Consider the following 55426-nt stretch of genomic DNA (forward strand, 5'->3'; position numbering starts at 1 on the left):
CGGGCGGCGGGTCGTCCCGGCCACGGCGACCACGAGTGTCGGGCCGTGCTCGCCGCGGTCGGAGCCGAGCGGGCCGTGGCCGCCGGTGTACGTGATCCGCAGCCGGCCGAGCGGCATGGGGTTGGCCTCCAGGACGGCCGTACAGGCGCGGCGCACCTGGTCGTGGTCCGGACCGGGCAGGCCGAGGGCGTGGGCCGAGCGGGTCAGGCGGTCGAGGTGCCGGGTGAGGGCGAACGGCTCGCCGTCGACCGCCTTCACGGTTTCGAAGACGCCGTCGCCGACGGTCAGCCCGTGGTCGAACACGGAGATCCGGGCGGAGTCCGGGTCCCGCAGTCCGTCGTCCAGCCAGATCCTCATAGCAGCGCCCCTTCGGTTTCCTCGTACGCTCCCGACGCTACCGCGAGCAGCCGGGAAGCCTTCAGCTCGGTCTCCCGCCACTCCCCCTCGGGGTCGGAGCCCCAGGTGATGCCGGCCCCGGTGCCGAAGCGCAGCAGGCCCTCGGCCCGGTCGATCCAGAAGGTGCGGATGCCCACGGCGAGCTCGGCGGTGCCCCGGTCGGCGTCCACCCAGCCGACGCCGCCGCAGTACGGGCCGCGGGGCGCCGTCTCCAGCGCCTCGATGATCCGCAGGGCGCTCGACTTGGGTGCGCCGGTGACCGAGCCGGGCGGGAAGGCCGCGGCCAGCAGCTCCGGCCAGCCGGCGTCCTCGCGCAGCTCGCCGCGGACGGTGGAGACGAGGTGGACGAGGCCGGGGTGCTTCTCCACGGCGCACAGGTCGGGGACGGTCACGCTGCCGGTCGCGCAGACCCGCCCGATGTCGTTGCGGACCAGGTCCACGATCATCACGTTCTCGGCGTAGTCCTTGTCCAGGAGGTCCGCCTCGGTGCGCCCGGTGCCCTTGATGGGGCCCGACTCGACGGTACGGCCGCTGCGGCGCAGGAACAGCTCGGGGGAGGCGGTGGCGATCTCCAGGCCGTGCTCCGGCAGGCGGATCGTCCCCGCGTACGGCGCCGGGTTGCCGCGGGCCAGCAGGGCGGTCAGGGCGTCCACGTCGGCGTCGGGCGCGACGGGCGCGCCGAGCACCCGGCAGAGATTGGCCTGGTAGACCTCGCCGGCGGCTATGTGCGCGCGGATCCGGCCGACGGCCGCGGTGTACGCGGCGCGGTCCAGGGAGGAGGTCCAGTCCCCCGGCCGCGGGCCCCGCCAGCGGCCGGGCACCGGCGCGGGCACCGGGTCGTGCCGTACGTCCGCGAAGCGGGCGCAGGTCAGCCGGCCCTCGAAGTCCGCGCAGACGGCCCAGAAGCCGGTGGAGTCCAGGGCGGCCGGATCGCTCGTGACGTCGAGGAGGCCGGTGGCGACGCGGTCGCCGAAACGGGCGAGAGGAGGGTGGTGGAGCACGTGGTCGAGTCTAGGTCGGGTGTCCGTCAGGCGGCCCGGGGATGTCCCGCAGGGGCCCCTGACCACCGGGCCCGCCGGGTGCACCGCAGCACGCTGCGCAAACGCGTTTTTGTACTGGCCGGGGAATCCGCTAGAGTTCAACACGTCGCCGGGACGCGGAAGCGGACCGGAAACGACAAGCGGACGTAGCTCAGTTGGTAGAGCGCAACCTTGCCAAGGTTGAGGTCGCGAGTTCGAGCCTCGTCGTCCGCTCGAAGGAAGAAGGGGTCATCCCGATCCCCTACACTCCTGGTGGAGTGGCCGAGAGGCGAGGCAACGGCCTGCAAAGCCGTCTACACGGGTTCAAATCCCGTCTCCACCTCCAAGGACGATTAGCTCAGCGGGAGAGCGCTTCCCTGACACGGAAGAGGTCACTGGTTCAATCCCAGTATCGTCCACTGGATCTTCGGATCCCGGGTCTTCTCGAAGATCCCCACCCGCGCGATTAGCTCAGCGGGAGAGCGCTTCCCTGACACGGAAGAGGTCACTGGTTCAATCCCAGTATCGCGCACTGTCTGTGACCCGTGGGTCACAGCCCGCGGACGATTAGCTCAGCGGGAGAGCGCTTCCCTGACACGGAAGAGGTCACTGGTTCAATCCCAGTATCGTCCACACACCGGAAAGCCCCCGGCCGTCTCGTACGGCCGGGGGCTTTCGCGTGTCCTCAGCTGGAGAAGAGCATGTGTCCGAAGCTCTTGTGGCGGTGGTGGCCGTAGTGACCGTGACCGCCCTGCGGGGCGCCCCAGGCGGGCGCGGCCGGGGCCGCCGGGTAGGCCTGCGGGGCGGGCGGGGGCGGCGGGGCCGGCTGGGACCACTGGGCCTCCAGGCGGGTCAGCGCCTCCAGCTCGCCGTAGTCGAGGAAGATGCCGCGGCAGCCGCTGCACTGCTCGATCTGGACGCCGTTGCGGTTGTAGGTGTGCATCGGCGCATGGCACTTCGGACACTGCATGGTCGGCTCAACTCCTCGCCGGTCGGTACTGCTTCGTGTTTCCCCAGGACAGACTCCGTTCGGCCCCGGGCGGTTGCAGCCTAGTGCGGGGAGCCGGGCGCGGAACCGGGGGGCGGTGACGGCATGCGCGCGCAGGCGTCGACGAGGGCCTGCTCCACCTCGTCCAGCGGGCGGTCCGCGGCGAGCGCCTTGGTGATCGCCAGGGCGGCGGTCTGCACGGTCAGCGCGCGGGCCGGGACGTCGAGGGCGGGCCAGGGGTCGCCGGTCACGGGCACGGCCGGGCCGCGGGCCTGCCGGTACGCCGTCAGGAAGCGGGTCCACTCGTCGGGCGGGAGGAGACCGCAGGCGTACCAGGCGGCGGGACGGGCGAGGTCCCAGGCCGGGACGCCGGCTCCGAGGTCGTCGACGTCGATGAGCTTCCACGGTCCGTCCGGTGCCGGGTGCCGGACGAGCTGGCCGAGGTGGAGATCGCCGTGACAGAGGGCCGCCGGGCCGGGCATCGGGGCCGCGGCCCCGGCCCAGTCCGGCAGCGCGGCCCAGGCGGCCAGGACGGGGCGGGCGGCGGGACGGGCGGCTGCGGCGTGCGGGGCGGTACGGAGCGCCGCGCGGAGCCGGCCGACCGCCCGGGCGGCCTTGGCGGGGCCGCGCATCGGGGGCAGACCGGTGGGGACCGGGGTGCGGTGCAGCCCGGCCAGGAGGGCGGCGGCGGCCTCCCAGGGTGCCGCGTCCGGGTCGTCCGGGTCGACGGGGGCGCCGTACGGCCAGCACGTCACGAGACGGCCGTGCAGGGGGGCCGGGGCGGGGGTGAGTGGCGGCAGGAGCAGCTCGGGGAGGCGGGCTGCCACGGCGACGCGCAGGGCCAGCGCGCTGCGGTCGGTCTCCGGCGCGTGCGCTTTGGCGACGGTGCCGGCGTGCCGGACGACCGTGGCGTCGGGGCGGGTGGCGAGGGCGGTGCTGCCGCAGGAGCAGGGCGCGGTGGGGGTGCCGGGGTGGGCGGCGGCCCTGGCCTTCGCGGCCAGCACGGGGACGAGGGCGCGCGGGTCCGCGCCGGCGCCGGGGTGTGCGGGCGCGGCCGGGCCGGGGTCCGGGGCGGGGGCTGCGTGTGCGGCCGGGGCTGCGTCCACGGCCGGGGCTGCGTCTACGGCGGCTGCGGCCGGGTGTGCGTGTGCGGCAGGGGCTGCGTCCACGGCCGGGGCTGCGTCTACGGCGGCTGCGGCCGGAAGTGCGTGTGCGGCCGGGGCTGCGTCCACGGCCGGGGCTGCGTCTACGGCGGCTGCGGCCGGGTGTGCGTGTGCGGCCGGGGCCGGGGGCATGTCTGCGGCCGGGTGCCCGTCTGCGCTCGGGGCCGGGTCTGCGGCCGGGTTCCGGGCGGTGGCCTGGCGCGGGTATGGGGCGGTGGCCGGGTGCGTGGCTGCGGCCGGGTGCGTTTCTGCGGTCAAGGCTGCCTCGGGCGGGGTGGGCTGTTCGGCCGAGCGTACCGGGGGCACCGGGGGGCCTCCGTCTGCCTGCGCCGTGCGGAGTGCACCGGGCTGCCGCCGGGCGGGGGCCTCGCCGGGCCTCTCGGCGCGGCGCGCCGTGCCGCTGCCGGGCCGGAGTGGGAGGGGGACGCCGGGAGGGGCTGCAACGGCTAATGCCGGCGCAGCTCCCCAGCTGCGCCGGCATCTGTGCCGTCCGCCGCACCCCCGTCCCCACGGGGTTTCATGGATGGATGTCCCCGCCCGGACCGCTCTTCCGGGCCTGGGGTCGCCGCTCAGCGCCCCAGCATCGCACCCACGGACGACGCCTGTGTGGCCACCGTCTCCCAGCCGTCGAAGACGAGCAGGAGCAGGGCCGCCAGGGGAAGGGCCATGAGCGTCGCCACCAGGGGGTGGCGGCGGCCCGTGCGGCGGGGGGCGAACGTCGTGCGTCGCGGAGCCGTGTGGGCCATGGTCCCTCTCCTGACCGTTTCGGTTGTCATCGGCAAGCGGCGGGTGTCCGACCTCGGGGGACGAGTGCTTGCACCCGCCGCTTGACCTCAAATCTAGGCGCGCGGCAGCCGGCGGGCGTCATGCCTTCGTACCGAATAGCGGGCCTCCGCAAGGATGAGCCCCGGCCTGTGGAGTACTCCCCTGGGTGGAGGCGGGGTCCTAGGTCTCGGGGTCTTCCCCGAAGGGTCGCCCGCTGTGTCCGGTCTTTTCCGAAGCGTCCTTGAGGGTGGACCGGGAGTGACTTCGATCACTGGGGGCGGGACCGCCGGGGGCGCCGGACACGGCTCTCGATCCGGGGCGCGGCCGGGCGCGCGTGCCGGCCGCGCCCGTGGGCCGACGGGCGGGCGGAGCCGGGCACGGCGCCGTCCCGGGGTCCCAACCTCCGCCCGGCACCGGGCGGTTGGGACCGCGGACCGTCTGAAGTCGCCGTTGCGCCGGGCTTCCTGACCGCGTTTCACCTCCCCCGAACGGCCCGCACAATCCGTCCGGCCGAGAGGGCGCGGCCTCTGCGCGCAGGCGGCCGTGGAAACGTAAGCTGTGCCTCGTCACAGGGACCGGGCAGCGGGGATGAACATGGCGATGATGCGCCTGAGGCGCGAGGACCCGCGCGTCGTCGGCTCGTTCAGGCTTCACCGACGGCTCGGCGCGGGCGGGATGGGCGTGGTCTATCTCGGCTCCGACAAGAAGGGGCAGCGGGTCGCGCTCAAGGTGATCCGGCCCGACCTGGCGGAGGACCAGGAGTTCCGGTCGCGGTTCGCGCGTGAGGTCTCGGCGGCCCGGCGCATCCGCGGCGGCTGCACGGCGCGGCTGGTCGCGGCCGACCTGGAGGCCGAGCGGCCCTGGTTCGCCACCCAGTACGTGCCCGGCCCCTCCCTGCACGACAAGGTCGCCGACGAGGGCCCGCTCGGCGCGGCGGACACCGCGGCGGTCGGCGCGGCCCTGTCCGAGGGGCTGGTCGCGGTGCACGAGGCCGGTGTCGTCCACCGGGACCTGAAGCCTTCCAACATCCTGCTGTCCCCCAAGGGGCCGCGGATCATCGACTTCGGCATCGCCTGGGCCACCGGCGCCTCCACGCTCACCCACGTGGGCACCGCCGTCGGCTCCCCCGGCTTCCTCGCCCCCGAGCAGGTGCGCGGCGCGGCGGTCACACCGGCCACCGACGTGTTCTCCCTGGGGGCGACCCTGGCCTACGCCTCCACCGGTGACTCGCCCTTCGGACACGGCAGTTCCGAGGTGATGCTGTACCGGGTGGTGCACGAGGAGCCGCAGCTGTACGGCGTGCCGGACGCGCTCGCCCCGCTGATCCGGGCCTGCCTGGCGAAGGATCCCGAGGAGCGGCCGAGCACCCTCCAGCTGTCGCTGCGGCTCAAGGAGATCGCCGCGCGGGAGGCGCAGGGCCTGTCCGACGTACGACCGCCCGCGCCGCGTTCCGCCGAGGCGGACCGGCCCACCGGGCGGCTCGCCGACACCTATCCCGACCAGCAGCGCGTCCAGCGGCGTACCTCCCCGGGTACGCCGCTGCCGCGCGGGGGCACCCCGTCCCGGGGCGTTCCCTCGCGCGGCGGGCCGGCCTCGCGGGGCGACCTCCCCTCGCGCGGCGGACCGGCCTCGCGCGGCGACGTCCCCTCCCGTGGTGGCGTGGCCTCGCGGGGCGACGGCGGTGGGCGCGGTGGCGGCGCCTCCTCGTCCCGGCCGGGTACGCCGCGTCCCACCCCGGCGCCGCGCGGCGGCGGCCCGCGTTCCAGCGGCGGCCGGCCCGCTCCGCGCAGCGGCCAGGGGCGGCCGGGGCGGCGGCCGACGGGCACCGGGCGGCGGCCGGCCAATCCACGGCTGCTGCGGCAGCGGCTGTTCGTGTTCGTGGTGGTGACGTTGCTGGTGGCACTCGGCATCGCGGTGGCCCAGGGCTGCCAGGGCCCGGCGCGCGGGCTCGGCGACGACGGCGTACAGCGGCAGCGGCAGGCCCAGCCGAGTTACGTGCCGTCCGGTGACGGCAAGGCCGGGCCGGACCCGTACACGTCCACGGTGAGCCGCGACGCCGGGAACTGAGGGCACCGGACGGCGGACGGCCGGGGCGGACGACGCCGCTCCGGCCGTGTCAGGGCACCGCCCCGGTCAGGACTGCGGCCGGCCCGTCGCCACCGCGTAGAACGCCACCGCGGCCGCCGCGCCCACGTTCAGGGAGTCGACGCCGTGGGACATCGGGATGCGGACCCACTCGTCGGCGGCGACCAGCGCCCGGGTGGAGAGTCCGTCGCCCTCGGCACCGAGCATCAGCGCCACCCTGTCCATCCGGTGCGGGGCGGCCTCGTCCAGGATGCGGGCCTTCTCGTCCGGGGTGAGCGCGAGCAGGGTGAAGCCGGCCTCGCGGACCGAGTCCAGGTCCTTCGGCCAGCTCTCCAGACGGGCGTACGGCACCGAGAACACCGCGCCCATCGAGACCTTGACGCTCCGCCGGTACAGCGGGTCGGCGCAGTCGGGCGACAGCAGGACCGCGTCCATGCCGAGGGCCGCCGCCGAGCGGAAGATCGCGCCGATGTTGGTGTGGTCGTTGACCGACTCCATGACCACCACCCGGCGGGCGGAACGGAGCAGTTCGCCGGCCGTCGGCAGCGGCTCGCGCTGCATGGAGGCGAGGGCGCCGCGGTGCACGTGGTAGCCGGTGACGCGTTCGGCGAGTTCCGGGCTGACGGCGTACACCGGGGCCGGGGATTCGTCGATGACGTCGCGCATGACGTCGATCCACTTGGCCGAGAGCAGCATCGACCGCATCGCGTAGCCGGCCTCCTTGGCCCTGCGGATGACCTTCTCGCCCTCGGCGATGAACAGGCCCTCGGCGGGCTCGCGCCTGCGGCGCAGCTCCACGTCGGTCAGGCCTGTGTAGTCGGTGAGGCGCGGGTCGTCGGGGTCCTCGATGGTGATGAGTTCGGCCACGGGGGTGATACTGCCTTGTCCTGGGTGTGGTGCCAACGGCTGGGCGGGGGCGGGTTACCCCGGGTTACGCGTGATCAAGCCAGGGTCGTGGACCGTCACGCCGGGGTTTCGGGGCCGACCCGGACGACCTCGCCGACGACGATGACCGCCGGGGGCCTCACGTCCTCGGCGCGGACCGTGTCGGCGACGGTGGCCAGAGTGGCGTCCACGCGCCGCTGCGCGGCGGTCGTCCCCTCCTGGACCAGGGCGACCGGGGTCTCGGGGGACCTGCCGTGCGCGACGAGCGTCTCGGCGATCTTCCCGATCTTGTCGACGCCCATGAGGATCACGAGCGTACCGGTCAGCTTGGCCAGCGACGGCCAGTCGACCAAGGAACGCTCGTCGTCGGGCGCCACGTGGCCGCTGACCACGGTGAACTCGTGGGCCACCCCCCGGTGCGTGACCGGGATGCCGGCCGCGCCCGGCACCGAGATGGAGCTGGAGATGCCCGGCACCACCGTGCACGGGATGCCGGCCTCGGCGAGCGCGTGCACCTCCTCCATCCCCCGGCCGAAGACGAACGGGTCACCGCCCTTGAGCCGGACCACCGCCTTGCCCTGCTTGGCGTGCTCGACCAGCGCGTTGTTGATGGCCTCCTGGGCCATGTACCGCCCGTAGGGGATCTTCGCCGCGTCGATCACCTCGACGTGCGACGGGAGCTCGGCGAGCAGGTCGCGCGGGCCGAGCCGGTCGGCGATGACGACGTCCGCCTCGGCGAGGAGGCGCCGGCCGCGGACCGTGATCAGGTCGGGGTCGCCGGGGCCGCCGCCGACCAGGGCCACGCCGGGGGTGCGGGTGCGGTGGTGCGGGGCGACGAGCGTGCCGTCGCGCAGGCCCTCGACGACCGCGTCCCGGATGGCGGCGGTGTGCCGGGGGTCACGGCCACGCGCGTGCGTGGTCAGTACGGCCACCGTGACGCCCTCGCTGTGGCCGGTCGCCGGGGTCCACGCCGTCGCCTGGTCGGCGTCGTCGGACCGGACGCACCAGACGCGGTGCCGCTCCGCCTCGGCGGAGGCCCGCGTGTTGGCCTCGGCGTCGCTGGTGGCGATGAGGGCGTACCAGGCCTCGGCGAGGTCGCCGTCCTCGTAGCCGCGCCTCAGCCAGGTGATCTCGCCCGCGTCCGCCATCGCCTCCACCGAGGGCGTCGCCGAGGGGGAGACGAGGACGACGTCCGCGCCTGCCGCGATGAGCGCCGGGAGGCGGCGCTGGGCGACCTGACCGCCGCCGAGGACGACCACGCGGCGGCCGGAGAGGCGGAGACCTACGGGGTAGGCGGGGTGTTCGGCCATGAGGGGCGACTCCTCGTGCAGCTGTGCGATGGGCGCGCTGCACCTTCGGAGCGGCCCTGACGTGCAGATTTTAGGGTGTGGGCCGGCCACAGGACACGGGTGGTCCGACTGCTGAACACCGAACCACCCGTCTTACGGGACCTACTTCTCCGTGACGCCCGCCGAATCGAAGGTGGCCACCTCGTGCATCGCCCGCGCCGTGCTCTGCACCAGCGGCAGCGCGAGCAGGGCGCCCGTGCCCTCGCCGAGGCGGAGGTCGAGGTCGACCAGCGGCCTGAGGCCGAGCTTGTTGAGGGCGGCGACGTGGCCGGGTTCGGCGCTGCGGTGGCCGGCGATGCAGGCCGCGAGGACCTCGGGGGCGATCGCGCGGGCGACGAGGGCCGCCGCGCCGGCGCTGACGCCGTCCAGGATCACCGGCGTCCGCAGCGAGGCGCCGCCGAGCAGCAGGCCGACCATGGCCGCGTGCTCGAAGCCGCCGAGCGCCGCCAGGACGCCGATCGGGTCGGCCGGATCCGGCTGGTGCAGCTCCAGGGCGCGGCGGACGACGTCGGTCTTGCGGGCGAGCGTCTCGTCGTTGATGCCCGTGCCGCGGCCGGTGACCTCGGCCGGATCGGCACCGGTGAAGACGGAGATCAGCGCGGCCGACGCGGTGGTGTTGGCGATGCCCATCTCACCGGTCAGGAGCGCCTTGTTGCCGGCCGCCACCAGGTCGCGGGCGGTCTCGATGCCCACCTCGATGGCCGCCTTGGCCTCCTCGCGGGTCATCGCGGGGCCGGTGGTCATGTCGGAGGTGCCGCCGCGGATCTTGCGCGGCAGCAGGCCCGGGGTGGCGGGCAGGTCGGCGGCGACGCCGACGTCCACGACGCACACCTCGGCACCGACCTGGCTCGCGAAGGCGTTGCAGACGGCTCCCCCGCCGAGGAAGTTGGCCACCATCTGGGCGGTGACCTCCTGCGGCCACGGGGTGACGCCCTGGGCGTGCACGCCGTGGTCGCCGGCGAAGATGGCGACGGCGGCGGGCTCCGGGATCGGCGGCGGGCACTGCCGGGACAGCCCGGACAGCTGAGCGGAGATGATCTCCAGCATGCCCAGCGCGCCGGCCGGCTTGGTCATGCGCTTCTGGCGCTCCCACGCCTCGCCGAGCGCCTTGGCGTCCAGCGGGCGGATCTGTGCGACGGTCTCGGCGAGCAGGTCGTGGGGTTCCTCTCCGGGCAGGGCGCGGCGGCCGTACGTCTCCTCGTGCACCACCCAGGACAGGGGGCGCCGCTTGGACCAGCCGGCCTGCATCAGCTCCGGCTCGTCCGGGAACTCGTCGACGTACCCGACACACAGGTAGGCGACGACCTCCAGGTGCTCGGGCAGGCCGAGCGCGCGGACCATCTCCCGCTCGTCGAAGAAGCTGACCCAGCCGACGCCGAGGCCTTCGGCGCGGGCGGCGAGCCAGAGGTTCTCCACCGCGAGCGCCGAGGAGTAGGGCGCCATCTGCGGCTGGGTGTGGCGGCCGAGGGTGTGCCGGCCGCCGCGGGTGGGGTCGGCGGTGACGACGATGTTGACCGGGGTGTCGAGGATGGCCTCGATCTTCAGTTCCTTGAACTGCTTGGCCCGGCCCTTGGGCAGCGACTTGGCGTAGGCCTCGCGCTGGCGCATCGCCAGTTCGTGCATGGTCCGCCGGGTCTCGGCGGACCGGATCACGACGAAGTCCCAGGGCTGCGAGTGGCCGACGGAGGGCGCGGTGTGCGCGGCCTCCAGCACTCTCAGCAGGACTTCGTGCGGGATGGGGTCGCTGCGGAAGCCGTTGCGGATGTCGCGGCGCTCGCGCATCACCTTCAGGACGGCCTCGCGCTCGGCGTCGGCGTATCCGGGCGCCGCCGGACCGGTGGACTCTCGTGCTTCCGCCACTTCGGCCGTGCTCTCTTCCTGGTCGGCGGCCCTGGTCTCCAGGTCCTCCGCGTGCTGTACGACATCGGGTGCGGGCTCCGCGTCCGGCGCGGCCCCCGGCTCGCCCTCCCGGGGCGCGGGCACCATCGCCACCGGCTCCGGCTGCCCCTGCGGACCCTGCAGCTCCTGCGGACCCTGCAGGTCCTGCGCCCCCTGGGGCTCCTGCGGCTCGCCGGCCACCAGGGCCTCCGCGGGTACGACGAGCGGCTGCGGCGGGGTGGGCGCCAGGTGCGGCGTGGTGGGCACCTGGCCCTCCACCGGCACGAACTGCCCGAGCGGCTGCTCGGGGTACTGCGGCTGCGGGGCCGCCGCCGGATCCGCTACGCCGGTGACCTGCGCCTGCGACGGGAGCTGCGGGCCGGCGGCCGGAACGGGGGTGCCGGTCCCGGCGGCCGCGTCCTGCCCGGCGACGTCCGTGGCCTGCGCCTGCTGGGGCACGGCGGCCACGGCCGGGGCGTCCGTCGCGGCCGGGGCGTCAGTCGCGGCCAGGGCGTCAGTCGCGGCCAGGGCGTCAGTCGCGGCCAGGGCGTCAGTCGCGGCCAGGGCGTCAGTCGCGGCCAGGGCGTCAGTCGCGGCCGGGGGGGCGGCGTCCTGCGGCATGCTCCCGGCGAGCTGCGGGCCCTGCGCCTGGAGCACGGCCGGCTCGGCCACCACCTCGGCGGCCTCGGGCGCTCCGGCACCGGCGGGCCGGGCGGGCCCGTCGGCCTGCGGCGCTTCCCCGGCCGGTGCGTCGGCCTGCGGCGCCTGGGCGTCGGGGGCCTGCGCGACGGGCACGGTGGGCTCCTGGAGGGCGGCGGCCTCCGCCACGACGGGTACGGCGTCGGTGGCACCGGGAGCGTCCGGGGCCGGCTGCACCGGGGCGGCGGGGTCGGTGACGGCCGGCGCGTCCTGCGGGGCGACGGGCTCGGCGGCGGGGGCGGTCACCGGGACGGTCGCCTCGACGGCAGGCAGGCCGGCGGGCTGGGCGGGGTCCGGGGCGGGCACGGCGCCGGCGGGGTCGGTGACGGCCACGGCGGCGACCGCACCGGCGGGGTCGGTGACGTCCGGAGCGACGGTGTCGGTGACGTCCGGGGCGGCGGCCGCGCCGACAGGCGCGCCGGCCTCCGGAGCGACGGCCGCGCCGGCGGAATCGCCGGCCTCCGGGGCGGTGGGCACGCCGGTGGGGTCTGTGCCCTCCTGCGGGGCCACTCCCTGAGCGGCGATCACCTCATGCGGTGCAGCGGCTTCCTGAGCAGCGGTCACATCCGATGCTGCCGCGTCCTGAGCAGCGGTCGCGTCCGCGGAAGGGGTCGCGTCCGGCACGGCCATGGGCTGCGGGGCCACCTGGACGGAGTCGGCGGGCTGCGGGGCGTCGGCGACCTGGGTGGCGTCGGCGGGCTGGGCGGCCGCAGCGGGCTGCACGCCCTCGGTGGACGGCGCGGCGGCCGCGGCCTGCTGAGCGGGCCCGGCGGGCGGCACGGCCTGCACCGGCTCTGCGGCTGCGGCGACCGGCTGAGCCGTCTCTGCCACCGCCGTACCGATCACCGCCGTACCGTCGGCCGCCGTACCGCTCGCCGCCGTCTCGGGCGTCGCAGGTGCGGCCACGGCAGCGGGAGCCTCGGCGGACTGAGCGGGGATGGTGGCCTCGGCGGACTGAGCGGGGTCGATGACCTCGGCGGACTGAGCGAGGGCGGTGGCCTCGGCGGCCGGAGCGGTCTGGGGGGCCTCGGCGGCCGGTGCGGCCTGGGGGACCTCGGCGGCCGGAGCGGTCTGGGGGGCCTCGGCGGCCGGAGCGGTCTGGGGGGCCTCGGCGGCCGGAGCGGTCTGGGGGGCCTCGGCGGCCGGTGCGGCCTGGGGGGCCTCGGCGCCCTCCGACGCCGGAACGGCCTGTTCCTGAGGCTCCGCCACGTCCTGGTCGGCGACGGCGGCGGATCTCTCAGCCGGCTCCGGGCCCTGGGCACCGCCCGGCACCCCGGTGGTCTGCCCCTCCCCTACGGGCACCTGCCCGAGCGCCTCCCCGGGCGCGGGCACGGCGCCCTCGGCGGCAGGCACCGCCTGCTCCGTCGGCACCGTCTGCTCAGCCGGGGTCACCTCGGCCACGAGTCCGCCGTCGGCACCCTGCGCCACCGGCACGGGAACGCCCTCGGCGGCCGGCTCCCCGGGGGCCGCAACGCCCTCGGCACCCTGCGCCGGCGATGCCGGAGCGCCCTCGGCGCCCTGCTCCCCCGGGACCGGAACGCCCTGCGCGCCCTGTTCCGCCGGAAGCGGCTCGGGGGCGGCCCCGGCGTCCGGGGCGGGCTGTTCGGCCGCGGCCGGCGGGTTCTCGGCCGGCGGAACGGCCGGCGCGCTGTACACCCCGTCGTGACCGTGCACCGGCTGCACCCCGTCGTGGGCGTGCACGACCGCCGGGCCCGGCGCGTGGGCGGCGTCGCCGGGGTGTACCCGGGCCGCGGCCTGGTGGGCGAGGCGGGCCACCGCGGCCTGGGCGGCGTCGGCCGGCTCGGCGGGCGCGGGCGCGGGCGGACTAACCGTTTCCGCAGCCGGGGCCCGGGTGTCGACCTGGGCCGGGGCGGCCGGGGCCGCGCCCCAGGGGGCCGCGCTCTGCGGGGCCATGTCACCCAGGGGCTGCGCGTCGAGGTACTCGGGGCCGGCGGCCGGCGGACCGGGCTGGCGTACCGGCGCGCCCGCGGGGCCTCGGTCGGCGAGGGAGCGGACCGGGCTGGCGGAGGCGTCGGGGATCGGCGGGCCGAGGTGCAGCGGGCGGCGCTGCGGCTGCGGCGCGGCCGCCGGGTCGTGCGGCGTCGAGAGGATGGGCGACGGCGGCACGGAGGCCGGGCCCGCATGCGGCAGCCGGACGCCGCTGAGGTCGACGGAGCCGCTGTCCCGGCCGCTCATCTCGTGGGGGCCCGGCTCGTGGACGGCCTCGACGACCGGTTCCGGGGCGGGGGGCGGCAGCTCGTTGCCCCACGCGCCCTGGGCACCCGGCAGCAGCAGGTCTTCGTCCTCGGCGGGTGCTTCGGAGAGGTAGGTGTACGCGCCGTGCGCGTGGACGCCCGGCTGCTCCACCATGCCTGCGCTCTCCGGCTGCCCCTCGCCCGGGACCTGGCCGGTGTCGGTCATGCGTACCCCTCGCCCATCGGTTAGTGCTCCTACGACCAGCTCACCCGGAACGGCGCACCGACCGCCCCGCAGTGAAGAACGAGCGTCCGTGCCCAGCGGCACGAACGACCCGCCGGAAAAGGCGACAAAGCCATTCAGTGGCATTGTCCCGGCCGTGCCGCCGTAGCGACAGCATGATCCGCGACAGCTCGCTGTGGACTGCGCCACGTTGCGCGTCCTCCGGTTCCGCCGTACCACACCCACCCCAAAACGGGTGTGCGTTCCGGACATTGGCGCACGAAGTTCGGGCCACCGGTGCGGTACAACGATCGGCCAGCCTACCGCGCCGGTACGACAACAGGATCACGGGGCGCGGTCCGGCAGCACCCCGCTGAGCAGGAACGCGACACTCCGCTCGGTCTCCGTCCAGGCACGTGTGTCGAGTTCGACGGACTGGAGCAGGGCGCACTCGACCAGGTACCCGTGCTCGGTCAGGTCGCGGCCGACGCGTTCGGCCGCGTCGCGGGTGGCGGCGTGCGTGACGATGCGCTGCGGGCGCCGGTCGGCGACCGCGGAGACGACCGCCGGTCCCCCGCCGCCGACCCGTACGACGTCCGGCTCGGGCAGGTTCTCCAGGACGTGCGGGGCGGTGCCGCAGACCACCTGGAGCTGGACGCCGAACCGGCGCGCGGCCCCCTCGGCGCGGGCGCAGGCGGCCGGGTCGCGGTCGACGGCGATCACGGCGGCGCCGGCCCGCGCGGCCTCGGCGGCGAATGCGCCGGAGCCGGAGCCGATGTCCCACACCAGGTCGCCGACGCGGGGCCCGAGGCGGGCGAGTTGGGCGGCGCGGAGCAGTTCGCGCTCGCCCTCGCCGAGCCCTCCGCCCGGTCCGGCGCCGTAGGTCTCGTCGGGCTGCACCCAGCCGCGCGGGCCGGCGCCCGGTTCGCGTCCGGCGATCCAGCCGCCGCCCTCCCCCGCGCCGGCCGGTCCGCCGATGACGATCACGACGTTGGGGTCGCGCCAGGTGTGGTCGGCGGCCTTGTCGGAGGTGACGACGGTGACCTGTTCGCGGTCGGTGCCGAGTTCCTCGCAGATGACGAAGGTGCGGTGGACGCCCTCCAGCAGCAGGCCGAGTTCGGCGGGGCCGGCGCCGGGCGCGGTGAGGACGGCGACCTTCGGGTGGGCGCGGCAGACGTTGACGGCCCGGCGCAGGGTGCGCGGGTGGGCGACGACGACCTGGGCGTCGTCCCAGGGCATGCCGGCGCGGGCGAAGGCGGTGGCCACCGAGGAGACGGCGGGGACGACCTCCACCTCCAGGCCGAACTCGGGTGCGCGCAGCGTCCGTACGACACCGAAGAAGCCGGGGTCGCCGTCGGCGAGCACGACCGCGGTGCCGCGGTGGGCGGCGATGCGGCGGGCGGCCAGGGCGAGGCTGCCCAGGCGGATCCGCTCGGCGGTGGGCGGCACCTCGGGCAGCGCCAGGTGGTGGGCGGCACCGGCCACGAGGGTGGCGGCGCCGAGGGCGGCCCGTGCCGCATCGGTCAGCGGCGAGCCGTCCCAGCCGATCACCGTGACCCGGTCGGCCATCGTCGTCAGTCTCCAGGGGTTTTGCGCGGGTCTTGCGGGAAAGAGCCCGGGGCGGGCTCCGTGAGGGTATCGGGTGCGGTGCGGGGGCCGGTCGCCCGCGGGCTCAGTTCCAGTCCGAGTACGACGTGAAACCGCCCGTGTCGGCCAGCTGCTCGCTGACTCCGGCGAGGTCCTCCGGCAGCAGGCTCCAGACGATGATGTCCGTGCGCACCTCGGTCCAGGCACCGTCCTCGGTCCTGGTCCGCGCTATCCAGGCGTTGCGGAGCACGCCCTCGCTGATGCAGCCGATCTTCTGGGCGACCTGCTGGGAGGCGGTGTTGTCGGCGGCGGTGCGCAGTTCGAGCCGCTCGAACCCCTGGTCGTGGAAGAGCCACTGGGCGGTGGCCAGGGCGGCCTCGGAGGCGTAGCCCTCGCCGCGGGCCCAGGGGGCGACGACGTAGGCGATCTCGCTGGAGCGGACCCGCCAGTCGGTGTTCCGCACATGCACGACGCCGACGAGCCGCTGGGTGAGGAACTCGGTGATCGCGAGCACGATGCCGCGGCCCTCGGTGCGTTCGCCGGGGGCGATCCGGGTGATCCACCGGCGGGCGTCGGCCTCGGTGTAGGGGTGGGGGACGGTGGTCCAGGCGACGACCTGCTCGTCGTTCATCATCTCGGCCATGGCGGGGACGTCGTCCTCGTCGAGGGGACGCAGCACCAACCGCTCCGTGCTGATGGAGATGTTGGGGAAGGTGCTCGTCATGCGCCGCTCCGTAACCTTCGGGAATCCTCGGACGACCATCGGTGCCGTCAGCCCTGCTGAACTGCCCAGCATGCAGCATGAAACCACTCGATCGCACGACGGGGTCCACACCCGGTGAGGGAGTGGACCCCGTGCGTCGCGAAACGCCGTGTACGTGCCGTCGGCGGCCCGTCAGGTCACGGGCCGGGCGGGTCGGGTTCAGAAGGAGGCGATGACCGAGCCCTGGTACTTGTCCTCGATGAACTTCTTGACCTCGGGCGAGGTGAGGAGCTTGGCGAGCTTCTTGACCCGCGGGTCCTTCTCGTTGCCCTCCTTCACGGCGAGGAAGTTGCCGTACGGGTTGTCCTTCGCGGACTCCAGGACGAGGGCTTCCTTGGCCGGCTTCAGGCCCGCGGAGATGGCGTAGTTGCCGTTGACCACGGCCGCGTCCACGTCGTCAAGGGAGCGCGGGGTCTGGGCCGCCTCGACCTCCTTGAACTTGAGGTTCTTGGGGTTCTTGGTGATGTCCCGCGGGGTGGCCTCGTTGCCGGCGCCGTCCTTGAGGGTGATGAGCCCGTTGGCGGCGAGCAGCTTCAGGGCGCGGGCCTCGTTGACGGCGTCGTTCGGGACGGCGATGGTCGCACCGCTCTTGAGGGCGTCGGCCTTCTTGACCTTGTGGGAGTACAGGCCGAGCGGCTCCAGGTGCACCGTGACGACGGGCACGATGTGGGTGCCGCGCTTCTTGTTGAAGTCGTCGAGGTAGGGCTGGTTCTGGAAGTAGTTGGCCCCGACCGAGCCGTCCTCGGTCGCCGTGTTCGGCGCGATGTAGTCGGTGAACTCCTTGACCTGCAGGTCGAGGCCCGCCTTCTTCGCCAGCTTGTCCTTGACGAAGTTGAGGATTTCGGCGTGCGGGGTCGGGCTCGCGGCGACGATCAGCGGGCCGCTGGTGTCGGCGGAGCCGGAGTCCTTGTCGGAGCCGCAGGCGGTCAGCCCGAGGGTGAGGGCTCCGGTGGCGAGGACGGCGGTGGTGAGCTTGGCGGTGTTACGCACGAAAAGTGCCTTTCCTTAAGGGTGGTGCGACCCCGTGTATGGGTGAACGGGGAGTCTCGGGGGCTCAGGCGACCTTGCCGACGTCGGCCGAGGCCGGTTCCTTCGCCTTCAGCAGGCGGAGCTTGGGCGCGGGGCCGGAGCGGGCGCCGCGGCGGTGCAGGGAGCGGGCGGCGAAGTCGCCGGCGAACTGGATGAGGGAGATGACGACGGCGAGGATCGCCACGGTGATCCACATCAGCTCGGTCTCGAAGCGCTGGTAGCCGTAGCGGACGGCGAGGTCGCCGAGGCCGCCGCCGCCGACCGTGCCGGCCATGGCGGAGTAGCCGATCAGGGCGATGATCGTGGTGGTGGTGCTGGCGATCAGCGAGGGCAGGGCCTCCGGGACGAGCACCTTGCGGACGATCGTCCAGGTGTTGCCGCCCATGGACTGCACGGCCTCGACCAGTCCGTGGTCCACTTCGCGGACGGCCGTCTCCACCAGGCGGGCGAAGAAGGGGATGCCGCCGATGGCCAGCGGCACGATCGCCGCGGTGGTCCCGATGGTCGTGCCGGTGACCCAGCGCGTGAAGGTCATCAGCGCGACCATGAGGATGATGAACGGCATGGACCGGCCGATGTTCACGATCTGGCCGATCGCCTTGTTGGCGACCACGTTCTGGATCAGGCCGCCCCGGTCCGTCAGGACGAGGAGGATGCCGAGCGGCAGGCCGGCGACGACGGCGATCAGGGTGGACCAGAGCACCATGCTGAGCGTCTCGGAACACGACTGCGACAGCAGCGGCTGCATCTCCGACCAGGTCACTTGGCACCTTCCTTCACCAGCAGGGCGTCCTGGCCCACGACGTCGATCTGGAGGCCCTGTTCGCGCAGGAACCCGATCGGCACCACGTTGTCCTCGTAGCGGCCGGGCAGTTCGATGCGCATGCGGCCGACCTGGAGGCCGCCGACGGTGTCGATGGCGGCGCCGAGGATCGAGACGTCGACGTTGTAGGTGCGTGAGAGCTGGGAGATGACCGGCTGGGTGGCGGCCTCGCCGTGGAAGGTGACGTCCAGGACGGTCCGGTCGGCGCCGGTGGCCTCGCCGCCCACCGGGAACAGCGCGGCGGCGAGCGTGGAGCCCGGGGTGGCCAGCAGCTCGCTGACCGTGCCGGACTCCACGATCCGGCCCCGCTCCATGAGGGCGGCGGAGTCGCAGATCGACTTCACGACGTCCATCTCGTGGGTGATGAGCAGGACGGTCAGGCCCAGCTGCCGGTTCAGGTCGCGCAGCAGCTGGAGGATGGAGCGGGTGGTCTCCGGGTCGAGGGCGCTGGTGGCCTCGTCGGACAGGAGGACCTTGGGGTCGCCGGCCAGGGCGCGGGCGATGCCGACGCGCTGCTTCTGGCCGCCGGACAGCTGGGCGGGGTAGGCCTTGGCCTTGTCCGCGAGGCCGACCAGGTCCAGCAGTTCCAGCGCCTTGCGGGAGCGTGCCCGGCCCGCCTGGCCGAGGATCTCCAGCGGCAGCTCGACGTTGTCCTGCACGGTCCGCGAGGAGAGCAGGTTGAAGTGCTGGAAGACCATGCCGATCCGGCTGCGGGCGCGGCGCAGTTCCCTGCCGGCGCGCGGTCCGCGGCCGGCCAGGGCGGTGAGGTTCTGTCCGGCGACGGTCACGGTGCCGGAGGTGGGGCGCTCCAGCAGGTTGACGCAGCGGATGAGGGAGGACTTGCCGGCGCCGGACTGGCCGATGACGCCGTAGACCTCGCCTTCGCGGACGTGGAGATCGACGCCGTCGAGGGCGGTGACCTCACGGCCGCGTGAGCGGTAGACCTTGGTCAGGCCCGAGGTGGTGATCACGTGGGTTTCCGTCACTGTCGAGTGCGCGGGCGTGGGTGTGCCCGGGCACGGGTGCATGCGGTTCAGGCATGGAGAGTGGTGCGTCCAGTACGGCTACGGCGCACGGACATGCCACGGCTCTCGCTTCGGGGCGCGAGGCTCAGCTGATGCGGGGGCCCTCTAGAAGGCGCACATTCGACACATCAGGCGACACATACAACGAGCACCGGGCGTCATGGTCGCCTCGGTCGCAAGGGTGCGGCAGCTCGTCGTGGTCATGCGCTCAGTAAACCAGACGGACGGTCCTGACCGGCCGCCGCTGTCCGGATGGTGGACAGCGGCGGACAGGGCGCGCCGGGGCCTCAGCGGCGCACGGAGATCTCCACACCCCGGTCGGTGACCAGTGCGGACAGGGCCGACAGGTCCTCGACCACCAGGTCGGCCTCCAGCTCCTGCGCGCGGTGGGTTGTGGCCAACGCCACGGTGGTCATCCCGGCGGCGCGGCCCGCCTGGAGTCCGGCCGGGGCGTCCTCGAAGACGACGCACCGGGCGGGGTCGACGCCGAGCCGCCGGGCGGCGAGCAGGTAGGGCTCGGGGTCGGGCTTGCCGCGCGTGATGTCGTCGGCGGCGATCAGCGTCTTGGGCAGGATGCCGACGGCGTCCAGGCGGGCCTCGGCGAGCCGCCGCGTGGCGGAGGTGACGACGGCCCAGGCGTCGGCCGGCAGGGAGTCGAGGAAGTCCCGGGTGCCGGGCAGGAGCCGTACACCGCCCTGCGGAACGTCGTCCACCTCCAGCTGCTCGACCCGGGCGACCGCCTCGGCCACGAGGTGGGCGGGCAGCAGGTCGGCGACTATCTCGGCGGCGGGCCGCCCGTGCAGCGCCACCCTCCCGAACTCCTCGGCCGTGATCCCGTACTCCCGGGCCCAGCGGGTCCAGCAGCGCTCGACGGAGTCGAGGGAGGAGACGAGGGTGCCGTCGTTGTCGAACAGGAGGGCGTGCGCGTGGATCGTCATGGTCTAGACCCTACGGCGTACGGCGGGGGCGACGGCCCGGGGCCGTACGGGCCGTAATAGGGTCGCGGCATGCTCAATGCCCTGACGCTGGTGACCGGGGTCGCCGCGCTGCTGCTCGCCGCCTGGTGCGGCTGGGCCGCCCACCGCGGCCAGCCGACGAAGGACTGGCACTTCATCGGCATGGCCGTGGTGTCGCTGCTCGCCCTCGTCCAGCTGGTGATCGGGATCGTGCAGCTGGCGCGGGGCGAGAAGCCGGAACAGGGCACGACGATCTTCGTGGCGTATCTGCTGGGCGCGTTCGCGTGCGTTCCGGCGGCGGGCCTGATGTCGCTGGCCGAGCGGACCCGCTGGGGTTCGGTGACGGTGGCCGCCGGCGGTGTGGTGCTGGCCGTGCTCCAGGTGCGGCTCTACGACATCTGGGGAGGCTGAGGTGACGGCGGTGGAGGAGAAGCCGGCCCGGTTGATCAGCGGACCGGGCATGCTGCTGGTCTGGTTCTACGGCGTGATGGTCGTGGGGGCGGTGTCGCGGTCGGCGTACCAGATCGCCACGGAGTTCGACCGGGCGCCGCTCGCCTACTCCCTGTCGGCGCTGGCCGGGGTGGTGTACGGGTTCATCACCTACACGCTGGTCCGGGGCGGCGAGACCGCCCGACGGGCGGCACTGGTGTGCTGCGCCGCCGAGCTCGCCGGAGTGCTGGTCGTGGGGACGTGGACCCTGGCCGACCGCTCGGCCTTCCCGGACGCCACCGTCTGGTCGGACTACGGGGCGGGGTACGTCTTCATCCCGGTGCTGCTGCCGCTCTCCGCGCTGTACTGGCTGCGGAAGGCACGGACCGCGCAGGGCGCCTGAGCCGCGGCGGCGGGCAGCCCGTGCCAGGTCGCGCTCACGCGGGGCGGCCGCCGGCCGGTGCGGCCCCGCACCCCCGCGCCGGGCGTCTCAGGCCGTGGCCACGTAGGTGCCCGCCTGCTTCTCCAGGATGATCATCTCCACCCCGTCGGCGCCCTTGGCCCGGCCCACCGCCTGGTAGCCGACCCGGCGGTACAGGCGCAGGCTGCCCTCGCTGCGGTGTCCGGTGAACAGGCGGAACCTGGTGGCACCCCGCTCGTCCGCGAGCGCCGCCTCGGCCGCGCGCAGCAGCCGCGCGCCGATGCCGTGGCCCTGGAGGCGGGGGTGGACGCAGAGCTTGCCGATGTCCGCCGCGCCGTCCTCGGTCACCTTGCCGCGCACCGAGCCGACCACCTCCTCGCCGAGCCGGGCGACGAAGACGCAGTCGGCGGCGACCTCCTGGCGGACGGAGTCCAGGGTCTGCACGAGCGGGTCGATGCGGTAGTTGCCGTAGAGCGCCGCCTCGCTCTGGAAGCACAGGTACTGGAGCCGGAAGATCTGCTCCGCGTCCTGTTCGGTCGCCACCGAGATGGTCACGCTCATGCCCATGTGCGCATGCCTCCCGCTCACCTGATCACCTGTCGTCCCCCACTCCTATCCCCGCACTTCGCAGGCCGCAACCTCCGGAGTGAGCAATCGGCGCAGACATCCCAGACATCGGGAACGTTCCGGGCCGAGACTCCCCTGTGAGATACCCAACTCCCCCGCGATCTCCCGGTATGTCAGGTCCTTCGGCGACAGCAGCGCCTCCAGCAGGCGGGGGCAGCGGCCGGGCAGGCGGCCCACCGCGTCCCGCAGGGCGCGGTGCCGGGCGGCGGTGAGCACGAGCTGTTCGGGCCCGGGCCGCGCCTCGTCGGCCGGCTCGCCGTCGTACGGCCCTTCCAGGCGGGTGGCACGCCGGCTGCGGCGGGCTTCGGCGCGGACGGCCTTGCGCAGCCAGCCGTGCGGGTCCCGCGGTGGTCCGTCGGTCTCCAGCCGCTCCAGGAGGCGGAGCCAGACGGCCTGCTCCAGGTCGTTCGGCTCGTCCCCGAAGGCATATGCCTCCGCGGCCGCCTCGGCGGTGAGCAGCGGGCGCAGGGTGGCTACCAGGTCGTGCGTCATATGCGGAACGACGAGCCGCCCCGGCGGCGGGTTGCCGGGGCGGTGCACAGTGACCCCGAACGGGGTGCCGGCCGGTGCGCCGGTTGACGCGGCGGCCGCCGCGGTCAGCCGTCCAGGAAGTCGGCGCGGGCGAGCAGACCGGTGTCGGGGTTGTCGGTGAAGACGCCGTCGATACCCGTCGCGAAGTACCTCCGGTAGGCACCGAAGACGTCACCGTAGGCGTCGGCCGCGCCGCCCTTGCGGTACTCGGCCGGCAGGAAGGGGTTCTCGTTGCGCACGGTATAGGGGTGCAGGATCAGGCCCACCTTGTGCGCGTCCGAGACCAGCGTGGTCGGCTCGCCCAGGGTGCCGTCCGCCTTCTTCGGGATGACCAGGTCCAGCGTCGGGCCGATGCCCTGGGCGTAGCCGGCGATCTCGCGCAGGCCCTTGGGCGTGATCAGGTCGGCGACCGTGCGCGGGTCGTTCGCCTCGACGAAGTCGTACGGGCGGCTGTTCGCCGCGGAGAGCAGGACGACGAGCGGGTTGTCGACCAGCTGGTTCAGCCTCTGGATGCTGGTGGGCTCAAAGGACTGGAGGATGACCGGGGAGTTGCGGCCGTCCTTGTCGTACTTGCGCAGCAGCTTCGCGACCCGCTCCTCCAGGCCGAGGCCCAGCTTGCGGAAGTAGGTGGGGTGCTTGGTCTCGGGGTAGATCCAGACCTGCTTGCCGCGCTTGCGGGTCTCCTCGTCCTGCCACTTCAGGACCTCTTCGAAGGTGGGTATCTCCCAGCGGCCGTTGTAGAGGGTGTTGTGCGGCCGGTTGGCCGGGATGCGCTCCACGGCGCGCAGCGTCTTCAGCTCGGCGAGCGTGAAGTCCTCGGTGAACCAGCCGGTGGTCGCAACGCCGTCCAGCACCTTGGTGGTCTTGCGGCCGGCGAACTCCGGGCGGGAGGCGACGTCCGTGGTCCCGCCGATCTCCGGCTCGTGACGGCAGACCAGGTGGCCGTCCTTGGTGGGCACCAGGTCGCCCGCCTCCACCACGTCGGCGCCGAGGTCCAGGGCCAGGTCGTAGGAGCCGAAGGTGTGCTCGGGGCGGTAACCGCTGGCACCGCGGTGGCCGATGACGGTCGGCACCGGCAGGCTCTTCAGTCCGCGGCCGCCGTGCCCCGCCGGCCGGGTCCCGGTGGCCTGGGCGGTGCCGGGCAGACCGAGGACCGCTCCGCCCGCGCCGAGCACCGCGGCGCCGAGAAGCGCCCGCCGTCCCGTCTGCCGCTTCCGCCCGTTCGCCTGGTCACTGTCCATGAGCGCCCTCCTGTCGCCTTCGTCCGTCGGTGCGGCCCGATCGTAGGGGCGCGCACATGACGGGTGGGAGGCTCTGGTTCGAACACGCGGGTGAACTCGTGTGTCGTGCGGGCGGCGGAAGGTGACGGGCCGTCCGTACCGGCGCCCCGGCGCACGCGATGTCCGTCACATCGCCGTCCGGCCGTCACGCGCCGTCCTCGGCGCGCCACCGCAGGTAAACCCGTGTCAATACTTCGTAAGACCTCGGTGAACCGGGCGTCCCCGATGTGCGCACGGACCGTGCCCCCGAGTAATGTCCTCACCTGCACAGACACATAACGCCCCCTCGACATCGGAGGACCCGTTGTCCCGCTTCGCGCTCATCAAGGCAGTGCTCGGACCGATCATGCGCCTGATGTTCCGCCCACAGGTGGAGGGCGTGGAGAACATTCCCGGGGACGGACCGGTGATTCTGGCCGGTAATCACCTCACCTTCATCGACTCCATCGTGCTGCCGCTGGTCACCAAGCGGCAGGTGTTCTTCATCGGCAAGGACGAGTACGTCACCGGCAAGGGCCTCAAGGGCCGGCTGATGGCGTGGTTCTTCACGGGCGTCGGCATGATCCCGGTGGACCGGGACGGCGCGAGCGGCGGCGTGGCCGCGCTGATGACGGGACGGCGGATCCTGGAGGAGGGCCGGATCTTCGGGATCTACCCCGAGGGCACGCGGTCTCCCGACGGGCGGCTGTACCGCGGCCGCACCGGCATCGCGCGGCTGACGCTGATGACCGGGGCGCCGGTCGTCCCGTTCGCCATGATCGGCACGGACAAGCTCCAGCCGGGCGGGCGCGGCATCCCGCGGCCGGGCCGGGTCACCGTCCGCTTCGGTGAGCCGCTGGAGTTCTCCCGCTACGACGGCATGGACCGGGACCGGTACGTGCTGCGGGCGGTGACCGACTCCGTGATGGCCGAGGTCATGCGGCTGTCGGGCCAGGAGTACGTGGACATGTACGCCACGAAGGCGAAGGCCGCCTAGCGGCGTCCGCCGGGCGGGCGCCGTACGGGCGTCCGTCCGCCTGCCGGTGGAATCTACCGGCGACACATCCGGCATTCGGCCGTATGCGAGCGGCCTAATGACCACACAACATGTCTGATTCAGACATGTACAAACCTTCTCGGCGCACTCTGCTCCGCACCCCGATCGCCGCCGCCGGCGCGGGATTCCTGGCAGCCTGCACCAGCTCCGGTTCCGAGCCCAGCTCCGGCCCCCAACGCGCGAGCGGCGGGGAGAAGTTCGTCCCGGACGGGCCCAAGGGGTACGTCAACCCGTCGGATCCGGAGGTCCTCGCCGCCGAGCGCAAACGCGGGTCCGGCCGCGTCCGCACCGTCAGGTTCACCGCCGCCGAAACCGAACTGGACCTCGGCGGACGGACCGTCCGGACGTGGGCGTACAACGAGGAGGTGCCGGGCCCGCTGGTGCGGGCCACCGCCGGCGAGGTACTCGACCTGACGCTCGCCAACCGGCTGCCGGAGACGACGACCCTGCACTCGCACGGGGTCCGGCTGCGCTGCGACATGGACGGCGTGCCGGACCTGACCCAGCGGGCCATCCACCCCGGCGCCGACTTCCGGTACCACTTCGCCGTCGAGCACCCGGGAACCTACCTGCTGCACTCCCACGTCGGGATGCAGCCCGACCGCGCGCTGTACGCGCCCCTCGTCGTCGACGACCCCAGGGAGCCCCTCTCCTACGACCACGAGTGGCTCGTGGTCCTGGACGACTGGCTCGACGACGTGGACGGCTCCACCCCCGAAGGGGTGCTGAGCCAGCTCAAGCCCGGCGGCTCCATGGACATGGGAGGCATGGACATGGGTTCCGGCCACGGCAGCCAGGGCCACGGCCGGCCGGCGAGCGCGCACCCGTCGCCGTCCAGGAAGAGCACGGGTCCCAACCGGGTGCTGCACAAGTCCCACAGCCGCATGCTCCACGGGGAGGGCGGCAGCGTCGCCTATCCGCACTACCTGGTCAACGGACGGCTGCCGGGCGATCCGTCGGTGTTCCGCTGCCGTCCCGGCGACCGGGTGCGGCTGCGCATCATCAACGCCGGGTCCGAGACCGCCTTCCGGGTCGCGCTGGGCGGCCACCGGATGACCGTCACGCACACCGACGGCTATCCGGTGAAGCACAAGGAGACCGACGCCCTGCTGGTCGGCATGGCGGAGCGGTACGACGTCCTGATCACCGCCCGGGACGGTGTCTTCCCGCTGGTCGCGCTCCCCGAGGGCAAGAAGGGCAAGGCCCTCGCCGTGCTGCGCACCGACAAGGGCTCCGGCGGCCTGCCCCCGGCCGGCGTCCGCCCGGACGAGCTCGACGGGAAGACCGTCCCCGCCCGCCGGCTCCTGCCCGAGGACTCCGTGGCGCTCGACGACCGGAAGCCCGACCGCGAGATGCGCATCCGGATCACCGGCACCATGCAGAAGTTCGACTGGGGGTTCGACCACAAGCCGTACTCCCCGCAGCAGCGCCACGCCGTCCGAGCCGGCGAGCGGGTGCGGCTCACCCTCGTCAACGCCACGGACATGTGGCACCCGATGCACCTGCACGGGCACACCTTCTCGCTGACCGGCCTGGACTCCGTGGGCGCGCGCAAGGACACCGCGCTCGTGCTGCCGCACCGGAAGCTGGTGATCGACTTCGACGCCGACAATCCGGGGCTGTGGATGCTGCACTGCCACAACCAGTACCACTCGGAGAGCGGGATGATGACGGTGCTGGGCTACAAGCGCTGACCGTCAGCCGGCGCCGTCCAGCTTCTGTCCCTTCAGCAGGAACCACGCCACCGCCGCTGCCGCCAGCAGCACGGCCGCTCCCGCCGCCGAGGCCAGGTGGAGGCCGTGGACGAAGCTGTCCCGGGCCGCGTCCAGCAGCGCCTGCGCCTGGTGCGGGGGCATCTCGGCCGAGGCCTGCACCGCCGCGCCCAGGGACTCGTGGGCCTCGGCCGGGGTGCCGGCCGGGCCCGGGAAGCCGCGGTAGACGCCGGTCACGATGGAACCGAGCAGGGCGATGCCCAGGGCCGCGCCGAGTTCGTACGCCGTCTCGGAGACCGCCGAGGCGGCTCCCGCCTGCTCCTTGGGGACGCTGGAGAGGATGACCTCGGCGGTCACCGTGAAGGAGAAGCCCGCGCCGACGCCCACGACCAGCAGGGCGGCGCCGAGGACCGGGTAGCCGGTGGACTGGCCCACGGTCGTCAGGGCGGCCAGGGCCACACCGACCGCGGCCAGGCCGCCCGCGACCACCGTGCGGACCGCGAAGCGCCGGGCGGCACGGCCGGCGATCAGACCGGCCGCCACCGCACCGACCGCCGCGGGCAGTTCGGCCAGGCCCGCCTCGAACGGACGCCGGTCCTGCACGAGCTGGAGGAACTGGGAGAGGAAGAACACCAGCCCGGACATGCCGAGGACGGTCAGCAGGTCGGCGAGGACCGCCCCGCCGAAGCCACGGCGCCGGAACAGGCGCATGTCCAGCAACGGGACGGGCATGGTCAGCTGGCGGCGGACGAACCCGTACAGGGCGGCCGCACCGAGCAGGCCGGAGCCGAGGGTCGCCGCCGTGACGCCGTGGGTGGCGGCCTCCTTGACGGCGTAGACGACGGCGATCATGCCGACGAGCGACAGGGCGACGCTGGCCAGGTCCCAGGGGCCCGGGTGCGGGTTGCGGGATTCGGGCAGCGTGCGGATGCCGACCAGGACCAGGACGGCCATCACCGGCAGGTTGATGAGGAAGACCGAGCCCCACCAGAAGTGCTCCAGCAGGAATCCGCCGGCGATGGGGCCGACGGCCGTACCGGCGGAGGCGGTGGCGCCCCAGATGCCGACGGCGATGCTGCGCTCGCGCGGGTCGTGGAAGATGTTGCGGATCAGGGCCAGGGTGGCGGGCATCAGGGTCGCGCCCGCGACACCGAGCAGCGCCCGGGCCAGGATCATCGTCTCGGGTGTCGTCGCGTAGGCGCCCAGCACGGACAGCGCACCGAAGGCGGTGGCGCCGCCCAGCAGGATCCGCTTGCGGCCGATGCGGTCGCCGAGGCTGCCCATGGAGACCAGCAGACCGGCGATGACGAAGGAGTAGACGTCGCCGATCCACAGCATCTGGGTGCCGGAAGGGGCCAGGTCCTCGCTGATGTAGGGGGTCGCCAGGCCGAGTACGGTGGCGTCGACGGCCACCAGCAGCACGGCCAGGACCAGGACGGAGAGCGCGAGCCAGCGGCCCGGGCGCTTCCCCTCCTCGGTCACGGGTGCCGGCTGCAGGGTGCTGGTCATGATTCCTTCCTCAGTGGGGTGTCGGTCCGTCGTGCGCCGCCCAGCAGCAGCTCGACGATCATGTAGGTGAAGTCCTTGGCGGCCACCCGGCCCTCGGCCACCGCCCAGGCACCGGAGCCCAGCAGGCCGTAGAGCGCCTCGGTGAGCCAGGCCGGGGTGAGGTCGATACGGAACTCGCCGTTCTCCTGGCCGCGCCGGAACAGCGCCGTGAGGCGTTCGTCGATGCGCGCCCAGCCCTGGTTCTGCCCCTCGCCCTCGAACAGCTGGTTCTCGGTGTAGAGGAACGCGAGGAGTCCGGCGGCGGGTTCGATCGCCCGGACCAGACGGCGCACGGCATCGGCCGCGGGGCCCTCGTCCAGGCGGGCCGCGTCCAGCGCCGCCTCGCACTCCGCGATACCGAGCGCTTCCAGGGCCCGGACGAGCGCGTCCCGGCCGGCGAAGTGGCGGTGCAGCGTGGCCCGGCTGATCCCGGCGGCCTTGGCGACCTCGTCCATGGTCGCGGTGGCTTTCCGGGTCAGCAGGGCGGCTGCGCTGCGCAGCACGTGGTCACGATCGAGAGCCATGAGACAAGAGTAGCCCACGTGAGACATCTTTGTCTCACAACGGGCACGCGTGACTCATCAGTGCTGGTCACGGCTGGTCGGTGCGGGTCGGTGGATGGCCCGTGGCCGGCCGGTGCCGGTCGGCGGGTGAGCGTCAGTGCCAGGGCAGCTGCCCGCGCCGCTCCCAGTAGGCGTGCGGGTCCTCCGCCAGCGTGGCGAGCAGCGTGAGCTGGTCCACGTCGAGGTCGACGGCGGGGGCGTGCAGGTTGGAGACGAGCTGGGCGACGGTCGCGGCACCCGAGAGGACGACGCCGGCCCAGGGCCGGCGCAGGATCCAGGCGAGGGCGACGGCGTCGCAGCCGAGTCCCGTCGCGGCGGCCACGTCCCGCAGCGCGTCCGGGGCGTGCGGTCCGGCCAGCCGGCCGTTGGCCATGCCCTCCTTGACGATCACGGTGAGCCCGGCGTCGTGGGCCTCGGCGAGGGCCGGGCCGGCCGAGGGCTCCAGGGCGTTGTACGTCGACTGGACGGTACGGAAGAGGGGTTCGCCGCCGACCGTCACGGCGAGCGCCGCGCGGATCGCGTCGGCCTGCGCCGGACCGCTGGTGGAGAAGCCGACGGTCAGGCCGCCGGCGGCGGCTTCCGCCAGCCTGGCGTGCAGCTCCTTGTCGGTGAGCGCGGGGCTGTCCGGGGTCACCGAGTGGATCTGGTAGAGGTCGAGCCGGTCGCCGAGCAGGGCCTCGGTCTCGGCGCGCTGCCGTTCGTAGGTGGCGAGGCTGTGGTCCTTGACCTCGTGCGTCTCGGCCCTGGCCGACCAGCCGGCGGTGTAGGTGTAGCCCCACTTGCTGCCGACGACCACGTCGTCGATGTCCGGCCGGGCCTGGAGCCAGCCGGCCAGGAACTCCTCGGAGCGGCCGTAGGAGCGGGCGACGTCGAAGTACCGCACGCCCTGGGCGTAGGCGGCGTCGAGGAGGTCGTGCGTGCGGGTGCGGAGGGCTTCGACGCTGCGGTCCGCTCCGAGGTCCTCCTCCCGGCCGAGGTTGATGTAGCCGGGGCGGCCGACGGCGGCCAGGCCGAGGCCGATGTGACAGGTGGGGGTCGTTGCTGCGGCCAGTCGCGCGAAGGGCATCGCGGGCTCCGTTCGGTCGGCTCCGGTACGGCTGCGACCAACGTAACCCTTGATGACCTTCGCCCCGGCACTCGGCCGGCGCGGTGTTCCGGCGAGTACGCCCGTGCGGCGGCGTGCCGCGCGGTTCCCCCGCCCCGTCCGGCGCGCCCCCGCCTCAGCCCTTCTTCTTGGCCTGCGCCCACTGGTGCTGGCGCGCCACGTCCGCCTTGACCTCCGTCAGCTGGACGGCGACCGCGCCGGGTGCCGTACCGCCCCGGCCGTCGCGGGAGGCGAGGGCTCCGGGGACGTTGAGGACGGACCGCACCCGGGGGGTCAGGTGCGGGGAGATCTTCGCGAACTGCTCGTCCGTGAGGTCGTCCAGCTCCTTGCCCTCGGCCTCGGCGACCTTGACGCACTCCCCCGCGACCTCGTGCGCGACGCGGAACGGCACGCCCTGCTTGACCAGCCACTCCGCGATGTCGGTGGCCAGCGAGAACCCGGCCGGGGCCAGCTCCTCCATGCGCTCGCGGTTGACGGTGAGGGTGGCGATCATGCCGGTGAAGGCGGGCAGCAGCACCTCGAGCTGGTCGCAGGAGTCGAAGACCGGCTCCTTGTCCTCCTGGAGATCGCGGTTGTAGGCGAGCGGCAGGGCCTTCAGGGTGGCGAGGAGACCGGTGAGGTTGCCGATCAGGCGGCCGGACTTGCCCCGGGCCAGCTCGGCGATGTCCGGGTTCTTCTTCTGCGGCATGATCGACGAGCCCGTGGAGAAGGCGTCGTGCAGGGTGACGAAGGAGAACTCCTTCGTGTTCCAGATGATGATCTCCTCGGCGATCCGGGAGAGGTTCACACCGATCATCGCGGTGATGAAGGCGAACTCGGCGACGAAGTCGCGGGAGGCCGTGCCGTCGATGGAGTTGCCGACGCTGCCGTGTTCGAAGCCGAGGTCCTCGGCCACCGCCTCCGGGTCCAGGCCGAGCGAGGAGCCCGCGAGGGCGCCGGAGCCGTACGGCGACACCGCCGTCCGCTCGTCCCACTGGCGCAGCCGCTCGGCGTCCCGGGACAGGGACTGCACATGGGCGAGCACGTGGTGGGCGAAGAGCACCGGCTGGGCGTGCTGGAGGTGGGTGCGGCCGGGCATCGCCACGTCCGGGTGGGCCTCGGCCAGGCCGATCAGCGCGTCCTGGAGGTCGGCGATCAGACCGCCGATGATGCGGGCGTGGTCGCGCAGGTACATCCGGAAGAGGGTGGCGACCTGGTCGTTGCGGGACCGGCCGGCGCGGAGCTTGCCGCCGAGGTCGGGGCCGAGACGCTCCAGCAGGCCGCGCTCCAGGGCCGTGTGGACGTCCTCGTCCGCGATGGTGCCGACGAAGGCCCCCGACTCCACGTCGGCTTCGAGCCGGTCGAGGCCCGCGATCATGCGCTGGAGCTCGTCCTCGGTGAGCAGCCCCGCCTTGTGCAGCACGCGCGCGTGGGCACGCGAACCGGCGATGTCGTAGGGCGCGAGCCGCCAGTCGAAGTGGACGGACGCGGACAGCTTGGCCAGGGCCTCGGCGGGACCGTCGGCGAAACGGCCGCCCCAGAGCCGTACGTCACCGCTGTTGCTGCTCACTTGCCTGCTCCTCGGAAGCTTGTTGATGTGCCGTCAGCCGCTGATGTGCCACCGCCTCCCCGCCCTTGCAGGCGGGGAGGCGGCTGTCAGGCCGATGCGTGTGGGGTGACCCGGAGGCCGTACCCGCTCAGGCCAGGTCGCGCTTGGCCGCGATCTTCGACGACAGGCTGTAGATGTCGATGAAGCCCTTGGCCGCCGACTGGTCGAACGTGTCGCCGGTGTCGTAGGTCGCGAGGTTGAAGTCGTACAGCGACTCCTCGGAGCGCCGGCCGGTGACGACCGCGCGGCCGCCGTGCAGGACCATCCGGATGTCGCCGGTGACGTGCTGGTTGGCCTCGTCGATGAAGCCGTCCAGGGCGCGCTTGAGCGGGGAGAACCACTGGCCGTCGTAGACCAGCTCGCCCCAGCGCTGCTCGACCTGCCGCTTGTAGCGGGCCAGCTCGCGCTCGACGGTGACGTTCTCCAGCTCCTGGTGGGCGGTGATCAGGGCGATCGCACCGGGGGCCTCGTAGACCTCGCGGGACTTGATGCCGACGAGGCGGTCCTCGACCATGTCGATCCGGCCGATGCCCTGGGCGCCGGCGCGCTCGTTGAGCTGCTGGATGGCCTGGAGGACGGTGACGGGCCTGCCGTCGATGGCGACCGGGACGCCCGCCTTGAAGCTGATGACCACCTCGTCGGCCTCGCGCGGCAGGGCCGGGTTGGAGGTGTACTCGTAGATGTCCTCGATCGGGGCGTTCCAGATGTCCTCCAGGAAGCCCGTCTCGACCGCGCGCCCGAAGACGTTCTGGTCGATGGAGTACGGGGACTTCTTGGTGGTGGCGATCGGGAGCTGCTTGTCCTCGCAGAAGGCGATCGCCTTGTCACGGGTCATCGCGTAGTCGCGGACCGGGGCGATGCACTTCAGGTCGGGGGCGAGGGCGACGATGCCGGCCTCGAAGCGGACCTGGTCGTTGCCCTTGCCGGTGCAGCCGTGGGCGACCGTGGTGGCGCCGTGCTTCTGGGCGGCGGCGACCAGGTGCTTGACGATGGTCGGCCGGGACAGGGCGGAGACCAGCGGGTAGCGGTCCATGTAGAGGGCGTTGGCCTTGATCGCCGGGAGGCAGTACTCGTCGGCGAACTCGTCCTTGGCGTCCGCGACCTCGGCCTCGACGGCGCCGCACGCGAGGGCGCGCTTGCGGATGACGTCCAGGTCCTCGCCGCCCTGGCCGACGTCGACCGCAACGGCGATGACCTCGGCGCCCGTCTCCTCGGCGATCCAGCCGATGGCGACGGAGGTGTCCAGACCGCCTGAGTAGGCGAGTACGACGCGCTCGGTCACGGGTTTTCTCCTCACAGTGCATTCGCTGATATGCATGAGTATGCAGGGCTCTGCATGATTCGTCAATCAGCCTCAAGGGTGACGGCGGCCGCACGGGTGGGGGGCGGAAGACACCACGGACGGGCCCGCACGGGTGGGGGGCGGAAGACACCACGGACGGGCCCGCACGGGTGGGGGGCGGAACACACCGCGACGGGCCCGCACGGATGGTGAACGGGGAGCGCGTCGCGTGGGGCCCGGGAGCGCGTCGCGTGGGGCCCGGACGGACCACCCGGGCTGCCGGGTCCGCTGCCGCCGTCTAGCGTCCGGACCATGCGCCTCCGTGTGGTCACCGCCCTCGTCTCCCTCTCCTGCCTCACCCTGCTCGGTGCCGCGCCCGAACCCGGCCCGGCGCCGCTGCCGGCACGGATGGCGGACACCGGCGGGGGCAGCCAGCTGATCGTCGCCGAGGCCCCGGGCACCGGCGCCACGACCGGCACGGTCGGCTGGTGGGACCTGCGGGACGGCGAGTGGGTCCAGGCGGGTTCGGCACCGGCCCGGTTCGGGGCGGGCGGGCTGGTCGAGGGCGGCACCCGGGTGCAGGGCACCAACACCACGCCGACCGGCCTGTACGGCCTTCCCTTCGGCTTCGGGATCAAGGCGGCGCCCGCCGGCACGGCCGTCCCCTACCGGCCCGTCCGGGAGAGCTCCTGGTGGTGCCAGGACAACGACTCCCGCTCGTACAACCGCTGGGTCGACCCCCTGCCCGCCGACTGCCGTGCCGCCGAGTCCGAACACCTCGTCGACTTCCGGGAGCAGTACGCGTACGGCCTGGTCATCGGCTTCAACTACGACCGGCCCGTGCGCGGGCGCGGGGCGGGGATCTTCCTGCACGTCGACGGACCGGGCGCGACGGCCGGGTGTGTGTCGGTGCCGGAGGCCGACATGCGGCGGATCCTCCAGTGGGCCGTGCCCGGCAAGGAGCCGCACATCGCCATCGGCACGGCGAGCGGGGCCACGGCCGTCACCCGGTACTGACAGGGCGGCACCGGCAGGGCTCCGCCGGCCGAGGGCCCAGGCGGGGCGGCTCGGGCGGCCCCTGAACGTTCGGCGCACCCGGCACGTATCTGTGGGCCAAGGGTCAAGTCCCCCCGGAGGAACCGTGACCACCACGCTCGCAGGCGGACGTGCCGCCCGCCGACAGACGATGCGCCGCATCCGCCCGCGCCGCTCCCCGGCCGTCCCGCTGCTGCTCGCCGTCTGGGCGGGCGCGGCGGCCGTGCTGTGGCTGTGGTGGCAGCAGACACCCGCCATCGCCGACACCACCGGCCGGATCCTCGGCGCGGGCCGGATCACCGGCCTGCTGGCCGGCTACCTGATGGCACTGGTCGTGCTCCAGATGGCGCGCGTCCCGGCGCTGGAGCGGCGGGTCGGCTCCGACCGGGTGGCCCGCTGGCACGCGATGAGCGGCCGGTACACGCTGAGCCTGGTCGTGGCGCACGTCTTCCTCACCATGTGGGGGTACGCGCGCCAGGCGGGCAGGTCGCTCGGCGACATCGCGGCGCAGACCGTCGAATCGGTCGAGCAGCTGCCGGACATGGGCAAGGCCGCCGTCGGCACCGGCCTGTTCGTGGTCATCGGCCTGACGTCGATCGGCCCGGTCCGGCGCCGGCTGCCGTACGACGCCTGGTACCACGTCCACCTGCTGACCTACGCGGCGGTGTTCCTGACGTTCTGGCACCAGATCAGCACAGGCAACGAGTTCGCGGCGGAGCCCACCGCCAAGACCTTCTGGTACGGCCTGTACGGCGCGGTCACCGCGCTGCTGCTCTGGTACCGGATCCTCACCCCCGTCCGGCTGAACCTGCGCCACCGCATGCGGGTGGAGGCGGTGGTCGAGGAGACGCCGGGCATCGTGTCGGTGCTGATCGGCGGGCGCAGGCTGCACCGGATGGGGGCGGAGGCGGGCCAGTTCTTCCGCTGGCGGTTCCTCGCCCCGGGGATGCGCTTCAGCTCCCACCCGTACTCCCTCTCGGCGGCCCCGCGCCCCGGCATGCTGCGGATCACGGTGAAGGCGATCGGCGACCACAGCGCCCGGCTGCGGGAGCTGGAGCCCGGCACGAAGGTGTGGGCCGAGGGCCCGTACGGCGCGCTCACCGCGCAGCGGCGCAGCCGGGGCAAGGTGCTGCTGGTGGCGGGCGGCGTCGGCATCACGCCGATGCGCGCGCTGTTCGAGACGCTGCCCGGAGCCGCCGGGGACATCACGCTCCTCTACCGGGCGAACACCACCCAGGACCTGGCCCTGTGGGACGAGCTGGCGGCGATCGCCGAGGAGCGGGGCGCCCGGCTGATGTACGCGGTGAACAGCCCGGAGGGCGAGCGGCCGGACATCTCCGCGGAGAGCCTCCGGCGGAAGATCCCGGACGTCGAGACGCATGACGTGTTCATGTGCGGTCCGCCCGGCTTCGCGCAGTCGGTGTTCGAGGCCCTGCGCGAGGCGGGGGTGCCGGCCCGCCGTATCCACCACGAGTCGTTCGAGATGTGAGCGGAGCTGCGAAGCGATGAGGAAGAGCCACCCCGTCCGGAGGGTCGTGCTGGCCACCGCCGCGACCGTGTCCGGAGTCGTGCTGATGCTGTCGCTGAAGCCGGCGTCCGATCCGGCCGCCGCGTCGGCGGCGGGCACCGCCCCGCAGCAGTCGGCGGCGGGGCGGGAGTCGCCGCAGGGCGGCGCGGCGGACGGTGCCCGGGCCGGCTCCGGCACGGTGACCGGTGACGCGGTACGGACGCAGTACGGGGCCGTGCAGGTACGGCTGACCGTCAGCGACGGCAGGATCACCAGGGCGGAGGCGGTCCAGGCGCCCGAGGGCGGCCTCAGCGCGCAGAAGACCGAGCTCGCCGTCCCGAAACTCAACCGGCAGGCGGTGGCGGCGCAGAGCGCCGACATCGACACGGTGTCCGGGGCCACGTACACGAGCGAGGGGTACCGGAAGTCGCTCCAGTCGGCGCTCGACAGAATGGAACCGGCGTCCCCGGGTCCGTCCGGCGCCGCGCAGGCCCGCACGGTCACCGGGAAGGCCGTGCCGACCCGGTACGGGCCGGTCCAGGTGCGGATCACGGTGAGCGGCGGGAAGATCAGCAAGGCGGAGGCGGTCCAGGCGCCCGAGGGCGGCCTCAGCGCGCAGAAGACCGAGCTCGCCGTCCCCAGGCTCAACCGGCAGGCGGTGGCGGCGCAGAGCGCCGGCATCGACACGGTGTCCGGGGCCACCTACACCAGCACCGGCTACCGGCAGTCCCTCCAGTCGGCCCTGGACCAGGCCGGTGGCTGACGCGGTGGCCGAGGCGGAGCGGACGCCGGCGCTGCGTCACGCCGAGGAGGTCATGGGGACGGTCTTCTCCTTCGACGTCCGCGGCGGGGACCCGGAGGCGGTACGCGCGGCCCTCGCCGGGGCCGTCGCCGGTCTGCACCGGGCGGACGCCGTCTTCAGCACGTACCGCGCGGACAGCGAGGTGTCGCGGCTGGCGCGGGGCGAGCTGGGCGTGGCCGGGTGCGCTCCCGAGGTGGCCGAGGTGCTGGAGCTGGCGGCCGAGGCGGAGCGGGTGAGCGAGGGGTGGTTCAGCACCCGCTACCAGGGCTCGCTTGACCCCACCGGCATCGTCAAGGGCTGGGCCGTCGAGCGGGCGGCGCGGGCGCTGGCCGCGGTGGCCGGGGTGTGCGGGGTGAGCGTGAACGGCGGCGGGGACGTGCAGCTGCTCGGCGCGCCGGAGCCGCGGCGGGCGTGGCGGGTGGGGGTGGCCGACCCGCTCCGGCCCGGCGGGCTGGCCGCGGTGGTCTCGGCGGCCGGCGTGCCGGAGCTGGCGGTGGCCACCTCGGGGACGGCGGAGCGGGGGGCGCACATCGTGGATCCGCGCACGGGCCGGCCGGCGGTGACGGACCTGGTGGCGGTGACGGTGGTCGGACCCCGGCTGCTCTGGGCGGACTGCTGGGCCACGGCGGCGTTCGCGATGGGTTCGCGGGCGGGGCTCGCTTGGCTGGAGTCCCTGCCGGACACGGAGGGGCTGCTGATCACCGCGGGGGACGAGGTGCGGTGCACCGGGGGCCTGGCCGCGCGCCTGGGCTGACCACCGGCGCGATCACCGCCGGCATCACCACTGGTCACCACCGGCATCACCTCTGGTCACCACCGGCATCACCGCGGAACCCGCCGCATCACCGCGGAACCCGCCGGGGCCGCCATGGGCACCTCACCACCACGAAAGGGCGGGAGCGCGGCGACGGCGGCACGCTGTCGGTGGCCGCCGGGGGCTGCTCGCCCGGCCGCTCGCCGTGGGAGACCGTCCTGCCGGCCTCCGTCCGGCGGCCGGGCTCCGCCGCCGTGCGGGTCAGTGTCCGTTCTGCGCCAGCCTCAGCAGGTGGTCCGCCAGCGCCTGTCCCCCGCTCGGGTCCCGGCTGATCAGCAGCAGGGTGTCGTCGCCCGCGATGGTGCCGAGGATGTCGTGCAGCTCCGCCTGGTCGATGGCCGAGGCGAGGAACTGGGCCGCGCCCGGCGGTGTGCGCAGGACCACGAGGTTCGCCGAAGCCTCCGCGGAGATCAGCAGCTCCTGCGACAGGCGCCGCATCCGCTCCTCCTTCGCCGACCCCCCGAGCGGGGCCCGCGGGGTGCGGAAACCGCCCTCGCTCGGCACCGCGTAGATCAGGTCGCCGTCGGTGTTGCGGATCTTCACCGCGTTGAGCTCGTCCAGGTCCCGCGACAGCGTCGCCTGCGTGACGCTCAGCCCGTCGTCGGCGAGCAGCTTCGCCAGCTGGCTCTGCGACCGCACCGGCTGCCGGTTGAGGATGTCCACGATCCGGCGGTGCCGTGCGGTGCGGGTCTGCGGCACGGCGGGCCCGGCGCCCGCCGCGTGCTCGTGGTCCTGCGCCTCGCTCATCGTCGTCTCATTCTCCGGATCGTCCGTCCCCATCCACAGGGTTGGCTGCGTCGAGGATGCCGGGCAGCGCCTGGAGCAGCGCACCCGCCTCGTCGTCGCGGAGGTTCAGCGGCGGCATGAGCCGTACGACGTCGGGGGCGGGAGCGTTCACCAGGAAGCCGGCCTCCTGGGCCGCCTGTTGCACCTGTGGCGCGTGCGGCCCGGTGAGCACGATACCCAGGAGCAGGCCCGCACCCCGGACATGGTCGATCAACGGGTGGTCCAGGGCCGTGATCGCGTCCCGCAGCCTCTCGCCCTGCCGCTTGACGTTGTCGAGCAGGCCCTCGCTCTCGATGGTGTCGATCACGGCGAGCCCGGCGGCGCACGCGACCGGGTTGCCGCCGAAGGTCGTCCCGTGGTGCCCCGGCCCGAGCAGTTCGGCGGCCCGGCCGAAGGCCACGGTCGCACCCAGCGGGAGTCCGCCGCCCAGCTGCTTGGCCAGGGTGACGACGTCGGGCAGCACGCCCTCGTGGGCCTGGTACTCGAACCAGGTCCCGGTCCGCCCGACGCCCGTCTGCACCTCGTCCAGGACGAGCAGGGCGCCGGTGGCGGCGGTGATCGCCCGGGCCGCCTTCAGGTAGCCGGCCGGCGGCACGACCACGCCGTTCTCACCCTGGATCGGCTCGATGATCACCAGCGCGGTGTCCTCGGTGACCGCGGCGGCCAGCGCCTGCGCGTCACCGTAGGGGACGTGGGTGACCTCGCCGGGCAGCGGCCGGAACGGGTCCTGCTTGGCGGGCTGGCCGGTGAGCGCGAGGGCGCCCATCGTACGGCCGTGGAAGCCGCCGTCGGTGGCGACCATGTGCGTGCGCCCGGTCAGCCGGCCGATCTTGAAGGCGGCCTCGTTGGCCTCGGCGCCGGAGTTGCAGAAGAAGACCCGCCCCTCCCGCCCGAAGAGCGCCAGGAGACGTTCGGCGAGGGCGACGGTGGGCTCGGCCATGAAGAAGTTGGAGATGTGGCCGAGGGAGGCGATCTGCCGGCTGACGGCCTGGACGATCGCGGGGTGCGCGTGGCCGAGCGCGTTGGTGGCGATGCCGCCGACGAAGTCCAGGTATTCCCGGCCCTCGGCGTCCCACACCCTGGCGCCCTCACCCCGGACGAGGGGCAGGCGCGGGGTGCCGTAGTTGTTCATGAGCGCGCCCTGCCACCGCGCGGTCAGTTCCTGGTTGCTCATGACTCCCCCTGTTCGTACGGCTTCTCGTCGGGAACGACCATGGTGCCGATGCCTTCGTCGGTGAAGATCTCCAGCAGGATCGAGTGCTGGACCCGGCCGTCGATGACCCGCGCGGTCGTCACACCGTTGCGCACGGCGTGCAGGCAGCCCTCCATCTTCGGCACCATGCCGGAGCTCAGCTCCGGCAGCAGGACCTCCAGTTCGGAGGCGGTGAGGCGGCTGATCACCTCGTCGGAGTGCGGCCAGTCCTCGTAGAGGCCCTCGACGTCGGTGAGGACCATGAGGGTCTCGGCGCCCAGCGCCGCGGCGAGCGCCGCGGCCGCCGTGTCGGCGTTGACGTTGTAGACGTGGCCGTCGTCCTGGCTGCGGGCGATCGAGGAGACGACCGGGATGCGGCCGTCGGCGAGCAGCGCCTCGATCGCACCCGTGTCGATCGCGGTGATCTCCCCGACCCGCCCGATGTCGACCGGCTCGCCGTCGATCTCGGGCCGGTGCCGGGTGGCGGTGATGGTGTGCGCGTCCTCGCCGGTGAGGCCGACGGCGAGCGGGCCGTGCTGGTTGAGCAGGCCGACCAGCTCACGCTGCACCTGCCCGGCGAGCACCATCCGTACGACGTCCATGGCGTCCTCGGTGGTGACGCGCAGGCCCGCCTTGAACTCGCTGACGATGCCGTGCTTGTCGAGGGCGGCGCTGATCTGCGGGCCGCCGCCGTGCACGACGACCGGCTTGAGGCCGGCGTGCCGGAGGAAGACGACGTCCTGGGCGAAGGCCGCCTTCAGGTCCTCGTCCACCATGGCGTTGCCGCCGAACTTGATGACGACGGTCTTGCCGTGGTGCCGGGTCAGCCAGGGCAGGGCCTCGATGAGGATCTGGGCCTTGGGCAGTGCCGTGTGTTTCCGCGTCGTGGTCATGAGGAGTAGGCGCTGTTCTCGTGGACGTAGTCGGCGGTCAGGTCGTTCGTCCAGATCGTCGCGGTCTCGGAGCCGGCGGCGAGGTCGGCGACGATGTGCACCTCGCGGTAGCGCATGTCGACCAGCTCGCGGTCCTCGCCGACGGAGCCGTTCTTGCACACCCAGACGCCGTTGATGGCGACGTTGAGCCGGTCCGGCTCGAAGGCGGCGCTCGTGGTGCCGATGGCGGACAGGACGCGGCCCCAGTTGGGGTCCTCGCCGTGGATCGCACACTTGAGGAGGTTGTTGCGGGCGATGGAACGGCCCACCTCGACGGCGTCCTCCTCGCTGGCCGCGTTGACCACCTCGACCTTGATGTCCTTGCTGGCGCCCTCGGCGTCGCCGATGAGCTGCCGGCCGAGGTCGGCGCAGACCTGGCGTACGGCGTCGGCGAACTCCTCGTACGGCGGAGTGATGCCGGAGGCACCGGAGCCGAGCAGCAGCACGGTGTCGTTGGTGGACATGCAGCCGTCGGAGTCCACGCGGTCGAAGGTGACCTTGGTGGCGGCGCGCAGGGCCCGGTCCAGCTCCTCGTCGCCGAGGTCGGCGTCGGTGGTGAGGACGACGAGCATGGTGGCCAGGCCCGGGGCGAGCATGCCGGCGCCCTTGGCCATGCCGCCGACGGTCCAGCCGTCCCTGCTCACGACGGCGGTCTTGTGGACGGTGTCGGTGGTCTTGATGGCGATGGCGGCCTTCTCGCCGCCATGCTCGCTGAGGGAGCCGGCCGCCGTCTCCACGCCCTTGAGGAGCTTGTCCATGGGCAGCAGGACACCGATCAGTCCGGTGGAGCAGACGGCGACCTCGATGGCGCCGCGGCCGAGGACCTCGGCGACCTTCTCGGCGGTGGCGTGGGTGTCCTGGAAGCCCTTGGGGCCCGTGCAGGCGTTGGCGCCGCCGGAGTTCAGGACCACGGCCGACACCTGCCCGCCGCGCAGGACCTGCTCGGACCACAGCACCGGGGCGGCCTTCACCCGGTTGGAGGTGAAGACGCCCGCGGCGGCACGGCGGGGCCCGTCGTTGACCACGAGGGCCAGGTCGGGGTTGCCGTTCTCCTTGATCCCGGCGGCGATGCCCGCCGCCGTGAATCCCTTGGCTGCCGTGACGCTCACGGTGCGACTCCGATCGTGGACAGTCCCGTGGTCTCGGCGAGACCCAGGGCGAGGTTCATGCTCTGGACGGCACCGCCGGCGGTGCCCTTGGTCAGGTTGTCGATGGCGCTGATCGCGATGATGCGGCCCGCGGCGGCGTCGTGCGCGACCTGCACCTGAACGGCGTTGGAACCGTGGACGGACGCCGTGGCGGGCCACCGGCCCTCGGGGAGCAGGTGGACGAAGGGCTCGTCGGCGTAGGCCTTCTCGTAGGCGGTGCGGACGGACTGAGCCGTCACCCCGTCGGCGGCCTTGGCGCTGCACGTGGCGAGGATGCCGCGGGACATGGGCGCGAGGGTGGGCGTGAAGGAGACGGAGACCCGCTCCCCGGCCACCGCGCTGAGGTTCTGGATCATCTCGGGGGTGTGCCGGTGGCCGCCGCCGACGCCGTACGGCGACATGGAGCCCATGACCTCGCTGCCGAGCAGGTGCGGCTTGGGCGCCTTGCCGGCGCCGGAGGTGCCGGACGCGGCGACGATCACCGCCTCGGGCTCGGCGAGGCCGGCCGCGTAGGCCGGGAACAGGGCGAGGGAGACCGCGGTGGGGTAGCAACCGGGCACCGCGATGCGCCGGGTCCCGGTGAGCCGGGCGCGGGCGCCGGGGAGTTCGGGGAGGCCGTAGGGCCAGGTGCCGGCGTGCGGGGAGCCGTAGAAGGTCTCCCAGTCGGCCGGGTCCTCGAGCCGGAAGTCGGCGCCCATGTCGATCACGAGGACGTCGGGGCCGAGCCGCTCGGCGACGGCGGCGGACTGCCCGTGCGGCAGCGCCAGGAAGACGACGTCGTGCCCGGCGAGCGCCTCGGGCGTGGTCTCGGTGAGCACGCGGTCGGCCAGCGGCAGCAGGTGCGGCTGGAGCGTGCCGAGCCGCTGCCCGGCGTTGGAGTTCCCGGTCAGGGCACCGATCTCGACCTCGGGGTGCGCGAGGAGCAGGCGCAGGACCTCTCCGCCCGCGTATCCGCTCGCTCCGGCCACCGCCGCACGTACTGCCATGTCCACCCTCCTCTGGATGGCATGACTATACGTATCGCTGCACGTTTATGCAATCGACTTGCTCTCGGTCCCGGGGAGCATCTGCGACCGAGACTTTTAGTGGAACCTGGTCGCCTCCACCCCTCCTGACCGGCGCCACGACATGTACGTACGACGGCAGCCCAGCGCCCAGCTCGACATGCTGTGGGAGCTGGCCGCGCGCCACCGGGTCACCGTCTTCGGCACCAGCCCCCAGTACCTGCTGGGCATGGCCAAGTTCGGCATCGGCCCCTCGGCGCACGGTCTGTCCGCGATCCGTGTGGTCGGCTGCACCGGGTCCCCCCTGCCGGCGTCCGCCTACCCGTGGGTCCGCGACCACGTCGGTGAGCACGTCCTGCCGGCCTCCATCAGCGGCACCGACATCGTCTCCGGCTTCGCGGGCAGCGCCCCCAACACCCCGGTGTGGGCCTGTGAGTTGTCCGCACCACACCTGGGCATGGCGCTGGCCGCGTACGACGCCGACGCCTCGCCGGTGGTGGACCAGGTGGGCGAACTGGTCGTCACCCGCCCGATGCCCTCCATGCCGCTGTGCTTCTGGAACGACCCCGAGGGCACCGCTACCGGGACGCCTACTTCTCCTCCTATACGGGTGTCTGGCGGCACGGCGACTGGATCACGGTCACGGGGCATGGCTCGGTGATCGTCCACGGGCGCTCCGACAGCACGGTGAACCGCAACGGCGTACGCCTGGGCAGCGCCGACATCCACGACGTCGTCGAACGACTCCCCGAGATCGCCGAGGCCCTGATCACCGGCGCCGAGGAGCCGGACGGCGGCTACTGGACGCCGCTGTTCGTGGTCCCCGCCGCCGGTGTGCCCCTGGACGACACCCTGCGCGAGAGGATCAAGGACGCCATCCGTGCCGGCGCCTCGCCTCGTCACGTCCCCGACGAGGTCATCGAAGTGCCGGGCATCCCGCACACCCGTACCGGCAAGAAGCTGAAGGTCCCGGTCAAGCGGCTCCTCCAGGGCGCTCCGGTCGAGCAGGTCGTGGATCCGGCCGCGGTGGACGCTCCCGGCCTCATCGACCACTTCGCCCGCCTGGGCGCCGAGCGCCGAAAGGGCAGGACCAGCGGATGACCACCGTGCTCGGCGCCGTGATGTCCCTGGTCTTCCTCCCGCTGGACCTGCACGACTCGGAGCGAGATGTGCCAACCGAAATTCTCAGTCACAGCATCACGCGGCGGGAGACGAGGAAGGTGACCGGCACGGCGGCGGCGGAGGCGAGCAGCGGGGCGAAGCGGCTGCCGGCGTGCAGGACGTCGACGATCAGGTACACCCCGGCCGTCGTGATCAGGAAGTTGCTGAGGTTCGTCAGCGGGAACAGCAGGAATTTCCGCCAGGTGGGGCGGGTCCGGTAGGTGAAGCGGGCGTTGAGGAAAAAGGACCCGGTCATACTGAGCGTGAACGCCAGGACGTGTGCGGCCAGATAGGGAAAAGCGCTCAGGAAAAGCAGGTAAAGGCAGTAATAGGTCGCCGTGTTGACGACACCCACCACTGCGAAGGTCAGCATCTGCCGCATCAGGGAATGAGGTCCTTCGTCCGTTCCACGTTGGTCGCCTTCACCAGGAAGTGCGGGCGCCCCTTCACCTCGTAGTAGATGCGGCCGGTGTACTCCCCGATGACTCCCAGCATGACCATCTGCACGCCGGCGAGGGCGGTGACGGCGGTGATGATGGTCACATAGCCGGGGGTCCGGACGCCGTTGACGAGCGCGGCGCCCACGATCCAGGCGGTGTACAGCCCCGCGCACAGCAGCAGGCACACGCCGAGCCAGAGGGCGGCGCGCAGCGGGCGGTTGTTGAAGGAGAGCAGGCCGTCGAGGCCGTAGTTGAGCAGGCCGCGCAGGTTCCAGGAGCTGCGGCCGGCCTCGCGCGCGGCGTTCTGGTACTCGAAGGTGGTGCTCGGGAAGCCCACCCAGGCGAACAGGCCCTTGGAGAAGCGGTTGTACTCGGTGAGGGCCAGCACGGCGTCCACCACCCGGCGCGACAGCAGCCGGAAGTCGCCCACCCCGTCGACGAGCTCGACGTCGACGAGGCGGTTGACGAGCCGGTAGTACAGGCGCGCGGTGAGGGTCCGGGTGACCCGGTCGCCGGTGCGGGTCCGCTTGGCGATGACCTGGTCGTGGCCCTGTTCGCGCAGCTCGACCATCCGCCGGATCAGCCGCGGCGGGTGCTGGAGGTCGGCGTCCATGACGATCACCGAGTCGCCCGAGGCGTGCCGCAGTCCGGCGAGCAGGGCCGCCTCCTTGCCGAAGTTGCGGCTGAAGGAGACGTAGCGCACCCGGGAGTCGGTGTCCGCCAGGCGCTGGAGGACGGCGAGCGTACGGTCCCGGCTGCCGTCGTCCACGTACACGAACTCCATGTCGTGCCCGAGGGGCAGCAGCTCCTCGGCGACCTTCTGGACCTCCTCGTGGAAGCGCGCGACGACGTCTTCCTCGTTGTGGCAGGGCGCGACGATCGATATCAGCATGGTGGATCCCCCTGGGCGCGGTCAGCAAGCGCCGGTCGGGCGCCGGCGCGGTGATGTGGCCGGCGGCGCCGGGGGGCGCCGGCGGCGGACGGCGGTGGGCACGGTGAGCAGGGCGAGGGTCAGCAGCGAGGCGGCCCCGACGGCCGTGCCAAGTCGCCGGCCGGGTGGGTGGAAGGTGCAGGTCAGGCTGGTGGCGCCGGGGTCGAGAGGGACGGCGATCAGCCCGTGGTAGTCGTCGGCGGGGCGCTCCGGCCCGTCGCCCGTGGCGCACCGCCAGCCGGCGATCCGGGGCGCCGCGACGACCGCGATGCCCCTGCTGCCGGCGGGCAGCTCGGCCCGTACGGTGCCGTCGGAGACGCTCACCCCGGTGGCGCCGGCGGCCTCCAGACGGGCGGCGGCGGCGTCCAGCCGGGCGGTGTCCAGGCAGCCGACGGCGCCGTGCGGGACGCGGCCCGGCCGGTCCGGGGACAGCTCGATCCGCAGCCGCCCGGAGGCGGGCGCCGTGCCCAGCGGCGCCATGGCGGCGCGGTTGCGCGGGACCTCGAACCGGAACCGGGCGGGTGCGCCGCCGGCGAGCCGTGCGGTGCCGGAGAAGTGCGGGGCCCACAGGTACACGTGGGTGCCCGCCGGGCAGCGGGCGGTGACCGACGGCCCGGTCCGGGCGTCCCCGGTGCCCACCCGGCGGCTGCGGACCGGCCGCCCGCCGTCGTCGTGCACGGTGACGCGGGGCACGGTGTAGACGCGGCTGCCGAGCAGCAGTTCCTGGTTGCGGTACGGCGACGGCCCGAAGGGTGACCGGTCGGGCGCGGCCCGGACCGTGACCAGGGGCGGCACGTCCCGCCGGGTCACGGTGACCGGGCCGGCGGCCGGGGAGAGGTACCTCTGGTGCGGGTCGGGCGGGGAGTGCACCCGGGCGCCGACCGAGAAGACGACGTCCGTGACGGCGTTGTCCAGGCTCTGCACGTTCCGGCCGCGCGAGGTCCAGCCGCCGCCGAGGGCGGTCAGGGTGCGGCTGAGGACGTCCGAGGTCAGGCTGCTGTAGTACTGGGCGCCCTCGCCGCCGACCAGGAGCGGGTCGTTGCCCACCGTCTGCTCGCGGCCCGGGTCGGTGCGGTAGCGCGGCCAGCCGTCGGCCTCGGCGATCACCGCCGCCTGCCGGTCCTGCCGCTCGCCCCAGGGCGCGTAGTCGTCCAGGTGCCCGAGGCGCAGCCGGGTGGCCACGGCGGAGGTGGCGGCCGTCTCGCCCGCCTGGGCCCCGAGCAGCAGGACGACGGCGAGTGCGGCGAGCCCGGCCCGCCGCCCGGCCCGGCTTAGCAGGGCCAGGCCGCCCAGCGCGCCCGCGACGGCCGGCGCCAGCACCCACCAGGTGTACGGCCGCACCAGCGCGCTGCCGCTCGCGGCGGCCGTGATCAGCGCCAGCAGCGCGGTCGCGGCACCGAGGGCGCGCCGGTCGGGTACGCCGTACGCCAGGGCGTGCCAGGCGGCGAGCACCAGCAGGCCGCACAGCACGAACGCCTGCCGGTAGCCGCTGCCCTGCGGGGTGGCGAAGGCGTGCCAGAGCAGGTGGGTCGGTCCCCACTGGAGGGACAGGGCCACCGCGAGCACCAGTGCCGACCAGCCGGCGCGGACCGGGACCGGGACCGCCCGGTGGAAGGGCAGCGCCAGGGCGAGGAGCAGGGCGGTGAGCCCGACGTACAGGGCCGGGGAGCCGAACCCGTAGGTGGCGGGCAGCAGCCGGGCCGCGACGTCCTCGGCGGGCACCGGGGTGAACCGCCGTACGCGGCCGGGGTGGGCGTGCCGGGTGCCGAAGTAGACGACCGCGACCAGCGGGGCGGCGAGGCCCACGCCCAGGGCGGTGGTCAGGGCGGCCCGGCCGGCCGTCGCGAGCGCCTGCCGGCGCGGCGGGCGGACGAGCAGCAGGCGCAGCAGCAGGACCAGCGCGGCGCCCAGGGTGGCCATGTAGGCGGTGTAGAAGTTGGCGGTCCAGGCGAGGGCGACGATCAGCACGCCGAGCGCGCGCCGGCGCCCGGTGAGCGCCCATTCGCCGACCAGGCACAGCAGCGGCAGGGCGATCAGGCCGTCGAGCCACATCGGGTTGTAGGAGGCGTCGGCGACGCTCCAGCCGCACAGCGCGTAGGAGGCGCCGAGCAGGCCCGCCGCCCACCAGCGGCCGGGGCGCAGGGTGAGCAGCAGCCAGGCCATGGCGGCGGCGGCGCAGGCGGTCTTCAGCACGGTGACGGCGTAGACCGCGAGGTCGATCCGGTCGCGTGGGAAGACGGCGACGAGCAGGGCGAACGGGCTGCCGAGGTAGGTGCCGAGGTCCGGCAGGAAGGAGGCGCCGTAGCCGGACCGCCAGTTGACGAGGAGGCCGCCCCCGGCCCTGCCGTGCAGCAGGTCCCACAGGTGGGCGTGGAAGGGCACGTACTGGTTGCCGAGGTCGTTGACGCCGCGGGTGCGGGGGCCGAACGGGAAACTGCGGGCGAGTAGGTCACCGGCGCAGAAGGCGGTGACCGTGAGGGCGGCGGCGAGCAGTGCGGCCGCCCGCACGGGCCGGGTCACGGCTTTCACACCCGGTTCCCGTCCGGGTGCCGGAGCAAGTGGTGCCGTAAGGAGTTCCCGTCGGCAATGCCGTTTTCCCCGGGCGGAGTACTGCGGTGCATTTTCGGCGGTCCCCCACAGAATGTGTTTCCCATTGATTCGCCGACTTAGACGGAGCGGGATTCGGGTTGGTTGTGCGCTCACCGAAAAGTGAGGCGCCGTCTTCCGAATACGGGAAACACCGCGTGAATTTAATGTCCTGTGGGAGAACTTCGGCTTTCCGCCGGGTGTGTTCGGGGTGAACGGGCCTCGCCGGGCGGGGCCGGCCGTGCCCGTGCGGCCCGTGCGGGCCGCCGCCACCGGGGCGGCGGCCCGCGCCGGGCGCCGGCTACTTCTGCCGGATGCGGAGGAACGTGACGGAGTTGGCCGGGAAGGTGTACGTGAACCGGTCGGCGACTCCGGTGAGCGTGGACGTGACCGGGGCGACGGCCGTGGCCGTCTTGGTGTTCACCGCGTCCGGGGCTGCGGCGAGCGTGGTCACCCGGGCCGTGCGCGCCACCTTCGCACCGCCCAGGTCGAGGGCCGTACGGGCCGCGGCGGGCTGGGCGTTGACCACCTTGACGATCAGCTCGCCGGTCTGCGCGTCCTGGGTGACGACCTGGCGGAACGGCTCGGCGGGCCGGTCGGTGAAGGAGCCCCACTCCTCGCCGTCGAGGTACAGGGTCACCTGGCGGCCGCGCACCTTGATGTCGACGTCGTAGGCACGGCCCGTCTCGACCGACCCGGCCTTGGAGATCAGCGTGGACTTGCCGCCGTCCGCGGTCTGCTCGACGGCGGTCTGGGTGTTGTTCCAGCCGCCGATGTTCCACCAGTAGTGGTTACCGGTGTCCTTGACGCCGAAGGCGACGAGGAAGCCCTCCTTGCCGGACTTCTTGGTGGCCCGCACGTGCAGGTCGTAGTCGTGCCAGGAGGGGTCGCCGGCCTGGACCATGGTGTTCTCGGCGGTGTCGCTCGTCTGGACGTACTGCCCGTCCCGGACGGTCCAGCTGCCGGTGCCGGTGTGCGTCCACCGCGAGGCGTCACCGGAGAAGTCGTCGCTCAGCAGCGTGCCGCCGTCGGCCGCGGTGACCCGCACGTCGTCGTAGGCGGCGCTGGTGTTCCAGGTGGACAGGCCGACGGCGCCGGTGAGCGGCCCGCTCAGGCCCGGGGTGCCGGTGGCCTCGCTCGGCACCACCCGGTCGCCCACGTTGTTCATGAACAGCTTCTGGACCTCGTAGTTGGCCGAGCCCCAGGAGGCGTGGTTGTCGAACCACACCAGGTCGGGGCGCCACTGCACGTAGTCCTCGTTGGCGAACAGCGGCGCGTAGGAGGCGAGCTCGACGACGTCCGCGTTGCGCTCCAGGCCGGTCATGAAGGCGGCCTCGGCGAGGCCGTTGCCGAAGGTGTTGCCCTGGGAGGCGTACTCGCCGAGGAAGACCTTCGGGCCGGAGCGGTCGTAGGAGTCGTAGCGGTCGTTGTTCTGCAGGAACCACCGCGGGCTGTTGTAGTAGTGCTCGTCGACCATGTCGACCCCGGCGTCCCGGTTGAGCCGCCAGGCCGTGTCGAAGATGGTCCCCGCGTCGTCCGGGCCGGAGTTGGAGATCACCCGCACGTCGGGGTACCTGGCCTGGACGGCCGCGCGGAACCGCTGGAAGCGGGCGAAGAACTCGGTGGGCAGGTTCTCCTCGTTGCCGACCTCGATGTGGGTGAGGTGGAAGGGCCTGGGGTGGCCCATCTCGGCGCGCTTGCGGCCCCACTCGCTCGTCACCGGTCCGTTGGCGAACTCGATGAGGTCGAGGGTGTCCTGGATGTGCCGCTTCAGCAGGGCGTCGTCGGCGACGGCCCGGTTCTGGCCGCAGCCGGTCACCAGCGCCGGTACGACGGGCAGCGGCATGGCGCCGATGTCCTCGGCGAACCGGAAGTACTCGTAGTAGCCGAGGCCGTAGCTCTGGTTGTAGCCCCAGAAATTGGCGTTCGTCGCGCGCTGCTCGACCGGGCCTATGGTGTCCTTCCACTGGTAGGCGCGCTTGCGCTGCCAGCCGGACGCCTCGCTGTAGTCCTGCATGGAGCCGGTGTTGACCAGGCAGCCGCCGGGGAAGCGGACGAAGCCGGGGTGCAGCGCGGCGACCTTCTCGGCGAGGTCCTTGCGCAGGCCGTTGGGCTCGTGCCGGTAGGTGTCGCGCGGGAAGAGGGACACCATGTCGAGGGCCGTGGCGGCACCGGCGGCCACGGTGAGCCGGCCGGCCGTGCTGGTGCGGGTCGCGGTGAAAGCGGCCTTGTACCGGGCCCAGCCGTTCTTCTTCACGGCGATCCGCCGGGCGGTCGCGAGCGTGCCGCCGGAGTCCTGCAGGGTGACGGTGAGGGTGCTGCCGGCCTCGGCGCGGGCCCACACCGAGAAGTCGTACGCCTTGCCGTCCTGGACCGCGATGCCGGTGTTGTACCCGGCGTTGGTGACGGACGATCCGGCACCCAGGGAGAGGTAGGCGCGGTTGCGGTCGTTGAGGCGGCCGGAGTCGTCGAGGACCCGGGCGCTGCCGGCGGCCGTCCAGGCGGTCAGCGGGGTGTACGCCGGGTTGTCGTCGGTGGAGTACTCGAAGGAACGGTTCTGCACGAGTTCGGCGTACAGGCCGCCGTCGGCGGCGCGGTTGATGTCCTCGAAGAAGACGCCGTACATCGTCTTGCCGATCGCGGGCCCGGGGGCGGAGGGGTCGACCGTGATCGTGTAGTCGGTGACCTCCTCCGCGTGGGCGGGGGCGGGGAGGGCGGCCGTGGCGAGCAGGACGGCGCCCACTCCCAGGCCGAGTCTCCGGCGGGCGGTGCGTGACATGGATACTCCGCGGCTCGATGTTCGAAATATCAGACGTTGGTCAGCACTTCGAACGCACCCTAGGGAAGGGGTATGAGCACGTCAATAAGACGGACGGGCGTAGGCTCCCCCCTATGGATGGCGCGGTGACGGACGGGTTCTGGCCGGTGTCCGACCTCCTGGCCCATCTGGCCGGGCGCTGGCGCGTGGAGCGCGGGGTGCGGGATCTGGCGGGCGGCGGGCAGGGGCGCTTCACCGGTACCACCGTCTTCGGCGCGCTGGACGGCGGCGGGCTGCTGCACGAGGAGTCCGGCACCTTCCGCTGGCAGGGGGTTGCGCGGCCGGCCACGCGGACGCTGCGGTTCCTCCCCGGGCCCGCGCCGGGCCGGGCGGACGTGCGCTTCGCGGACGGGCGCCCCTTCCACGAGCTGGACCTGACCACGGGGCGGTACGTCGCCGAGCACCCCTGCGCGGCCGATCTCTACCGCGGAGAGTTCACCGTCCGGGACGCCGACCGGTGGCGATCGGTGTGGCGGGTCGGCGGCCCGGCCAAGGATCTTCTCCTGGTCACCGACTACGTGCGGGAGGGCTGAGCCGGTATCCCGTCTACGTGCGCGAGGGCTGAGCCGGTATCCCGTCGAAACGGAGGTTCCAGCGGCCGCGGCGGCCGGTGACCGTGGTCGTCGACAGCGGGCGGACGTCGATGTTCCAGTAGCTCGCGGGCGGCGCCTTGAGGGTGTACACCAGCGCGGCGCGGATCACGGACGGCTCGGCCACCGCGACGATCCGGCCGCCGTCCTCCACCGGACGGGTCTCCAGCCAGCCGCCGACCCGGGAGATGAACGCCAGCAGGGACTCGCCGCCGTGCGGGGTGGCCCACGGGTCGGCGAGCCAGCAGTCGACCGCCTGCGGCTCGCGCGCCATCGCCTCGCCCAGCGTCAGCCCGCGCCAGCGGCCCATGTCGCAGTCCCGCAGCGCGAGCTGGACCAGCGGGGCGTACCCCAGGGCGTCCCCCGTGGCCCGGCTGCGCGGGGCCGGCGAACAGTAGCGCAGCTCGGCCGCCGCCAGCGGCAGCAGGTCCCCGGCGGCGCGCTGCACCTCGTCCCACCCGGCCTGGTCCAGCGGCCGGTCGTCCTCGAAGCGCTCCGCGAGCAGCGGGGTGCTGCGCGCGGCGGCGACGAACGTCACCCTCAGTGGCATGCGGTGATGGTGAGCCGCCGGAGGGTGCGGGTCAAGGGCTGTGACCGCGGAGTTACCAGAGGTATGCCGACGCTTACTCGAAGGTGCGCACCATCCACTGCTCGGGGCGGTCCAGGGACCGGAAGCCGAGCTTCTGGTACACCCCGTGCGCGTCCTCCGTCGCCAGCAGCAGCCGGCGCAGCCCGAAGGGTTCCAGGTGGTCGAGGATCCGGCCGACGAACGCCGTGCCGAGGCCCCTTCCGCGCACGGACGGGTCGACGTACACGTCCGCGAGCCAGGCGAACAGCGCCTGGTCGGTGACCACGCGCGCGTAGGCCACCTGTTCCCCCGACGCGGTCGCGTAGACGCCGAAGTTCAGCGAGGCGGCCATCGCCCGCTCGTGCTTCTCGCGCGGCCGGCCGGTCGCCCAGTACGTGTCGGTCGACAGCCAGCCGTGCACGCGCTCGACGTCGACGCGGGCGGTGTCGGCGGAGAACTCGAATCCCTCGGGGAACGCCGTATCGCTCATGCGGGCGATCATCACAGGCCCGGCCGGTCCGGTACGAGCGGTTTTCCCAGGACCTCGTCGCACGCGGCCCGCAGCCGCCGCACCCCTTCGGTGATCTCCCCGGTGCCGGCCACCGCCGCGAAGCTGAGCCGGAGGTGTCCGGCGGGGGGTTCGGCGCTGAAGTAGGGGCGGCCCGGGGCGAGGGCGACACCGGTGCGGAGCGCGGCGGCGGCCAGGGCGGCCTCGTCGGTCCCGTCGGGCAGCCGCAGCCACAGGTGGTAGCCGCCGGACGGGACGTGCGGCAGGGCCAGTTCGGGCAGGTGGCGGGCGAGCGCGCCCGTCATGGCGTCGCGGCGGTTCTTCAGTTCGGCCGACAGGGCGCGGAGGTGGCGCGGCCAGGCCGGGGAGCCGACGAGTTCCAGGGCGGCCTCCTGGAGCGGCCGGGGCACGAAGAAGCTGTCCACGACCTGGATGGCGCGCAGGCGCTCCAGCACCGGACCGCGCGCGGCCAGCGCGCTCACCCGGAAGCTCGGCGAGGTCGCCTTGGTCAGCGAGCCGACGTGGACGACGACGCCGTCCGGGTCGTCGGCGGCCAGCGGGCGGGGCAGCGGGCCCGCGTCGGCGTGCACCAGCCGGCGGACGTAGTCGTCCTCCACGACGAAGGCGCCGGCCTCGCGGGCGATGCGCAGCACCTCGGCGCGCCGGGCGGGAGCCAGCACGGCGCCGGTCGGGTTCTGGAACAGCGGCTGGCAGACGAAGACCCGGGCGCCGGTGGCGTGGAAGGCGTCGGCGAGGAGGTCGGGGCGGACCCCGTCGGGGTCCAGGGGCACCGGGACGGGTCGCAGGCCGGCCGCGCGGGCGAGGGCCAGCATGCCGGGGTAGGTGGGCGACTCCACGAGCACCGGGGCGCCGGGCGGGGCGAGCGCGCGCAGGGCGGTGGCCAGGGCGGACTGCCCGCCGGCCGCGATCAGCACCTCGGCCGCGGTGACGGCGCCGCCGATCCCGCGCGCGAACCACTCACGCAGCTCCGGCAGCCCCTCCAGCGGGGGTCTCCCCCAGGCGCCGGGCCGCCGCCCCGCGCGGGCGAGGGCCGCCGCCATGGCCCGCTCGGGCTGGAGCGAGGGGTGCGGGTAGCCGCCGTTGAACTCCAGCACGCCGGGCGGCGGGGCGGCGAGCGAGACCGTGACGCCGGAGGCGTCCACCGTGCGCGGTACGAGGTCGGCGGCGGCGTCGGCGCTCAGGGCCACCTCCTGCCAGGAGGTGTCTCCGGCCGGGGTCTCCGCCCGCGGTGGCCGGGCGCGGAAGGCCCCGGCGCCGGGCCGGGTGACGACCAGACCCTCGGCGGCGAGCTGGGCCAGGGCGCGCGAGACGGTCACCGGACTCACCCGGAACCGCTCCACCAGCGCCCGGCTCGACGGCAGCTTTCCACCAGGCGAGTAGCGGTCCAGCTCCCGACGAAGCTCTTCGACCAAATCACCCACACTGCTACGCTGTTGCATGAGAACACAGAGTAGCGCTACTGCCGCCACACCGATAGCGGTCACCGCTCCCGGGGACTCCCGGTCGGTGGGCACCGTCCAGGCCGCCCTCGGTGTCGTCGCCTTCTCCCTGACGTTCCCCTCGACCGCCTGGGGTCTGGAGAGCTTCGGCCCCTGGTCCCTGGTGGCGGTGCGGGCCGTCCTCGCCGCGGTCGTCGCCGGCGGCTGCCTGCTGGCGCTCGGGGTGCGGCTGCCGGCGCGGCGCCATCTCGCGGGGCTGGCCGTGGTCGCCGCCGGTGTGGTGCTGGGCTTCCCTATGCTGACCACGCTCGCCCTGCAGACCTCGACCACCGCGCACGCCGCCGTCGTGGTCGGCCTGCTGCCGCTGACCACGGCCGTGTTCTCGGCCCTGCGCACCGGCCACCGGCCCTCCCGCCGCTTCTGGCTGGCCGCCGTGGCGGGTGCCGCGGCCGTGCTCGCCTTCACCGTCGGCCAGAGCGGCGGCGCGCTCACCGCGGCCGACGGGTATCTGTTCGCGGCCCTGCTGGTGTGCGCGGCCGGATACACCGAGGGCGGCCGGCTGGCCCGCATCATGCCGGGCTGGCAGGTCATCGGCTGGGCGCTGGTGCTGTGCCTGCCGATCGGCGTGCCGGCCGCCGCGCTCGCGCTGGCGTACGAGCCCGTACACCTGACCGGGCACGGCATCGCCGGCCTGCTCTGGGTGGCGCTCGGTTCGCAGTTCCTCGGTCTGGTCGTCTGGTACCGCGGGATGGCGGCCATCGGCATACCCCGGGCCAGCCAGTTGCAGTTGGCTCAGCCCCTGCTCACACTGGTGTGGTCGGCGCTGCTGCTGGGCGAGCACTTCACGGCGGCCGCTCCGCTGACCGCCGTGGCCGTGCTCGTGTGCATCGCCGTCACGCAGCGGTCGTGATCGTGAGGAGGGCCTGTCACATGCACGCATCCAAGGGCGACCGGCTTGTCCAGCACGGCAGGGTGGTCGGCCAACACGACCATGTCGTGGAAGTCGTGGAAGTACTCGGTCCCGAGGGCACCCCGCCCTACCGGGTCCGGAGCGAGAACGGACACGAGACGATCCTCTCCCCGGGGCCCGACTGCCAGGTGGAGCACAGGAAAGAAGAACAGCGATAGCTCACCGAGGTGGTGTCGCCGGCTCCCGGTAGTGGTCGGCGACCACCCGTGCCATCGCTCCGATCGGATCGTCCGCCAGGTCCCTGGCGGCGAAGAACACATGCCCGCGCACCTGCGGGTGCCTGGCGGCGAGGGTCAGGTGCCGGGACAGCTCGACCGGATCCCGCCAGGCCGACGGCTGCCCGGCGGCGCCCGCCTTGTACAGGGCCTCGCCGAGGTAGAGCTGCGTCCTGGTGCCCTTGGCCACCGCCGACCACCAGGCGGCGAGCTCCGCGTAGTCGGCGGCGGCGTTGCCGATGTGCCAGTACAGCTGCGGGACGACGTAGTCGATCCAGTGGTTGCGCACCCAGCTGCGGGTGTCCGCGTGCAGATCGTCGTACGTCTCGACGCCCGCCCGCGTGTCGGAGCCGCGCGCGTCGGTCGACGCGTTGCGCCACACCCCGAAGGGGCTGATCCCGAAGCGGGTGCCGGGCCTGACCCGCTTGATGCCGGCGGCCGTCTCCCGCACCAGCTTGTCGATGTTGTCCCGGCGCCAGGCGGCCCGGCCGGAGAAGGCACCGCCGTAGCGGTCGTACGCCTCGTCGTCGTCGAAGGTCTGCCCGGCGACCGGATAGGGGTAGAAGTAGTCGTCGAAGTGGACGGCGTCGACCGGGTACCGGGCGACCGCGTCGAGCATCGCCTGCTGCACGAACGCCCGGACCTGGGGCAGACCGGGGTTGTAGTGGAGCCGGCCGCCGTAGCGCACGACCCAGTCGGGGTGTCTGCGCGCCGGGTGCGAGGCGGCCAGCCGGGTGAGGTCGGTGTGGTGGGCGATCCGGTAGGGGTTGAACCAGGCGTGCAGCTCCAGGCCCCGGGCATGGGCCTCCCTCACGGCCGTGCCGAGCGGGTCCCAGCCCGGATGCCTGCCCTGGGTGCCGGTGAGGTACTCGGACCAGGGCTCGTACGGCGACGGCCACAGCGCGTCGGCCGAGGGCCGCACCTGCAGGATGACCGTGTTGAGCCGGCCGCGGACCGCGCGGTCGAGGTGGGAGATCAGCTCCTTGCGCTGCGCACTCGCCGGGAGGCCGGGGCGCGAGGGCCAGTCGCGGTTGAGGACGGTCGCGATCCACACCCCCCGCATCTCGGCGCCCGCACGCGGCAGGCGGTCCGGGCCGGGGTCCGTCGTGCCGCGGGCCGCCGCGGCCGGGGCCGGGGCCGGGAACAGGGTGGACAGTGTGGACAGCGCGGCCAGCGCGAAAGTCCGGCGCGACATGCGCCCCATCCGCACACCCCCATACACTCCGGATCCGCTCCGTCACGGATCGTTCCGCGCTTCAGGATGCCCCCACCCGAGCGATCGATCATCGATACTTGGCGGTAACGTGCACGATCGGAGCAGGCGCCGAACCCGGAGGTCTGCCAGCGAGCCGGAGACACAGCGAAGGGAACGATGTGACCGACATCGAGCGCGTCGGAGTCGTGGGCTGCGGCCAGATGGGCGCGGGCATCGCCGAGGTGTGCGCCCGCGCGGGACTGGACGTGAGGGTCGCCGAGACCACCGGCGAGGCCCTGGAGATCGGCCGTACCCGGCTGTTCAACTCCCTGGCCAAGGCCGCCGAGCGCGGCAAGATCACCGACGAGGAACGGGACGCCACGCTGGCGCGCCTCAGCTTCACCACGGACCTCGGCGAGTTCGCCGACCGCGACCTGGTGATCGAGGCCGTCGTGGAGAGCGAGCCGGTGAAGACCGAGATCTTCCAGGTGCTCGACCAGGTGGTGACCCGGGCGGACGCGATCCTGGCCTCCAACACCTCCTCCATCCCGCTGGTGAAGCTGGCCGTCGCCACCTCCCGGCCGGACCACGTGGTCGGCATCCACTTCTTCAACCCGGCCCCGGTGCAGAAGCTCGTCGAGCTGATCCCGGCGCTCACCACCTCCGAGGGCACGCTCAGCCGCGCCCAGGTGTTCGCCGAGAAGGTGCTCGGCAAGCACGCCATCCGCGCCCAGGACCGCTCCGGCTTCGTGGTGAACGCGCTGCTCGTGCCCTACCTGCTGTCCGCGATCCGGATGTTCGAGTCGGGCATCGC

Annotated in this window: 48 protein-coding genes, 5 tRNA genes and 1 pseudogene (2 of these 54 only partly in view); 19 read left to right on the forward strand and 35 right to left on the reverse strand. The window is 73.4% G+C overall.

The window, feature by feature from the left end:
* Together ABZ576_RS25035 and ABZ576_RS25040 are read right to left on the reverse strand one after the other, a co-directional pair.
* Positions 1-357 carry the 5' end (the start) of an aminodeoxychorismate lyase gene (locus ABZ576_RS25035; protein WP_360744929.1) on the reverse strand. Its footprint begins 465 nt before the window's first position, so 357 of the gene's 822 nt are visible here — the first part of the coding sequence; the start codon lies at positions 355-357; its stop codon lies off the left edge, out of view.
* Entirely contained in the window at positions 354-1397 is a 1044-nt protein-coding gene (locus ABZ576_RS25040; RefSeq protein WP_360744932.1) for a chorismate-binding protein, read from the reverse strand. Before ABZ576_RS25040 ends, ABZ576_RS25035 begins: the two co-directional genes overlap by 4 nt.
* 179 nt (positions 1398-1576) lie before the next feature.
* Between ABZ576_RS25040 and ABZ576_RS25045 the strand changes: the two genes are divergently transcribed.
* The 5 genes from ABZ576_RS25045 (at position 1577) to ABZ576_RS25065 (ending at position 2048) form a co-directional block, all read left to right on the forward strand.
* Positions 1577-1649: transfer RNA gene (locus tag ABZ576_RS25045), tRNA-Gly, on the forward strand.
* Between the two features lie 38 nt (positions 1650-1687).
* A tRNA-Cys gene (locus tag ABZ576_RS25050) sits at positions 1688-1761 on the forward strand.
* 1 nt (position 1762) lies between these two features.
* A tRNA-Val gene (locus ABZ576_RS25055) sits at positions 1763-1834 on the forward strand.
* Between the two features lie 41 nt (positions 1835-1875).
* A tRNA-Val gene (locus ABZ576_RS25060) sits at positions 1876-1947 on the forward strand.
* Between the two features lie 29 nt (positions 1948-1976).
* Positions 1977-2048 (forward strand) — tRNA-Val (locus ABZ576_RS25065).
* A gap of 52 nt (positions 2049-2100) precedes the next feature.
* On the opposite strand, the gene ABZ576_RS25070 is transcribed toward ABZ576_RS25065, so the two are convergent.
* The 3 genes from ABZ576_RS25070 to ABZ576_RS25080 all read right to left on the reverse strand — a co-directional run bounded on the left by ABZ576_RS25070 (position 2101) and on the right by ABZ576_RS25080 (position 4312).
* Positions 2101-2385 carry a zf-TFIIB domain-containing protein gene (locus ABZ576_RS25070; RefSeq protein ID WP_360744935.1) on the reverse strand — a complete coding sequence of 95 codons (285 nt, stop codon included), beginning with the start codon at positions 2383-2385 and terminating at the stop codon, positions 2101-2103.
* A gap of 80 nt (positions 2386-2465) precedes the next feature.
* A complete protein-coding gene (locus tag ABZ576_RS25075; protein WP_360745222.1) occupies positions 2466-3407 on the reverse strand; it encodes a phosphotransferase in 942 nt (313 codons plus the stop codon).
* 728 nt (positions 3408-4135) lie between these two features.
* The gene (locus tag ABZ576_RS25080) at positions 4136-4312 is read right to left on the reverse strand and encodes a hypothetical protein (protein WP_023552040.1); all 177 of its coding nucleotides are present in this window, start codon (positions 4310-4312) and stop codon (positions 4136-4138) included.
* Between the two features lie 607 nt (positions 4313-4919).
* Here ABZ576_RS25080 and ABZ576_RS25085 point away from each other — a divergent pair.
* The gene (locus ABZ576_RS25085) at positions 4920-6398 is read left to right on the forward strand and encodes a protein kinase (RefSeq protein WP_360744937.1); all 1479 of its coding nucleotides are present in this window, start codon (positions 4920-4922) and stop codon (positions 6396-6398) included.
* Positions 6399-6464: 66 nt separating this feature from the next.
* On the opposite strand, the gene ABZ576_RS25090 is transcribed toward ABZ576_RS25085, so the two are convergent.
* From ABZ576_RS25090 to ABZ576_RS25130, 9 genes are all read right to left on the reverse strand, one after another.
* On the reverse strand, positions 6465-7283 hold the full coding sequence (locus ABZ576_RS25090; protein WP_360744940.1) for an RNA methyltransferase: 819 nt from the start codon (positions 7281-7283) through the stop codon (positions 6465-6467).
* A 95-nt stretch (positions 7284-7378) separates the two neighbouring features.
* Positions 7379-8611: a uroporphyrinogen-III C-methyltransferase gene (cobA, locus tag ABZ576_RS25095; RefSeq protein ID WP_360744943.1), complete on the reverse strand. Its 1233-nt coding sequence runs from the start codon at positions 8609-8611 to the stop codon at positions 7379-7381.
* Between the two features lie 141 nt (positions 8612-8752).
* Entirely contained in the window at positions 8753-13648 is a 4896-nt protein-coding gene (gene cobT, locus ABZ576_RS25100; protein WP_360744946.1) for a nicotinate-nucleotide--dimethylbenzimidazole phosphoribosyltransferase, read from the reverse strand.
* Positions 13649-13990: 342 nt separating this feature from the next.
* Entirely contained in the window at positions 13991-15214 is a 1224-nt protein-coding gene (cbiE, locus tag ABZ576_RS25105; RefSeq protein ID WP_360744949.1) for a precorrin-6y C5,15-methyltransferase (decarboxylating) subunit CbiE, read from the reverse strand.
* A gap of 103 nt (positions 15215-15317) precedes the next feature.
* On the reverse strand, positions 15318-15956 hold the full coding sequence (locus tag ABZ576_RS25110; RefSeq protein ID WP_360744952.1) for a GNAT family N-acetyltransferase: 639 nt from the start codon (positions 15954-15956) through the stop codon (positions 15318-15320).
* A gap of 198 nt (positions 15957-16154) precedes the next feature.
* Positions 16155-16985 carry a MetQ/NlpA family ABC transporter substrate-binding protein gene (locus ABZ576_RS25115; RefSeq protein ID WP_360744955.1) on the reverse strand — a complete coding sequence of 277 codons (831 nt, stop codon included), beginning with the start codon at positions 16983-16985 and terminating at the stop codon, positions 16155-16157.
* A 64-nt stretch (positions 16986-17049) separates the two neighbouring features.
* Positions 17050-17787 carry a methionine ABC transporter permease gene (locus ABZ576_RS25120; RefSeq protein ID WP_360744958.1) on the reverse strand — a complete coding sequence of 246 codons (738 nt, stop codon included), beginning with the start codon at positions 17785-17787 and terminating at the stop codon, positions 17050-17052.
* Positions 17784-18818, reverse strand: coding sequence for an ATP-binding cassette domain-containing protein (locus ABZ576_RS25125; RefSeq protein WP_360744961.1), 1035 nt, complete (start codon positions 18816-18818; stop codon positions 17784-17786). Before ABZ576_RS25125 ends, ABZ576_RS25120 begins: the two co-directional genes overlap by 4 nt.
* 341 nt (positions 18819-19159) lie before the next feature.
* Complete coding sequence (locus ABZ576_RS25130; RefSeq protein WP_360744964.1) at positions 19160-19810, reverse strand: HAD family hydrolase; 651 nt, start codon at positions 19808-19810, stop codon at positions 19160-19162.
* Between the two features lie 69 nt (positions 19811-19879).
* On the opposite strand from ABZ576_RS25130, the gene ABZ576_RS25135 reads away from it, so the two are divergent.
* Both ABZ576_RS25135 and ABZ576_RS25140 read left to right on the forward strand, forming a co-directional pair.
* Positions 19880-20239, forward strand: a complete 360-nt coding sequence (locus tag ABZ576_RS25135) for a hypothetical protein (protein WP_360744967.1) — start codon at positions 19880-19882, stop codon at positions 20237-20239.
* Between the two features lies 1 nt (position 20240).
* Positions 20241-20660, forward strand: a complete 420-nt coding sequence (locus tag ABZ576_RS25140) for a hypothetical protein (protein ID WP_360744969.1) — start codon at positions 20241-20243, stop codon at positions 20658-20660.
* A gap of 87 nt (positions 20661-20747) precedes the next feature.
* Here ABZ576_RS25140 and ABZ576_RS25145 read toward each other — a convergent pair whose 3' ends face one another.
* The 3 genes from ABZ576_RS25145 to ABZ576_RS25155 all read right to left on the reverse strand — a co-directional run bounded on the left by ABZ576_RS25145 (position 20748) and on the right by ABZ576_RS25155 (position 23077).
* Positions 20748-21245 carry a GNAT family N-acetyltransferase gene (locus tag ABZ576_RS25145; protein ID WP_360745225.1) on the reverse strand — a complete coding sequence of 166 codons (498 nt, stop codon included), beginning with the start codon at positions 21243-21245 and terminating at the stop codon, positions 20748-20750.
* Positions 21246-21290: 45 nt separating this feature from the next.
* Positions 21291-21797 (reverse strand): sigma-70 family RNA polymerase sigma factor, encoded by a 507-nt coding sequence (locus tag ABZ576_RS25150; RefSeq protein ID WP_360744972.1) that lies wholly within the window; start codon positions 21795-21797, stop codon positions 21291-21293.
* Between the two features lie 104 nt (positions 21798-21901).
* Positions 21902-23077, reverse strand: a complete 1176-nt coding sequence (locus ABZ576_RS25155) for a glycerophosphodiester phosphodiesterase (RefSeq protein ID WP_360744975.1) — start codon at positions 23075-23077, stop codon at positions 21902-21904.
* A gap of 292 nt (positions 23078-23369) precedes the next feature.
* Here ABZ576_RS25155 and ABZ576_RS25160 point away from each other — a divergent pair, with 292 nt between their 5' ends.
* Together ABZ576_RS25160 and ABZ576_RS25165 are read left to right on the forward strand one after the other, a co-directional pair.
* A complete protein-coding gene (locus ABZ576_RS25160) occupies positions 23370-24092 on the forward strand; it encodes a lysophospholipid acyltransferase family protein (protein WP_360744978.1) in 723 nt (240 codons plus the stop codon).
* A gap of 125 nt (positions 24093-24217) precedes the next feature.
* Positions 24218-25846, forward strand: a complete 1629-nt coding sequence (locus ABZ576_RS25165; protein WP_360744981.1) for a multicopper oxidase family protein — start codon at positions 24218-24220, stop codon at positions 25844-25846.
* Positions 25847-25849: 3 nt separating this feature from the next.
* Here ABZ576_RS25165 and ABZ576_RS25170 read toward each other — a convergent pair whose 3' ends face one another.
* From ABZ576_RS25170 to ABZ576_RS25190, 5 genes are all read right to left on the reverse strand, one after another.
* Positions 25850-27373: an MFS transporter gene (locus ABZ576_RS25170; protein ID WP_360744984.1), complete on the reverse strand. Its 1524-nt coding sequence runs from the start codon at positions 27371-27373 to the stop codon at positions 25850-25852.
* Positions 27370-27936, reverse strand: a complete 567-nt coding sequence (locus ABZ576_RS25175) for a helix-turn-helix domain-containing protein (protein ID WP_360744987.1) — start codon at positions 27934-27936, stop codon at positions 27370-27372. Before ABZ576_RS25175 ends, ABZ576_RS25170 begins: the two co-directional genes overlap by 4 nt.
* A 133-nt stretch (positions 27937-28069) precedes the next feature.
* On the reverse strand, positions 28070-29041 hold the full coding sequence (locus tag ABZ576_RS25180; RefSeq protein ID WP_360744990.1) for an aldo/keto reductase: 972 nt from the start codon (positions 29039-29041) through the stop codon (positions 28070-28072).
* A 154-nt stretch (positions 29042-29195) separates the two neighbouring features.
* Complete coding sequence (gene argH / locus ABZ576_RS25185) at positions 29196-30629, reverse strand: argininosuccinate lyase (protein WP_360744993.1); 1434 nt, start codon at positions 30627-30629, stop codon at positions 29196-29198.
* 127 nt (positions 30630-30756) lie between these two features.
* On the reverse strand, positions 30757-31950 hold the full coding sequence (locus ABZ576_RS25190) for an argininosuccinate synthase (protein WP_360744996.1): 1194 nt from the start codon (positions 31948-31950) through the stop codon (positions 30757-30759).
* A gap of 312 nt (positions 31951-32262) precedes the next feature.
* Between ABZ576_RS25190 and ABZ576_RS25195 the strand changes: the two genes are divergently transcribed.
* The 4 genes from ABZ576_RS25195 (at position 32263) to ABZ576_RS25210 (ending at position 36048) form a co-directional block, all read left to right on the forward strand.
* Positions 32263-32967, forward strand: a complete 705-nt coding sequence (locus ABZ576_RS25195) for a L,D-transpeptidase family protein (RefSeq protein WP_360744999.1) — start codon at positions 32263-32265, stop codon at positions 32965-32967.
* Positions 32968-33091: 124 nt separating this feature from the next.
* Positions 33092-34474, forward strand: coding sequence for a ferredoxin reductase family protein (locus ABZ576_RS25200; RefSeq protein ID WP_360745002.1), 1383 nt, complete (start codon positions 33092-33094; stop codon positions 34472-34474).
* 16 nt (positions 34475-34490) lie between these two features.
* Positions 34491-35255: an FMN-binding protein gene (locus ABZ576_RS25205; protein WP_360745005.1), complete on the forward strand. Its 765-nt coding sequence runs from the start codon at positions 34491-34493 to the stop codon at positions 35253-35255.
* Between the two features lie 52 nt (positions 35256-35307).
* A complete protein-coding gene (locus tag ABZ576_RS25210) occupies positions 35308-36048 on the forward strand; it encodes an FAD:protein FMN transferase (RefSeq protein ID WP_360745228.1) in 741 nt (246 codons plus the stop codon).
* Positions 36049-36309: 261 nt separating this feature from the next.
* Here ABZ576_RS25210 and ABZ576_RS25215 read toward each other — a convergent pair whose 3' ends face one another.
* The 5 genes from ABZ576_RS25215 to argC are packed head-to-tail and all read right to left on the reverse strand — an operon-like array spanning position 36310 to position 41152.
* Positions 36310-36855: an arginine repressor gene (locus tag ABZ576_RS25215; RefSeq protein ID WP_360745008.1), complete on the reverse strand. Its 546-nt coding sequence runs from the start codon at positions 36853-36855 to the stop codon at positions 36310-36312.
* Positions 36856-36862: 7 nt separating this feature from the next.
* Complete coding sequence (locus ABZ576_RS25220) at positions 36863-38068, reverse strand: acetylornithine transaminase (RefSeq protein WP_360745011.1); 1206 nt, start codon at positions 38066-38068, stop codon at positions 36863-36865.
* A complete protein-coding gene (gene argB / locus ABZ576_RS25225; protein WP_360745014.1) occupies positions 38065-38979 on the reverse strand; it encodes an acetylglutamate kinase in 915 nt (304 codons plus the stop codon). The genes ABZ576_RS25220 and argB overlap by 4 nt, the downstream gene beginning before the upstream one ends.
* Positions 38976-40127 (reverse strand): bifunctional glutamate N-acetyltransferase/amino-acid acetyltransferase ArgJ, encoded by a 1152-nt coding sequence (gene argJ / locus ABZ576_RS25230; RefSeq protein WP_360745017.1) that lies wholly within the window; start codon positions 40125-40127, stop codon positions 38976-38978. Before argJ ends, argB begins: the two co-directional genes overlap by 4 nt.
* A complete protein-coding gene (gene argC / locus ABZ576_RS25235; RefSeq protein ID WP_360745020.1) occupies positions 40124-41152 on the reverse strand; it encodes an N-acetyl-gamma-glutamyl-phosphate reductase in 1029 nt (342 codons plus the stop codon). The genes argJ and argC overlap by 4 nt, the downstream gene beginning before the upstream one ends.
* 100 nt (positions 41153-41252) lie before the next feature.
* Between argC and ABZ576_RS25240 the strand changes: the two are divergent.
* Positions 41253-42271: pseudogene (locus tag ABZ576_RS25240) on the forward strand (AMP-binding protein); the annotation flags it as partial.
* A gap of 88 nt (positions 42272-42359) precedes the next feature.
* Here ABZ576_RS25240 and ABZ576_RS25245 read toward each other — a convergent pair.
* The 4 genes from ABZ576_RS25245 to ABZ576_RS25260 form a co-directional block, all read right to left on the reverse strand.
* Positions 42360-42713 carry a GtrA family protein gene (locus ABZ576_RS25245; RefSeq protein ID WP_360745023.1) on the reverse strand — a complete coding sequence of 118 codons (354 nt, stop codon included), beginning with the start codon at positions 42711-42713 and terminating at the stop codon, positions 42360-42362.
* Positions 42713-43663 (reverse strand): glycosyltransferase family 2 protein, encoded by a 951-nt coding sequence (locus tag ABZ576_RS25250; RefSeq protein WP_360745025.1) that lies wholly within the window; start codon positions 43661-43663, stop codon positions 42713-42715. The genes ABZ576_RS25245 and ABZ576_RS25250 overlap by 1 nt, the downstream gene beginning before the upstream one ends.
* A gap of 21 nt (positions 43664-43684) precedes the next feature.
* Complete coding sequence (locus tag ABZ576_RS25255) at positions 43685-46231, reverse strand: YfhO family protein (RefSeq protein WP_360745028.1); 2547 nt, start codon at positions 46229-46231, stop codon at positions 43685-43687.
* 358 nt (positions 46232-46589) lie between these two features.
* Positions 46590-49067, reverse strand: coding sequence for an alpha-L-arabinofuranosidase C-terminal domain-containing protein (locus tag ABZ576_RS25260; RefSeq protein ID WP_360745031.1), 2478 nt, complete (start codon positions 49065-49067; stop codon positions 46590-46592).
* 113 nt (positions 49068-49180) lie between these two features.
* Here ABZ576_RS25260 and ABZ576_RS25265 point away from each other — a divergent pair, with 113 nt between their 5' ends.
* Entirely contained in the window at positions 49181-49639 is a 459-nt protein-coding gene (locus tag ABZ576_RS25265) for a DUF6314 family protein (RefSeq protein WP_360745034.1), read from the forward strand.
* 13 nt (positions 49640-49652) lie between these two features.
* On the opposite strand, the gene ABZ576_RS25270 is transcribed toward ABZ576_RS25265, so the two are convergent.
* The 3 genes from ABZ576_RS25270 to ABZ576_RS25280 form a co-directional block, all read right to left on the reverse strand.
* On the reverse strand, positions 49653-50246 hold the full coding sequence (locus ABZ576_RS25270; RefSeq protein ID WP_360745037.1) for a histidine phosphatase family protein: 594 nt from the start codon (positions 50244-50246) through the stop codon (positions 49653-49655).
* Between the two features lie 73 nt (positions 50247-50319).
* Complete coding sequence (locus ABZ576_RS25275) at positions 50320-50754, reverse strand: GNAT family N-acetyltransferase (protein WP_360745040.1); 435 nt, start codon at positions 50752-50754, stop codon at positions 50320-50322.
* 11 nt (positions 50755-50765) lie between these two features.
* A complete protein-coding gene (locus tag ABZ576_RS25280; protein ID WP_360745043.1) occupies positions 50766-52232 on the reverse strand; it encodes a PLP-dependent aminotransferase family protein in 1467 nt (488 codons plus the stop codon).
* Here ABZ576_RS25280 and ABZ576_RS25285 point away from each other — a divergent pair.
* Both ABZ576_RS25285 and ABZ576_RS25290 read left to right on the forward strand, forming a co-directional pair.
* Entirely contained in the window at positions 52231-53142 is a 912-nt protein-coding gene (locus ABZ576_RS25285; RefSeq protein ID WP_360745046.1) for a DMT family transporter, read from the forward strand. The two genes, ABZ576_RS25280 and ABZ576_RS25285, sit on opposite strands and share 2 nt — an antisense overlap.
* A 20-nt stretch (positions 53143-53162) precedes the next feature.
* Complete coding sequence (locus ABZ576_RS25290) at positions 53163-53360, forward strand: DUF1918 domain-containing protein (protein ID WP_360745049.1); 198 nt, start codon at positions 53163-53165, stop codon at positions 53358-53360.
* Position 53361: 1 nt separating this feature from the next.
* Here the strand turns inward: ABZ576_RS25290 and ABZ576_RS25295 are convergent, their stop codons facing one another.
* Positions 53362-54621 carry a family 10 glycosylhydrolase gene (locus ABZ576_RS25295; RefSeq protein ID WP_360745052.1) on the reverse strand — a complete coding sequence of 420 codons (1260 nt, stop codon included), beginning with the start codon at positions 54619-54621 and terminating at the stop codon, positions 53362-53364.
* Between the two features lie 170 nt (positions 54622-54791).
* On the opposite strand from ABZ576_RS25295, the gene ABZ576_RS25300 reads away from it, so the two are divergent.
* Positions 54792-55426, forward strand: the 5' portion of a protein-coding gene (locus ABZ576_RS25300) for a 3-hydroxybutyryl-CoA dehydrogenase (RefSeq protein WP_360745054.1). 226 nt of this gene lie beyond the right edge of the window; the window shows 635 of its 861 coding nt (coding positions 1-635); it begins with the start codon at positions 54792-54794; its stop codon lies off the right edge, out of view.

The organism is Streptomyces sp. NPDC013455, assembly GCF_040632975.1.
Taxonomy (GTDB): domain Bacteria; phylum Actinomycetota; class Actinomycetes; order Streptomycetales; family Streptomycetaceae; genus Streptomyces.

What these genes read in the sequence shown, in the direction of transcription:
- cobT (WP_360744946.1), bottom strand. Translation starts at nt 13,648, where the DNA reads ATGACCGACACCGGCCAGGTCCCGGGCGAGGGGCAGCCGGAGAGCGCA.
- ABZ576_RS25250 (WP_360745025.1), bottom strand. Translation starts at nt 43,663, where the DNA reads ATGCTGATATCGATCGTCGCGCCCTGCCACAACGAGGAAGACGTCGTC.
- ABZ576_RS25285 (WP_360745046.1), top strand. Translation starts at nt 52,231, where the DNA reads ATGAGAACACAGAGTAGCGCTACTGCCGCCACACCGATAGCGGTCACC.
- ABZ576_RS25210 (WP_360745228.1), top strand. Translation starts at nt 35,308, where the DNA reads ATGGGGACGGTCTTCTCCTTCGACGTCCGCGGCGGGGACCCGGAGGCG.
- ABZ576_RS25130 (WP_360744964.1), bottom strand. Translation starts at nt 19,810, where the DNA reads ATGACGATCCACGCGCACGCCCTCCTGTTCGACAACGACGGCACCCTC.
- ABZ576_RS25205 (WP_360745005.1), top strand. Translation starts at nt 34,491, where the DNA reads ATGAGGAAGAGCCACCCCGTCCGGAGGGTCGTGCTGGCCACCGCCGCG.
- cbiE (WP_360744949.1), bottom strand. Translation starts at nt 15,214, where the DNA reads ATGGCCGACCGGGTCACGGTGATCGGCTGGGACGGCTCGCCGCTGACC.
- ABZ576_RS25085 (WP_360744937.1), top strand. Translation starts at nt 4,920, where the DNA reads ATGAACATGGCGATGATGCGCCTGAGGCGCGAGGACCCGCGCGTCGTC.
- ABZ576_RS25145 (WP_360745225.1), bottom strand. Translation starts at nt 21,245, where the DNA reads ATGGGCATGAGCGTGACCATCTCGGTGGCGACCGAACAGGACGCGGAG.
- ABZ576_RS25150 (WP_360744972.1), bottom strand. Translation starts at nt 21,797, where the DNA reads ATGACGCACGACCTGGTAGCCACCCTGCGCCCGCTGCTCACCGCCGAG.
- ABZ576_RS25195 (WP_360744999.1), top strand. Translation starts at nt 32,263, where the DNA reads ATGCGCCTCCGTGTGGTCACCGCCCTCGTCTCCCTCTCCTGCCTCACC.
- ABZ576_RS25270 (WP_360745037.1), bottom strand. Translation starts at nt 50,246, where the DNA reads ATGCCACTGAGGGTGACGTTCGTCGCCGCCGCGCGCAGCACCCCGCTG.
- ABZ576_RS25080 (WP_023552040.1), bottom strand. Translation starts at nt 4,312, where the DNA reads ATGGCCCACACGGCTCCGCGACGCACGACGTTCGCCCCCCGCCGCACG.
- ABZ576_RS25180 (WP_360744990.1), bottom strand. Translation starts at nt 29,041, where the DNA reads ATGCCCTTCGCGCGACTGGCCGCAGCAACGACCCCCACCTGTCACATC.
- ABZ576_RS25215 (WP_360745008.1), bottom strand. Translation starts at nt 36,855, where the DNA reads ATGAGCGAGGCGCAGGACCACGAGCACGCGGCGGGCGCCGGGCCCGCC.
- argB (WP_360745014.1), bottom strand. Translation starts at nt 38,979, where the DNA reads ATGACCACGACGCGGAAACACACGGCACTGCCCAAGGCCCAGATCCTC.
- ABZ576_RS25165 (WP_360744981.1), top strand. Translation starts at nt 24,218, where the DNA reads ATGTACAAACCTTCTCGGCGCACTCTGCTCCGCACCCCGATCGCCGCC.
- ABZ576_RS25260 (WP_360745031.1), bottom strand. Translation starts at nt 49,067, where the DNA reads ATGTCACGCACCGCCCGCCGGAGACTCGGCCTGGGAGTGGGCGCCGTC.
- ABZ576_RS25160 (WP_360744978.1), top strand. Translation starts at nt 23,370, where the DNA reads ATGTCCTCACCTGCACAGACACATAACGCCCCCTCGACATCGGAGGAC.
- ABZ576_RS25280 (WP_360745043.1), bottom strand. Translation starts at nt 52,232, where the DNA reads ATGCAACAGCGTAGCAGTGTGGGTGATTTGGTCGAAGAGCTTCGTCGG.
- ABZ576_RS25265 (WP_360745034.1), top strand. Translation starts at nt 49,181, where the DNA reads ATGGATGGCGCGGTGACGGACGGGTTCTGGCCGGTGTCCGACCTCCTG.
- ABZ576_RS25220 (WP_360745011.1), bottom strand. Translation starts at nt 38,068, where the DNA reads ATGAGCAACCAGGAACTGACCGCGCGGTGGCAGGGCGCGCTCATGAAC.
- argC (WP_360745020.1), bottom strand. Translation starts at nt 41,152, where the DNA reads ATGGCAGTACGTGCGGCGGTGGCCGGAGCGAGCGGATACGCGGGCGGA.
- ABZ576_RS25170 (WP_360744984.1), bottom strand. Translation starts at nt 27,373, where the DNA reads ATGACCAGCACCCTGCAGCCGGCACCCGTGACCGAGGAGGGGAAGCGC.
- ABZ576_RS25155 (WP_360744975.1), bottom strand. Translation starts at nt 23,077, where the DNA reads ATGGACAGTGACCAGGCGAACGGGCGGAAGCGGCAGACGGGACGGCGG.
- ABZ576_RS25110 (WP_360744952.1), bottom strand. Translation starts at nt 15,956, where the DNA reads ATGACGAGCACCTTCCCCAACATCTCCATCAGCACGGAGCGGTTGGTG.
- ABZ576_RS25245 (WP_360745023.1), bottom strand. Translation starts at nt 42,713, where the DNA reads ATGCGGCAGATGCTGACCTTCGCAGTGGTGGGTGTCGTCAACACGGCG.
- ABZ576_RS25295 (WP_360745052.1), bottom strand. Translation starts at nt 54,621, where the DNA reads ATGGGGCGCATGTCGCGCCGGACTTTCGCGCTGGCCGCGCTGTCCACA.
- ABZ576_RS25070 (WP_360744935.1), bottom strand. Translation starts at nt 2,385, where the DNA reads ATGCAGTGTCCGAAGTGCCATGCGCCGATGCACACCTACAACCGCAAC.
- ABZ576_RS25135 (WP_360744967.1), top strand. Translation starts at nt 19,880, where the DNA reads ATGCTCAATGCCCTGACGCTGGTGACCGGGGTCGCCGCGCTGCTGCTC.
- ABZ576_RS25290 (WP_360745049.1), top strand. Translation starts at nt 53,163, where the DNA reads ATGCACGCATCCAAGGGCGACCGGCTTGTCCAGCACGGCAGGGTGGTC.
- cobA (WP_360744943.1), bottom strand. Translation starts at nt 8,611, where the DNA reads ATGGCCGAACACCCCGCCTACCCCGTAGGTCTCCGCCTCTCCGGCCGC.
- ABZ576_RS25275 (WP_360745040.1), bottom strand. Translation starts at nt 50,754, where the DNA reads ATGAGCGATACGGCGTTCCCCGAGGGATTCGAGTTCTCCGCCGACACC.
- ABZ576_RS25175 (WP_360744987.1), bottom strand. Translation starts at nt 27,936, where the DNA reads ATGGCTCTCGATCGTGACCACGTGCTGCGCAGCGCAGCCGCCCTGCTG.